General features: G+C 64.1%; 56 protein-coding genes, 2 tRNA genes and 1 pseudogene (2 of these 59 cut by a window edge). 23 read left to right on the top strand and 36 right to left on the bottom strand.

Going from position 1 to position 53,908, the window contains the following annotated elements; genetic code table 11:
* On the bottom strand, positions 1-414 hold the 5' portion of the coding sequence (locus EBQ26_RS03185) for an EamA family transporter (protein ID WP_122237585.1). 483 nt of this gene lie to the left of the window's left edge; 414 of the gene's 897 nt are visible here — the first part of the coding sequence; the start codon lies at positions 412-414; its stop codon lies off the left edge, out of view.
* A 107-nt stretch (positions 415-521) separates the two neighbouring features.
* Here EBQ26_RS03185 and EBQ26_RS03180 point away from each other — a divergent pair, with 107 nt between their 5' ends.
* Entirely contained in the window at positions 522-1,052 is a 531-nt protein-coding gene (locus EBQ26_RS03180; RefSeq protein ID WP_238944106.1) for a MarR family winged helix-turn-helix transcriptional regulator, read from the top strand.
* Positions 1,053-1,096: 44 nt separating this feature from the next.
* Here the strand turns inward: EBQ26_RS03180 and EBQ26_RS03175 are convergent, their stop codons facing one another.
* Positions 1,097-2,140 (bottom strand): aldo/keto reductase, encoded by a 1,044-nt coding sequence (locus EBQ26_RS03175; RefSeq protein WP_122237584.1) that lies wholly within the window; start codon positions 2,138-2,140, stop codon positions 1,097-1,099.
* 19 nt (positions 2,141-2,159) lie between these two features.
* Positions 2,160-3,359: an MFS transporter gene (locus tag EBQ26_RS03170; RefSeq protein WP_122237583.1), complete on the bottom strand. Its 1,200-nt coding sequence runs from the start codon at positions 3,357-3,359 to the stop codon at positions 2,160-2,162.
* A gap of 173 nt (positions 3,360-3,532) precedes the next feature.
* On the opposite strand from EBQ26_RS03170, the gene EBQ26_RS03165 reads away from it, so the two are divergent.
* Positions 3,533-4,441, top strand: coding sequence for a LysR family transcriptional regulator (locus EBQ26_RS03165; protein ID WP_122237582.1), 909 nt, complete (start codon positions 3,533-3,535; stop codon positions 4,439-4,441).
* 49 nt (positions 4,442-4,490) lie between these two features.
* Here EBQ26_RS03165 and EBQ26_RS03160 read toward each other — a convergent pair whose 3' ends face one another.
* From EBQ26_RS03160 to EBQ26_RS03110, 11 genes are all read right to left on the bottom strand, one after another.
* A complete protein-coding gene (locus EBQ26_RS03160) occupies positions 4,491-4,661 on the bottom strand; it encodes a hypothetical protein (protein ID WP_238944105.1) in 171 nt (56 codons plus the stop codon).
* Between the two features lie 97 nt (positions 4,662-4,758).
* Entirely contained in the window at positions 4,759-5,493 is a 735-nt protein-coding gene (locus EBQ26_RS03155) for a DNA alkylation repair protein (protein WP_238944104.1), read from the bottom strand.
* Positions 5,486-6,022 carry a GFA family protein gene (locus EBQ26_RS03150; protein WP_122237581.1) on the bottom strand — a complete coding sequence of 179 codons (537 nt, stop codon included), beginning with the start codon at positions 6,020-6,022 and terminating at the stop codon, positions 5,486-5,488. The genes EBQ26_RS03155 and EBQ26_RS03150 overlap by 8 nt, the downstream gene beginning before the upstream one ends.
* Before the next feature lie 47 nt (positions 6,023-6,069).
* Entirely contained in the window at positions 6,070-6,696 is a 627-nt protein-coding gene (locus tag EBQ26_RS03145; protein ID WP_122237580.1) for a glutathione S-transferase family protein, read from the bottom strand.
* A gap of 137 nt (positions 6,697-6,833) precedes the next feature.
* Positions 6,834-7,304: a GNAT family N-acetyltransferase gene (locus EBQ26_RS03140; RefSeq protein WP_122237579.1), complete on the bottom strand. Its 471-nt coding sequence runs from the start codon at positions 7,302-7,304 to the stop codon at positions 6,834-6,836.
* Positions 7,305-7,486: 182 nt separating this feature from the next.
* Complete coding sequence (locus EBQ26_RS03135; RefSeq protein ID WP_122237578.1) at positions 7,487-8,206, bottom strand: SDR family oxidoreductase; 720 nt, start codon at positions 8,204-8,206, stop codon at positions 7,487-7,489.
* On the bottom strand, positions 8,203-8,535 hold the full coding sequence (locus tag EBQ26_RS03130; protein ID WP_122237577.1) for a DUF2834 domain-containing protein: 333 nt from the start codon (positions 8,533-8,535) through the stop codon (positions 8,203-8,205). Before EBQ26_RS03130 ends, EBQ26_RS03135 begins: the two co-directional genes overlap by 4 nt.
* Before the next feature lie 102 nt (positions 8,536-8,637).
* Positions 8,638-9,075 carry a VOC family protein gene (locus tag EBQ26_RS03125; protein ID WP_122237576.1) on the bottom strand — a complete coding sequence of 146 codons (438 nt, stop codon included), beginning with the start codon at positions 9,073-9,075 and terminating at the stop codon, positions 8,638-8,640.
* 60 nt (positions 9,076-9,135) lie between these two features.
* Positions 9,136-9,801, bottom strand: a complete 666-nt coding sequence (locus tag EBQ26_RS03120; protein WP_122237575.1) for a glutathione S-transferase — start codon at positions 9,799-9,801, stop codon at positions 9,136-9,138.
* 177 nt (positions 9,802-9,978) lie between these two features.
* The gene (locus EBQ26_RS03115; RefSeq protein ID WP_122237574.1) at positions 9,979-10,758 is read right to left on the bottom strand and encodes a helix-turn-helix transcriptional regulator; all 780 of its coding nucleotides are present in this window, start codon (positions 10,756-10,758) and stop codon (positions 9,979-9,981) included.
* Positions 10,759-10,846: 88 nt separating this feature from the next.
* Positions 10,847-11,395 carry a TetR/AcrR family transcriptional regulator gene (locus EBQ26_RS03110; protein ID WP_122237573.1) on the bottom strand — a complete coding sequence of 183 codons (549 nt, stop codon included), beginning with the start codon at positions 11,393-11,395 and terminating at the stop codon, positions 10,847-10,849.
* 97 nt (positions 11,396-11,492) lie between these two features.
* Here EBQ26_RS03110 and EBQ26_RS03105 point away from each other — a divergent pair, with 97 nt between their 5' ends.
* Entirely contained in the window at positions 11,493-11,996 is a 504-nt protein-coding gene (locus EBQ26_RS03105) for an HPP family protein (RefSeq protein WP_122237572.1), read from the top strand.
* A gap of 14 nt (positions 11,997-12,010) precedes the next feature.
* Here the strand turns inward: EBQ26_RS03105 and EBQ26_RS13130 are convergent.
* The 3 genes and pseudogenes from EBQ26_RS13130 to EBQ26_RS03090 form a co-directional block, all read right to left on the bottom strand.
* Positions 12,011-12,205 (bottom strand): annotated as a pseudogene (locus EBQ26_RS13130) (phosphomannomutase/phosphoglucomutase); the annotation flags it as partial.
* 49 nt (positions 12,206-12,254) lie between these two features.
* Complete coding sequence (locus EBQ26_RS03095; RefSeq protein ID WP_147473991.1) at positions 12,255-12,716, bottom strand: hypothetical protein; 462 nt, start codon at positions 12,714-12,716, stop codon at positions 12,255-12,257.
* 35 nt (positions 12,717-12,751) lie between these two features.
* On the bottom strand, positions 12,752-14,221 hold the full coding sequence (locus EBQ26_RS03090) for a phosphomannomutase/phosphoglucomutase (RefSeq protein ID WP_122237570.1): 1,470 nt from the start codon (positions 14,219-14,221) through the stop codon (positions 12,752-12,754).
* Positions 14,222-14,482: 261 nt separating this feature from the next.
* Between EBQ26_RS03090 and EBQ26_RS03085 the strand changes: the two genes are divergently transcribed.
* Both EBQ26_RS03085 and EBQ26_RS03080 read left to right on the top strand, forming a co-directional pair.
* The gene (locus EBQ26_RS03085; RefSeq protein ID WP_122237688.1) at positions 14,483-14,920 is read left to right on the top strand and encodes an RNA-binding S4 domain-containing protein; all 438 of its coding nucleotides are present in this window, start codon (positions 14,483-14,485) and stop codon (positions 14,918-14,920) included.
* 233 nt (positions 14,921-15,153) lie between these two features.
* The gene (locus tag EBQ26_RS03080; RefSeq protein WP_122237569.1) at positions 15,154-16,671 is read left to right on the top strand and encodes a catalase; all 1,518 of its coding nucleotides are present in this window, start codon (positions 15,154-15,156) and stop codon (positions 16,669-16,671) included.
* Between the two features lie 121 nt (positions 16,672-16,792).
* On the opposite strand, the gene EBQ26_RS03075 is transcribed toward EBQ26_RS03080, so the two are convergent.
* Together EBQ26_RS03075 and EBQ26_RS03070 are read right to left on the bottom strand one after the other, a co-directional pair.
* The gene (locus EBQ26_RS03075; RefSeq protein ID WP_122237568.1) at positions 16,793-17,266 is read right to left on the bottom strand and encodes a DUF302 domain-containing protein; all 474 of its coding nucleotides are present in this window, start codon (positions 17,264-17,266) and stop codon (positions 16,793-16,795) included.
* 55 nt (positions 17,267-17,321) lie between these two features.
* A complete protein-coding gene (locus EBQ26_RS03070) occupies positions 17,322-17,510 on the bottom strand; it encodes a YqaE/Pmp3 family membrane protein (RefSeq protein ID WP_122237687.1) in 189 nt (62 codons plus the stop codon).
* A gap of 164 nt (positions 17,511-17,674) precedes the next feature.
* Here EBQ26_RS03070 and purH point away from each other — a divergent pair, with 164 nt between their 5' ends.
* Positions 17,675-19,282 (top strand): bifunctional phosphoribosylaminoimidazolecarboxamide formyltransferase/IMP cyclohydrolase, encoded by a 1,608-nt coding sequence (gene purH / locus EBQ26_RS03065; protein ID WP_122237567.1) that lies wholly within the window; start codon positions 17,675-17,677, stop codon positions 19,280-19,282.
* A gap of 102 nt (positions 19,283-19,384) precedes the next feature.
* Here purH and EBQ26_RS03060 read toward each other — a convergent pair whose 3' ends face one another.
* On the bottom strand, positions 19,385-20,572 hold the full coding sequence (locus tag EBQ26_RS03060; RefSeq protein ID WP_122237566.1) for an aminotransferase-like domain-containing protein: 1,188 nt from the start codon (positions 20,570-20,572) through the stop codon (positions 19,385-19,387).
* Positions 20,573-20,618: 46 nt separating this feature from the next.
* Here EBQ26_RS03060 and EBQ26_RS03055 point away from each other — a divergent pair, with 46 nt between their 5' ends.
* Entirely contained in the window at positions 20,619-22,331 is a 1,713-nt protein-coding gene (locus tag EBQ26_RS03055; RefSeq protein WP_238944103.1) for a bifunctional aminoglycoside phosphotransferase/ATP-binding protein, read from the top strand.
* Positions 22,332-22,437: 106 nt separating this feature from the next.
* Here the strand turns inward: EBQ26_RS03055 and rho are convergent, their stop codons facing one another.
* The 9 genes from rho to rnhA form a co-directional block, all read right to left on the bottom strand.
* Positions 22,438-23,703 carry a transcription termination factor Rho gene (gene rho, locus EBQ26_RS03050; protein WP_122237565.1) on the bottom strand — a complete coding sequence of 422 codons (1,266 nt, stop codon included), beginning with the start codon at positions 23,701-23,703 and terminating at the stop codon, positions 22,438-22,440.
* 293 nt (positions 23,704-23,996) lie between these two features.
* A tRNA-Arg gene (locus EBQ26_RS03045) sits at positions 23,997-24,073 on the bottom strand.
* 61 nt (positions 24,074-24,134) lie between these two features.
* Positions 24,135-24,222: transfer RNA gene (locus tag EBQ26_RS03040), tRNA-Ser, on the bottom strand.
* Between the two features lie 128 nt (positions 24,223-24,350).
* Positions 24,351-24,644: a BTH_I0359 family protein gene (locus EBQ26_RS03035; RefSeq protein ID WP_122237685.1), complete on the bottom strand. Its 294-nt coding sequence runs from the start codon at positions 24,642-24,644 to the stop codon at positions 24,351-24,353.
* A gap of 276 nt (positions 24,645-24,920) precedes the next feature.
* Entirely contained in the window at positions 24,921-25,538 is a 618-nt protein-coding gene (locus EBQ26_RS03030; RefSeq protein ID WP_122237564.1) for a DUF3299 domain-containing protein, read from the bottom strand.
* Positions 25,539-25,744: 206 nt separating this feature from the next.
* Positions 25,745-26,545, bottom strand: a complete 801-nt coding sequence (locus EBQ26_RS03025; RefSeq protein WP_122237684.1) for a 16S rRNA (uracil(1498)-N(3))-methyltransferase — start codon at positions 26,543-26,545, stop codon at positions 25,745-25,747.
* Between the two features lie 8 nt (positions 26,546-26,553).
* Positions 26,554-27,246, bottom strand: a complete 693-nt coding sequence (locus tag EBQ26_RS03020) for a methionine ABC transporter permease (protein ID WP_122237563.1) — start codon at positions 27,244-27,246, stop codon at positions 26,554-26,556.
* Positions 27,236-28,366, bottom strand: a complete 1,131-nt coding sequence (locus tag EBQ26_RS03015) for a methionine ABC transporter ATP-binding protein (protein WP_122237562.1) — start codon at positions 28,364-28,366, stop codon at positions 27,236-27,238. The genes EBQ26_RS03020 and EBQ26_RS03015 overlap by 11 nt, the downstream gene beginning before the upstream one ends.
* Positions 28,367-28,464: 98 nt before the next feature.
* A complete protein-coding gene (rnhA, locus tag EBQ26_RS03010; RefSeq protein WP_122237561.1) occupies positions 28,465-28,923 on the bottom strand; it encodes a ribonuclease HI in 459 nt (152 codons plus the stop codon).
* A gap of 114 nt (positions 28,924-29,037) precedes the next feature.
* Here rnhA and EBQ26_RS03005 point away from each other — a divergent pair, with 114 nt between their 5' ends.
* The 3 genes from EBQ26_RS03005 (at position 29,038) to EBQ26_RS02995 (ending at position 31,929) form a co-directional block, all read left to right on the top strand.
* A complete protein-coding gene (locus EBQ26_RS03005; RefSeq protein WP_238944102.1) occupies positions 29,038-30,360 on the top strand; it encodes a 3-deoxy-D-manno-octulosonic acid transferase in 1,323 nt (440 codons plus the stop codon).
* Between the two features lie 262 nt (positions 30,361-30,622).
* A complete protein-coding gene (gene moaC, locus EBQ26_RS03000; protein ID WP_122237560.1) occupies positions 30,623-31,150 on the top strand; it encodes a cyclic pyranopterin monophosphate synthase MoaC in 528 nt (175 codons plus the stop codon).
* Positions 31,151-31,266: 116 nt separating this feature from the next.
* Positions 31,267-31,929: a DUF6806 family protein gene (locus EBQ26_RS02995; protein ID WP_122237559.1), complete on the top strand. Its 663-nt coding sequence runs from the start codon at positions 31,267-31,269 to the stop codon at positions 31,927-31,929.
* A 154-nt stretch (positions 31,930-32,083) separates the two neighbouring features.
* Here the strand turns inward: EBQ26_RS02995 and murI are convergent, their stop codons facing one another.
* From murI to smpB, 5 genes are all read right to left on the bottom strand, one after another.
* Complete coding sequence (gene murI / locus EBQ26_RS02990) at positions 32,084-32,974, bottom strand: glutamate racemase (protein WP_122237558.1); 891 nt, start codon at positions 32,972-32,974, stop codon at positions 32,084-32,086.
* A 24-nt stretch (positions 32,975-32,998) separates the two neighbouring features.
* Positions 32,999-33,367 carry an iron-sulfur cluster insertion protein ErpA gene (gene erpA / locus EBQ26_RS02985; protein ID WP_122237557.1) on the bottom strand — a complete coding sequence of 123 codons (369 nt, stop codon included), beginning with the start codon at positions 33,365-33,367 and terminating at the stop codon, positions 32,999-33,001.
* Positions 33,368-33,451: 84 nt separating this feature from the next.
* On the bottom strand, positions 33,452-33,988 hold the full coding sequence (locus EBQ26_RS02980) for a bactofilin family protein (RefSeq protein ID WP_122237556.1): 537 nt from the start codon (positions 33,986-33,988) through the stop codon (positions 33,452-33,454).
* 10 nt (positions 33,989-33,998) lie between these two features.
* On the bottom strand, positions 33,999-34,733 hold the full coding sequence (locus EBQ26_RS02975) for a DUF6776 family protein (RefSeq protein WP_147473990.1): 735 nt from the start codon (positions 34,731-34,733) through the stop codon (positions 33,999-34,001).
* A 200-nt stretch (positions 34,734-34,933) separates the two neighbouring features.
* A complete protein-coding gene (gene smpB, locus EBQ26_RS02970) occupies positions 34,934-35,410 on the bottom strand; it encodes an SsrA-binding protein SmpB (RefSeq protein ID WP_122237554.1) in 477 nt (158 codons plus the stop codon).
* Positions 35,411-35,717: 307 nt separating this feature from the next.
* On the opposite strand from smpB, the gene EBQ26_RS02965 reads away from it, so the two are divergent.
* From EBQ26_RS02965 to EBQ26_RS02925, 9 genes are all read left to right on the top strand, one after another.
* Entirely contained in the window at positions 35,718-36,179 is a 462-nt protein-coding gene (locus EBQ26_RS02965; protein ID WP_122237553.1) for a type II toxin-antitoxin system RatA family toxin, read from the top strand.
* A gap of 11 nt (positions 36,180-36,190) precedes the next feature.
* Positions 36,191-36,580, top strand: a complete 390-nt coding sequence (locus EBQ26_RS02960; protein ID WP_122237552.1) for an RnfH family protein — start codon at positions 36,191-36,193, stop codon at positions 36,578-36,580.
* 129 nt (positions 36,581-36,709) lie between these two features.
* Positions 36,710-37,195 (top strand): DUF4149 domain-containing protein, encoded by a 486-nt coding sequence (locus EBQ26_RS02955; RefSeq protein WP_238944101.1) that lies wholly within the window; start codon positions 36,710-36,712, stop codon positions 37,193-37,195.
* Positions 37,196-37,298: 103 nt separating this feature from the next.
* A complete protein-coding gene (phaR, locus tag EBQ26_RS02950) occupies positions 37,299-37,877 on the top strand; it encodes a polyhydroxyalkanoate synthesis repressor PhaR (RefSeq protein ID WP_238944100.1) in 579 nt (192 codons plus the stop codon).
* A 77-nt stretch (positions 37,878-37,954) separates the two neighbouring features.
* A complete protein-coding gene (glmM, locus tag EBQ26_RS02945) occupies positions 37,955-39,298 on the top strand; it encodes a phosphoglucosamine mutase (protein ID WP_122237551.1) in 1,344 nt (447 codons plus the stop codon).
* Between the two features lie 422 nt (positions 39,299-39,720).
* Positions 39,721-40,374, top strand: coding sequence for a TRAP transporter small permease subunit (locus EBQ26_RS02940; RefSeq protein ID WP_122237550.1), 654 nt, complete (start codon positions 39,721-39,723; stop codon positions 40,372-40,374).
* A gap of 20 nt (positions 40,375-40,394) precedes the next feature.
* Positions 40,395-42,299 carry a TRAP transporter large permease gene (locus EBQ26_RS02935; RefSeq protein WP_122237549.1) on the top strand — a complete coding sequence of 635 codons (1,905 nt, stop codon included), beginning with the start codon at positions 40,395-40,397 and terminating at the stop codon, positions 42,297-42,299.
* A gap of 98 nt (positions 42,300-42,397) precedes the next feature.
* A complete protein-coding gene (locus EBQ26_RS02930; protein ID WP_122237548.1) occupies positions 42,398-42,970 on the top strand; it encodes a TRAP transporter small permease in 573 nt (190 codons plus the stop codon).
* 201 nt (positions 42,971-43,171) lie between these two features.
* Positions 43,172-44,476, top strand: coding sequence for a TRAP transporter large permease (locus EBQ26_RS02925; protein ID WP_122237547.1), 1,305 nt, complete (start codon positions 43,172-43,174; stop codon positions 44,474-44,476).
* Between the two features lie 237 nt (positions 44,477-44,713).
* Here EBQ26_RS02925 and EBQ26_RS02920 read toward each other — a convergent pair whose 3' ends face one another.
* Both EBQ26_RS02920 and folE read right to left on the bottom strand, forming a co-directional pair.
* Positions 44,714-46,567: a hypothetical protein gene (locus tag EBQ26_RS02920; RefSeq protein WP_147473989.1), complete on the bottom strand. Its 1,854-nt coding sequence runs from the start codon at positions 46,565-46,567 to the stop codon at positions 44,714-44,716.
* A gap of 407 nt (positions 46,568-46,974) precedes the next feature.
* Positions 46,975-47,697: a GTP cyclohydrolase I gene (folE, locus tag EBQ26_RS02910; protein ID WP_122237545.1), complete on the bottom strand. Its 723-nt coding sequence runs from the start codon at positions 47,695-47,697 to the stop codon at positions 46,975-46,977.
* 231 nt (positions 47,698-47,928) lie between these two features.
* On the opposite strand from folE, the gene EBQ26_RS02905 reads away from it, so the two are divergent.
* The 4 genes from EBQ26_RS02905 to mfd all read left to right on the top strand — a co-directional run.
* Complete coding sequence (locus tag EBQ26_RS02905) at positions 47,929-49,422, top strand: DUF2868 domain-containing protein (RefSeq protein WP_238944099.1); 1,494 nt, start codon at positions 47,929-47,931, stop codon at positions 49,420-49,422.
* 47 nt (positions 49,423-49,469) lie between these two features.
* Entirely contained in the window at positions 49,470-51,125 is a 1,656-nt protein-coding gene (locus tag EBQ26_RS02900; protein ID WP_122237543.1) for a GTPase domain-containing protein, read from the top strand.
* A gap of 66 nt (positions 51,126-51,191) precedes the next feature.
* On the top strand, positions 51,192-51,668 hold the full coding sequence (locus EBQ26_RS02895) for a flavodoxin domain-containing protein (protein WP_122237680.1): 477 nt from the start codon (positions 51,192-51,194) through the stop codon (positions 51,666-51,668).
* A gap of 257 nt (positions 51,669-51,925) precedes the next feature.
* Positions 51,926-53,908, top strand: the 5' portion of a protein-coding gene (mfd, locus tag EBQ26_RS02890) for a transcription-repair coupling factor (RefSeq protein WP_122237542.1). The gene runs 1,530 nt beyond the window's last position; the window shows 1,983 of its 3,513 coding nt (coding positions 1-1,983); it begins with the start codon at positions 51,926-51,928; its stop codon lies beyond the right edge, outside the window.

The raw sequence follows: 53,908 nt of genomic DNA, 5'->3' as shown, positions 1-53,908 counted from the left end.
CACCAGCAGCGCAATACCGGCCACGCCCGCCAGCGCCCAATACCACGCCGCCCTGGGCTGCGGCTGCCGCCCCAACAGCCAGGACAACGCCAGCACCATCAGGATTTGCGTCGAGGTGAGAATGGCCGCCAGCCCGCCCGGCAGGCGATAGGCGGCCACAAACAGCATGGCTTGGAACAGGCCGATATTGAGCACGCCCAACAGCAGCAGCCGCAGCCATTCGCCGCGCTGCGGCCAGCGCCGTGTCCACAACAGCAACAACAGCCCGGCGGGCAGGCAGCGCAGCAAAGCCGCGTAAAAAGGCCGATCCGGCGGCAGAAACTCGGTGGTGACCAAATACGTGCTGCCCCAGATCAGCGGCGCCAGCGCCGTGGTGAACAGCAGCAGGGGATAACGGGCGGGAGGCGGGTTCATGGAGGCTCCTGTCGATTTATCTTCAATTAAAGACAAATCCATTCTGCTCGCCATTTATCTTTAAGTCAAGATAAAATGACGACCTGTTGCCCGCCAAGGAACCGCCCATGAAGACCCACCCCGATCACCAAGCAATGCCCGATGCCGTAGACGCCATCGTCGCCCAATGGCAGCGCGAGCTGCCTGAGCTGCCCACCGCCGACATGGCACTGATCGGCCGCCTCAAGCGCTGCGCCGCGCTGATCCAGCCCCGGCTTGAAGCCGTCTTTGCCGAACATGGCCTCAGCAGCGGCGGCTTCGACGTGCTCGCCACCCTGCGCCGCAGCGGCGCGCCTTATACGCTGAGCCCCACCGCCCTGTTCGCGGCGCTGATGATCACCTCCGGCACCATGACCCAACGCCTCAAACAACTGGAAGCGCAAGGCTGGATCCGCCGCCTGACCAACCCCGACGACGCCCGCAGCCTGCTGGTGCAGCTGACCGACAGCGGCAAAGCGCTGATCGAAGCCGCCCTCCCCCCCCACGTGGACAACGAAGCCCGCCTGCTCGCCGCCCTGCCGCCCGACGCCCGCCAGCAACTCGATGCCGGCCTCGCCGCCCTGCTGCGGGTGTTGGAGAGGCAGATAGCGAATCCTTGAGCATAGGCGCTCACGCAAAGCTGGCGCGGGCCTGGCGCACTGCGCTAAGCGGCTCCAGTCACCGGCGGCGGGTTGAGTTCGGCGAACTGGCCGTTCCAGTAGGGGTAGTAGGGATAGGGCGGCATGCGGAAGCTCGCCGCATCCAGTTGCGCCATGTGCTCGGCGCTGAGCGTCCAGTCGGCGGCGGCGAGGTTTTGCCGCAGCTGTTCTTCGTTGCGTGCGCCGATCAGTACGGTGGCGACGCTGGGGCGTTGCAGCAGCCAGTTGAGGGCGATTTGCGGCACGGGGCGGCCGGTGTCGGCGGCGATGGCGTCCAGCGCATCGGTAACGCGCCACAGGTGTTCGTCCGCAACAGGCGGGGCAAATTGCGCGGTTTGGTGCAGGCGGCTGCCTTCAGGCAGGGGCTGGCCGCGGTGCAGTTTGCCGGTCAGCCGCCCCCAGCCCAGCGGGCTCCACACCACTGCGGCCACGCCTTGGTCGAGCGCCAGCGGCATCAGCTCCCATTCGTAATCGCGGCCAATCAGCGAGTAGTACACCTGATGCGCCACCGGCCGCGCCCAGCCGCGGCGTTCGCTGATGCCAAGCGCTTTCATCAGCTGCCAGCCGGCGTAGTTGGAGGCGCCCACGTAGCGCAGTTTGCCCGCGCGCACCAAGTCGTCCAAGGCGCGCCAGGTTTCTTCCAGCGGGGCGCGGGCGTCAAAAGCGTGCAGTTGCAAGAGGTCGATGTAATCCGTGCCCAGGCGCTGCAAGCTGGCGTCCACCGCGCGCAAGAGGCGATGGCGGGATGCGCCGGCGTCGTTGACGCCTTCGCCCAGGCGCAGCGCGGTTTTGGTGGACAAGATGATTTGGTCGCGTCGCCCGCGCATGGCTTCGCCCAGCACGCGCTCGGATTCGCCGTCGGAATAGACGTCGGCGGTGTCGAAGAAATTGACGCCCGCCTCGATGGCGATATCCAGCAGGCGGCGCGCGTCATGGGCATCGGTATCGCCCCAGGCGGAAAACAGCGGCCCTTTGCCGCCAAAGGTGCCCACGCCGAAGCCGAAGGCGGAAACTTTCAGGCCGGATTGGCCGAGGAAGCGGTATTGCATGGGAATGACTCCTTGGATATCAGTGGAAAAGGTTTTTAGGTCGGCGCAAGCGCTCGCGCCGGATGGCCGCCCAGGCCACAATCGTGGCCAGCAGCGGCATGACAGCAGCGAACAACGGCAGTACGTGCAGGCCCAGCCCCTGGGCGATGACCACGCCGCCCAGCCATGCGCCAATGGCATTGCCCAGGTTGAACGCGCCGATGTTGAGACTGGAGGCCAGGCTTTGCGCCCGGCCTGCGCGTTGCAGCACCCACATTTGCAGCGCGGGCACGGTGGCAAAGGCGGCCGTGCCCAACAGCAGAGAGAACCCTGCCGCCGCCGGGCGGCTGGGTAAGGCGGCGGTCATCAGAGCCAGCACGGCGGCCAGCCCCGGCAGGCTGATCAGCAACGCGCGCGCCACGCCGCGATCGGCCAGCTTGCCGCCCGCCAAGCCGCCGATGACCATGCCCACGCCGAACAGCAGCAGGATGGGCGCGACCGCGCTTTCAGCAAATCCGGCCGCTTCCATCAGAATGGGCTGGATATAGCTGTGCACCACGAACAGGCCGCCAAAGCCCAATACCGTCATGCCCAGCCCCAGCAGCACCGGCAGGCGCAGCGCTTGGCGCACCTCATCGCGCACCCGACCCGGCGGCGCATCGGCCTGCGTGCGCGGCACCAAGACCAGCACCACCAGCGCCGCCAGCGCGCCAATGGCCGTTACCGCCCAAAAGGTCGAGCGCCAACCGTAGTGCAAACCCAGCCAGGCTCCGGCGGGCACGCCCAGCAAGGTGGCCAGCGTCAGCCCGGTAAACATCAGGGCAATCGCCTGCGCCTGTCTGTTCGGCGGCGCCAGCTGCGCCGCCACCACCGACCCCACGCCGAAATAGCTGCCGTGCGCCAGCGCCGTCAACACCCGCGCCGCCAGCAGCCAGCCATAGCTGGGCGCCAGCGCGCAGGCCAGATTGCCCAGGGTAAACACCGCCATCAGCCCCAGCAGCGTGGCCTTGTGCGGCAAGCGCCGCGTGGCCAGCGTGAGCAGCGGCGCGCCGAAAAACACCCCCAACGCATAAGCGGAAATCAACCAACCCGCCTGCGGCAGCGTCACCTGCAACTCGGCGGCCACCTGCACCAAGAGCCCCATGATGACGAACTCGGTCGTGCCGATGCCGAACGCGCCAATGGTCAGCGCATACACCGCCAGCGGCAGGCGTTGGGGGGCAGAAAGCGGCATGGACATCCTTTTCTTATCGTGGAAAAGCGCGCACTATCCGCTTTTTGATTACCCAGATAAACCGGCGTATTCTTGAATCTCTTTCAAAGGAAAATTGAAAAAGGAGCCAAAATGACCACTACGGCCACCGCGAACCACCCGCGCCATCAGGCAAGCGCCGCCCGCCTGCCGCAAACGCCATGAATCGCTTGAGCGACATCGCCCTGTTCCTGCAAGTGCTCGACAGCGGCTCCATCAGCGCCGCCGCGCGGCACATGGACATCTCCCCCGCCGTCGCCAGCCAGCGCCTGCAACGGCTGGAAAGCGAACTGGGCCTGCGCCTTCTGCACCGCACCACGCGCCGCCTGCACCCCACCCCGGAAGGGCTGGCGCTAGCCCAAGAAGGCCGCCCGCTGGTGGCCGAACTCGAAGCCCTCGCCAGCCGCCTGCAACAGCACAGCCAGCGCATCAGCGGCGCCCTGCGCCTCACCGCCCCGCCTTCTTTCGGCAGCCACTACCTCAACCCGCTCTTGCCTGGCTTTCTCGCCGCCCACCCGCAATTGCACATCTGCCTGCATCTGGATGACCGCCCCATCGACCTGGCGGGCGACGGCTTTGACCTGGCCATCCGCATCGGCGCGCTGAGCGACTCCAGCCTGATCGCCCGACGCCTGGCCGACAACCACCGCGCGCTCGTCGCCGCCCCCGGCTACCTGAAAACCCGCGGCGCGCCGCAGCGCATTGCCGACCTGGCCGAACACGACTGCCTGCTGCACCACAGCCACCCCCGCCCGCACTACTACTGGCGCCTCATCAACCCCGAAGGCGAAGAAGAAAGCGTGCGCGTGCACGGCCGCCTGGCCAGCAACTACGGCGACGCCCTGCGCCAGGCCGCCATCGCCGGGCTGGGCATCGCCATCCACTCCCTCTGGCACATACACCAAGACCTGCGCGCCGGGCGGCTGGAGCGCGTGCTGCCCGACTGCCGCCTGCCCGACAGCGGCATCTACGCCGTGATGCCCACCCGCAGCCACACCCCGCCGCGCGTGCGCGCCTTTGTCGATTACCTGGCCGAAGCGCTGGCCGGGCTTGATTGGCATCCCCCCTGAGCGGCAACGCTCATGCAGAAAGAATGAGCGCGGATTCGGCGTGCCCCTGCTAAACCCCTGCAGCCACCGGCGGCGGGTTGAGTTCGGCGAACTGGCCGTTCCAATAGGGGTAGTAGGGATAGGACGGCATGCGGAAGCTGGCGGCGTCCAGTTGCGCCATGTGTTCGGCGCTGAGCGTCCAGTCGGCGACGGTGCAGACGGCGCTTTGTACTGCGCACACCGAGGCGTTCTCGCACGGGGGCCGGAAAGTGCATAACACGCTCTAAAAAACCCTTGCGCCCCACCGACCAGGCTGCCTGAAAAGCTTTCAGGCAGCATCACAGATACTTTTCCGCTTCGCGGATACTCAAAGCCGCCATGTGGCTTCGGTGGCGGGTGATGAATGCACGCACCCATGCGGGGTTGGTTTTGCTGTAGTCACGCAATGCCCAACCGATGGCTTTGTTGATGAAAAATTCTTTTTGCGCCAGGTTGTTGCGGATAATTTGCTCCAGGAGCGCGGCATCGGTTTTTTCTTTGCGCAAAAGCTGGTGATCGATGGCGACGCGCCGCAGCCAGATATTATCGCTGCGGCTCCAGTCCAGCAGCACGGCGTTCACTTCCGAGTAATTCAAGGCAATGCCGCCGACAATGCGGTCGAGCACGTCGGACGTGTCCCACCACGATTTTTCAGTAATCAGTTTTTCAAGGCGGGGGATGTCTTGCGGCGTGAGCTGTTTTTGCATGGCTTTCAAATAGTTCAGTGCGCAATATTGCAGCTCGCGGTACGGGCTTTCCCAGCATTGGGCGACGAATCGCCAATCAATATCCTGTTTTGCCGCCTGCTTGAAAAACGGCTTGCAAATCTGGGCGATGTGGGGCTTGGCAATGCCCAGATAATCAAAGCGGTTTTTCATATACGCCTTCATCGGCACGGCGCGCTCGGGGTCAGCGGCGCTGTGCAAAGCGGCCAGTAATGCTTCGCTGTCGATCATGGTCTTATGCTCAGGCTTGGGGTGGGCGGTTTTGCCCGGCGTATTGATGTTTTCGATGGCGATTTTGTCGTCAGACATGCAGCTTCTCCTTGATGGCAATGGGCGGATTTTTGAAGCCCATGCCTATCCACGCGCCCAACAGCTTGGCGTAAAACCCCAGCGATTGCTTGGGCAGATTGGGCAAATCGTCAGGTAGGTTTGAGGCGTCGGCCAGATCGCTCGTCATGGTGCGCATTTGCGGCTTGGGGCGGGAAGCCGCCGGCCACAGATGCAGGTAAATATCCAGCCAGTGCGCACCCTTGAGCTCCATGAACATGGGCGTGTTGCAGCAGGTGGCGACCACGCGCCGGGTGCCCGCGTCGTCCGTCAGGCGAAATTCGGCCAGACGCTCAAAGCCCTCCACAAAGCGCACGCGGTCTTTGCGATACAGGGCGGTTGCCGTCGCGCCCAGGGGCGTGAGCAAGTTGTGCGCCTGCGGAAGCGTCGCCAAACGCCCGGCGGCGGCGCGACAGCTGTTGCACAGGCATTCGGTCACCATAAACGGCGCACCGATCACTTCCATTTGCGCCTTGCCGCAGCGGCAGGCCAGTGGAATGGATGGGGTCATGAATGTTTCTCCTTACGTGGTTATGTATTTTTGGACAACATGAGGGATCAAGCCGTCTTGCCGAAGTGCGCCAGCTGGTCTTGGTGCGCTTTGACGAAGGCGGGGCGGGCGGTGGCGCGAGCCACGTAATCGCGGCAGGCGGGGGCGTCGGTCAGCGCGCCGAAGTGCGCCGCCAGACGCAGCACATCGCTCATGGCGATATCCGCTACGCTGAAATCTCCCGCCAGCCATTCGCGGTTTTGCAACACGGTTTCCATGCGGCTCAGACAATGGTTCAGGGTGGCTTGCACGTCGCCGCGCCAAATGGGTTCGTCGGGGGATTGCTGTAGCCGGTAGCGGAACAGGCGGTAGGCGGAAAGCTCCACGGTGTTGAGTGCGGCAAACAGCCAACTGACGGCTTGTGCGCGGGCTTGCGCATCGGCGGGCAAGAGTTTTGGGCTTTTTTCGCCCACATGCAGCAGGATGGCGCCGCTTTCAAACAAGGCGATCTCGCCGTCACGAAAGAAAGGCGCTTGTCCGAAAGGTTGATGGTCGAAGTGGGTGCGGTGCTGTATGGAAGTGCTTTCCACGCGGTAGGGCAGACCCGCTTCTTCCAGCGCCCAGCGCACGCGGATGTCGCGCACAAAGCCGATGGCGAAGTCGGGTGCGGTGTCAAAGGTGGTGAGGATCATCATGGGGTGTCTCCAAAGTGAATGTGTCTGTCGTACAAGAGCGGCCATCCTGCCGCAAATCGCCGTGCGGCATTTGTCACGGATTGCGCGCAGGAACAGAAAGCAGGTTTTGTCCGGCCATATTCCGGGGGCTTCATCAATCAAAGTCCGCGAATCATGATGCAGTCTTGTTCATTTTCGCGGGCAATTTCAAAACCCAATTTTTCATACATGCGCAGCGCAGGATTGGCCTTTTGAATCGAAAGCGAAACTTGCCTGTATCCCCGCTCTTTCAAAGCCAAAAGAATTTGTTGCATAAGCGCCGTGCCAACACCCAAATTTCTGTATTCCTTGAAAAGCGAAATGGAAAGGGATGGCGTTTCATCATCAACATGGCCAAAATCATGGATGATACGCGTCCATACCGCCCCTGCCACCCTGCCCTCGACTTCCGCCACATAACAGACATCATCTTTTCTGCCAAAATCGGCAACATATTTTTGCAAATCAGGGTGGTTCACAATATCTTTGGGCGGCGCTTGCGCCCCTTCAGGAATGAAAATCGCCTCATACAGAAATTCATTCAACAGATTGATTTCGCAAGGCCTTAATTCTCTTATTTCATAAATCATGCCAGCCCCCCGCTTGCGTCATTTTTAATGAAACAAATTCATTTTGAAACAGGCACGCGGTGGATTTGGCGTCTTCAAATCAGCGCGAGGCTGCCTGAAGTGGTTTCAGGCAGCCCCAGCAACGTCTGCCGCAATACCGCATAAGGCCGATGATGCCGTCCTTTGCCAATCGCCAAGCCGCGCTACAAGCCCTTGCGCATGATGCGCTGCGCCAGTGCGGGCGAGAGGCGCTGGATCAGCGCCAGCAGGCGAGTTTTGCCGCCCAGCACCTCATGGCGGTCGGCCGCGAAAGCGCGCCAGAACTCGGCGGCCAATGCATCGGGGCTGATCTTGCCCTTGCCGCGGCCTTGGGTCATGGCGGTATCCACCAAGGGCGGCAACAGCTCGAACACTTGCACCGGCGTGCCTTCCAGCTGCCAGCGCAGGGTTTGCGAAAAACTGTGCAGCGCGGCCTTGCTGGCGCAATAGATGCTGGCCGCCTCCTTGGGCACCAGCGCCAGACCCGAGGAGACATTGACAATGGCCGCCTGCGGCTGGCGCAGCAGCGCGGGCAGAAACGCATGGGTCAGCAGCACTGGCGCGGCCAGATTGGTTTCCAGCTCGTGGCGGATGTCGGACTGGTCTTGCTCAAGCAGGGGTCGGTTGATCTGGATGCCGGCGTTGTTGACCAGGATGGAAATATCGCCATGCGCCTGCAACAGCCGGGCGCGGTCGGCAGGCTGGGTGATGTCGGCCACTGCCGTTTGCGCGCCGGGCAAGGCGCGCGCCGCCTCGGCCAGGGCATCGGCGCGGCGGCCTGCCAGCACTACCGAGTTGCCCGCAGCGTGGAAACGCTTGGCCAACGCCAGCCCGATGCCGCTGGCGCCGCCGGTAATCAGCACTTTGTGGCCGGATGTGTTCATGGGTTTGCTCCCTGCGATGAAGCGTGGTCAAGACGCCGCTGGCGCAGCCACAGAAACAGCGGCAGCGCCAGTGACACGCCAACCGCCAGCCCAAGCAAAGCCAGCGGCCCATGTCGCAGGCCGATGCGGCGACTTTCTACCAGCACGAAGGCGATCAGCGCCAAGGCCGATACCACGACATCGGCCCAGACAAAGGCCGACAGCCGGTCGGCCTGAATTTGCTGCCACATCAGCGACAGGTGCAGGCCATGCTCGGCCAGCCACGGGATGAACTGCGCCAGTGGCAGAGCGGTGCCGATCAGGCACAGGGCGAGGTAAAGCCGTTGCATGCGGAGTTCTCCTGCAAGTTGCCATATCCGTCATGGTTAAAGCAGCCGGAAATGGCGCACCAGACGGTCAGCGATCAATCAACGGCTGCCGCCCTGCCGCATTCAGTAGCTTTGCAGTTCGGCATTCACCTGCCACGGGGTGCCGAAGCGGTCGGTGACGATGCCAAAGCCCTTGGCCCAGAAGGTTTCGGCAAACGGCATTTGCACCTGCCCGCCTTCCGAAAGCGCCCGGAAAATGCGCTCGCCCTCGGCCAGGGTATCGACGTTAATCGCCACCTGAAAGCCTTGCATGGGCTGGAAGCCGCCTTCGCTGCAAAAGGCCGGCAGGCTGTCGCTGGCGTTGAGCAGGCGTTCGCCGTTATGCATCAGCTGGCTGTGCGCGACTTTGGTTTTATCGGCTTCGGACAGCGGCGGCATGTCGGGATCGGACGGAATTTGTGCATAAGTCATGATTTCCAGCTTGGCGCCCAAGAGTTCGGCGTAAAACGCCATTGCCTCGGCGCAATTGCCGTTGAAATAAAGATAGGGGCTGAGTTTCATGGGGCTTCTCCTTCAGTGAGGTGAATGGGTGCGCCTGTGGCGCAGATGAAAATGGATGCGTTAGAGCAATTCCAGTTTGCCGAGGCGCTCGCTTGCGCGCTGCCAGGCCGGGTCGGCCTCGATGCGGCGCACGTAGGCGGCGATATGGGGCAAATCCAGCGCGGTGCGCGACACCGCAGCCTGTAGTGGAAAGCTCATCATCACATCGGCGGCGCTGATTTCTTCGCCCAGCAGCCAGACGCGGCCTGCCAGTTTGCTTTCAACAAATTCCAGATGCCGCTTGAGTTGCGGGTTCAAAAACGCGGCGCGCACGCCGCCGGTAATCTTGCGGGCAATGGGTTTGACGAAAAACGGCATTTTGCGCGTTTCGATTTTGCGAAAGACCAGCGACATGACCAATAACGGCATCAGCGAGCCTTCGGCGTAATGCAGCCAGAACAGGTAGTCGGGATAAACCGGGCTATCGACCGGCGGTTTCAACGCGGTTTCCTCTCCATACCGGGTCATCAGGTATTCGATAATCGCGCCGCTTTCGGCCAGTACCAGGCCGTTGTCGTCTATCAGCGGCGATTTGCCCAGCGGGTGGATGCGGCGCAGGCTGTCGGGCGCCAGCGCGGTTTCGGCATCGCGCGCCATGACTTCCGCGCGATATTCCAGGCCGAGCAATTCCAGCAACCAGGCAATGCGGTAGGCGCGGGATTGCTTGAGTGCGTAAAGAGTGATCATGGCAAACGCTCCTTATGGGTTTTTCAATGCCGTTTTCGGGCAGTCTGCGCGGCGATGCGTTGATCTCTGCCACAGACCTGCTTCACAAACCGATGAAGGGCACACCCTACAGGGCAAAGTCGCTCAACGGGGATGGTCAGGCTCGCCATCCTGCCGCAAAGCGCGGTGCAGTATTTGTCACGGATTGCGCTGGCGCAGGTAGTCAAACAGCAGTTTGGGCATATTGACGGTGATCGGCGGGTCGCTCGGACGCAGCGGGCGGAAGGCCAAATCAAGCGTTTGCGGCGCGGGCAGCGGGAAGGTAATCGGCTCGGGATGCAGGGCGCGCAGGCAGTGGTCAAGGCGGAAGAAATCCAGCGGGTTCAGGCTGGGGCGCATTTCGCAGCCGAGCAAGTGGTAGCGGCCGTCGGGAATATGGTCGATGACAAAGCAGCGGGTATGGAACAGCGCCCGCCCCAGTACCGGCACGCCGCGCGGAATCGGCTCGGGAAATAGCCCGACAAACACCAGCGATGCCAGCCCTTCGCCCTGTATTTCCACGCTGAGCGCATGCGTTTGCGGATGGGCGGCGGGGTCGAAGCCATGGTAGGGCAGTACCCGGGCGCGGCCATCATGCAGCGCTTGCCGCAAGGTGGCGCTGAAGGTGGCGGCCTGTGCGCGGTAGTCGCGCGGGCTTTGCCCGGTATGGGCGCGGAAGCGATGCGCATAGGTGGCGGCGCTGGCATGGCCGGCCTCCAGTTGCGAGGCAATCACTGGCTGGCCTTGTACCAGCGGGGCAATGCCCTGCTCGATTTTCAGCGCGGCGATGTAATCGCGCAGGCTCAACCCGGTTTCGGCGCGAAACCAGCGGCTCAGGGCAAAGCGATTGACCCCGAAATGCGCGGCAATTTGCGCCGGGCTGGGGTCTTGGTGCAGCTGGGCACGGATATGGGCGGTGATGGCATCCACGTCGATCATGGCGGGATTGAAACAAAAGCTGGTGTTATCCGCTCAGCACCCGGGTGACACTGGCCAAGTGACGGCCGATTCTTCGTCCGGGCTGCACTCAAGAGCCTTGCATCTGGCGGATAGATCGCAGCATGTCCGGGATGCGCGCCTTGAACGAAAACTGCCCCGCCTGCGCCGCCACGATCATGCCCTCGCCGTACAAAAACAGCAGGTCGGCAACCACCTCGGCGCTCTCAAAGCCGCCTTCTTGCAGGCGCGAAAGCAGAAGCTGGCGAACCTGCGTCTTGTGCCGGGCGGCATGCTGGTGGGGGGCGGACTGGGCATCGGCGTATTCGGCGCTGGCATTGATGAACATGCAGCCGCAAAAGCCTTCTGATTGCGTCCATGCCGCGATGAAGTCCAGATAGGCGCGGTCGGCCTCGCGGGCCGGCCTTTTTTGCAGCGCGGCCTGCATGCGCGCCATGAATTGCTCGTGCCGATAGACCAGCACGGCATCAATCAAACCATCTTTACTGCCGAAGTGCGCGTAGAGCGTGCGCTTGGTGGTGCCGGCCTGCTGCGCCAGCAGCTCCACGCCGCAGGCGTGAAAGCCTTGCCGGTAAAACAGGTCGTGGGCCGCGATGAGGATGTGTTGCCGAGTGTCCATAGATGCGCCTTGCAGAAGTACACCGATCGGTTTACTATCGGTCGCCTGTATACCGATCAGTTTATTCGTGCCAGATCGGGCTGTTCAAGGAGATTGCATGCGAGACAAGATTTTCACCGCCACCGAGCCCTGCCCGCCGCGCCTGCCGTGGCGGATGATTGCCATTGCCTGGGGCGGCGCGGCACTGGCCACAGCGGCCTTCGCCGGGCTGGCCAGCGGCAGCCAGTTGGCTCTGATCCTGGGCTCTTTCGGCGCCAGTTGCCTGCTGGTGTTCGCCTATCCGCAAAGCCCGTTCGCACAGCCGCGCAATGTGATCGGCGGGCACTTCATTGCCTCACTGACCGGGCTGGTCTTTCTGGCCTGGCTCGGCCCGCACTGGTGGTCGATGGCGCTGGCGGTGGGCAGCGCGGTGGCCTTGATGCTGATATTTCGCATGCCGCACCCGCCCGCTGGCTCCAACCCGCTGATCGTGATGCTGGGCGGCGCGGGCTGGTCCTTCCTGCTCACGCCCACCTTGCTCGGCTCGTTGATCATCGTGCTGGTGGCTCTGCTCTACAACAACCTGAGCCAGCCCAGGCGTTATCCCACCTACTGGTGGTAAAGCCGGCGACAGCTTCAGTGCGCCGCCCCGCCCAGCGGCGCATCGGGCATGTGGCCTTCAAAGCGCAGCGCCAGCACGGGCGTGGTGTTGCTGGCGCGGATCAAGCCGAAGCCGTCGGGCCAGTCCACGCGCAGGCCGTCGATGGCGTTGACCTGCGCGGGGGCGCTGAGGGCATTGCCCATCAGCGCTTGCAGCTCGGCGGCCAGGCGCTGGCTGCATTGGACTGGCGCGCTGGGCTTTTGCGGGCCTATGTGTGGCTTATGAATTCCGGCGAGAGCGCCACCATTGCCGCAGCTTGCGCAAGCCATACAGCAGCAGTTGTGCGGGCGGGCGTTGCAAGGCCACTGACCAACCCAAGACATATACCAGCGCAGGCAGTATGAGCATGAGCCAGCCCACCGGCATGGCGCTAACAGCGCCGCCCCGCGCCATCCAGGCCACCAGCGCGCCCACTGCCAGCGCAAAGGCCGCGCACACGTGCAGCAACAGCCCGCCCGCGTCTTCTGGCGATGCGCCAGCTCGGCGCGCCCGGCGCGAAGCCAGCAGCGCGCCCAGCGCCTCATACGAGCAAAGCAGCAGCAAGGGCAAGGCCACGAAGATCAGCCCCAGCCACAGCCCGCCCACCAGCCAGCTGTAGCCGCTGGGCACATACAGCAAGGCCACCCACAGGCCCGCGATCAGGGCGATGACCAGCGCCAGTCGGTGCAAGGACTTTTTCAAGGCTGAGGGCTGCCCTGGGGTTGCTGCCGCACCGTTCAATGCGCCGCCGCGCCCACTTGCGCATCGGGCTTGACGCGGCGCAGCAGGGCCAGCATGTCGCGCTCGATGCGCGCCAGCGCCTCGGGCGTGTGGCCTTCAAAGCGCAGCACCAGCACGGGCGTGGTGTTGCTGGCGCGGATCAGGCCGAAGCCGTCGGGCCAGTCCACGCGCAGGCCGTCGATGGTGTTGACCTGCGCGGGGGCGCTAAAGGCATCGGCTGCCAGGGCTTGCAGCTCGGCGGCCAGGCGGTGCGGCTCGCCTTCGGCGCAGGGCACGTTCAGCTCGGGCGTGCTGTGGCTGCTGGGCAAGGCGTTCAGCACGGCGCTGGGGTCGGGATAGCGGCTGAGGATTTCCAGCAGGCGGGCTGCGGCGTAGGTGCCGTCGTCAAAGCCGTACCAGCGCTCCTTGAAGAAGATGTGGCCGCTCATCTCGCCGCCCAGCGGGGCATCGACTTCCTTCATCTTGGCCTTGACGAGCGAGTGGCCCGTCTTGTGCATCAGCGGCACGCCGCCTGCGGCCTCAATGGCCGGGGCCAGGCGCTGGCTGCATTTGACGTCGAACACGATATGTGCGCCGGGCACGCGGGTGAGCACGTCCTGCGCGAACAGCATCACTTGCCGGTCGGGGAAGATGGTTTGCCCGTCCTTGGTGACGATACCCAGGCGATCGCCATCGCCATCAAAGGCCAGGCCCAGCTCGGCGTCGGTGTCTTGCAGGGTGCGGATCACGTCGCGCAGGTTCTCGGGCTTGGATGGGTCTGGGTGGTGGTTGGGAAAGCGCCCGTCCACTTCGGTGAACAGCTCGATCACCTCGCAGCCCAGGGCGCGCAGGATGCCGGGGGCCGAGGCGCCGGCCACGCCGTTGCCGCAGTCCACCACCACTTTCATGGGGCGCGTCATGGCCTGCTTGATCTCGCACAGGCCCGCGCTGGCGCTTTGGCCGCTGGTTTGCACGGGGCGCGCCAGGCGCACATCGCCCACGATGCGCTCGCGGTAGGCGGGCAACACGTCCGCCTGGCGCACGCGGCCGCCCTCTTTCAATTGCCAGCTTTCTTCTTCGATGATGCGGCGCAGCGCCTGGATCTCATCGCCGTAAATGGCGCGGCCGGCCAGCACCATCTTGAAGCCGTTGTCGTCACGCGGGTTGTGGCTGCCCGTGACCTGGATGCCGCTTTGGCACAGGGTGCTGGCGGCGAAGTACAGCATGGGCGTGGTGCACTGGCCGATGTCGATGACCTCGATGCCCACCGCCACCAGCCCGCGCATCAATGCAGCGGCCAGCGCCGGGCCGGAGAGCCGCCCGTCGCGCCCCACGGCCACGGTGCGCTGGCCCTCGGCCAGGGCGCGCGTGCCAAAGGCGCGGCCCAGCGCCTCGGCCAGGGCTTCGTTGATGGTCACGGGCGTGGTGCCACGGATGTCGTAGGCTTTGAAAATGGATGCGGCAAGGGGCGTGGCGAGAAAAGGCATGGGAAGAAGCAAGGGGCTGAAGCCGCCTGGACAATGCGGCCCGAAAAGGGAGGCAAAAAGGGGCAAAAAACAAGCCCGAAAAAGGGCAAAAAACAAGCGCGGCATTGTAGAGGGCCTATGGCAGCCCCATTTGCGCCGCGTTGCCTCGCCTGAGTAGCTCCCACATCGCTTGTACGTTCTTTTATGGCCAAACAAAAAACCGCTCAAACCTCCAAACTCGCGCAGCGCCAAGCGCCCGCCCAAACCACGCCCGCAGAAGGCATGCGGCTGGACAAATGGCTGTGGTGCGCCCGCTTTCACAAAACCCGCGCGCTGGCGGCCGAAGAAATTGCCAAGGGCCGTGTGGTGGTCAACGGCATCGTCGCCAAAGCGTCGCGGGAGCTGCGCGTGGGCGATACGCTCATCCTCGGGCACGGCGTGCACCAGCGAACGGTGCAGGTGCGCGGCCTGAGCGCCATGCGCGGCCCGGCTGCGGTGGCGCAAACGCTGTATGAGGAAACGCCCGAAAGCCTGGCCGCGCGCGAGCAACGCGCGCAGCTGCTGCGCCTGGCCCCGGAGCCTGCCGACATGCTGCGCCACGGCCGCCCCACCAAGAAAGACCGCCGCGAGCTGGAGCAACTGCGCCAGCAGTGGGACACCGCGCCACGCGCGCCACTGGATGCGCGCTGGTCGGCCCGCATGGTGCGGGAGGGGAAATAAGCGCTCACCAAATTTCAATCAAAAGTAAATTCAATTTAACTATAAACAAGCCTAAAACACGTTAAAAATTTTCTTTTTGATTGGTAAAAATAAGATCTTCGACGCCACTATACAGCCAGACTATCATCGAATTACAAAAAAACAATCACAAAACAAAAATAAATAGCCATAATTTATCGCTCATCACATCACGCAGGCACGCCCTGCCCAACCACCCCGGAAAGGACTCCACGATGTCAACTCCCAACAAATGCCCCATCACCCATCTCACCATGAACAACGGCGCGCCGGTGCCCAACAACCAGGACAGCCTCACCGCTGGCGCGCGCGGCCCGCTGCTGGCGCAGGATTTGTGGTTGAACGAAAAGCTCGCCAACTTCGTGCGTGAAGTCATCCCCGAGCGCCGCATGCACGCCAAAGGCAGCGGGGCGTTTGGCACCTTCACCGTCACCAACGACATCACCAAATACACCCGCGCCAAAATCTTCAGCGAAGTGGGCAAGAAGACGGAAATGTTCGCTCGCTTCACCACCGTCGCTGGCGAGCGGGGCGCCGCCGACGCCGAGCGCGATATTCGCGGCTTTGCGCTGAAGTTCTACACCGAAGAAGGCAACTGGGACATGGTGGGCAACAACACCCCCGTGTTCTTCATGCGCGACCCGCGCAAGTTCCCCGACTTGAACAAGGCCGTCAAGCGCGACCCGCGTACCAACCTGCGCAGCGCCACCTACAACTGGGATTTCTGGACCCTGCTGCCCGAAGCCTTCCACCAGGTCACCGTCGTGATGAGCGACCGTGGCATTCCCGCCAGCTACCGCCACATGCACGGCTTTGGCAGCCACACCTACAGCTTCTGGAACGAGGCGGGCGAGCGCTTCTGGGTGAAATTCCACTTCCGCACCCAGCAGGGCATCAAGAACCTCACCAACGAGGAAGCGGCCAAACTCATTGGTGAAGACCGTGAAAGCCACCAGCGGGATCTGTACGAAGCCATTGAACGCGGCGATTTCCCGAAATGGAAGATGTACGTTCAGGTCATGCCCGAAGCCGAAGCGGAAAAAGTGCCTTACCACCCGTTCGACCTGACCAAGGTCTGGCCGAAAAAGGACTACCCGCTGATCGAAGTGGGCGAGTTCGAGCTGAACAAAAACCCGGAAAACTTCTTCGCCGACGTCGAGCAATCGGCCTTTGCCCCCAGCAACCTGGTACCCGGCATTGGCGTCTCGCCCGACCGCATGCTGCAAGCGCGCCTGTTCAACTACGCCGATGCACAGCGCTACCGCCTGGGCGTGAACCACCACCAAATCCCGGTGAACAAGCCGCGCTGCCCGGTGATGAGCAACGCCCGCGATGGCGAAGGCCGCGCCGATGGCAACTACGGCAGCGCCCTGCACTATGAACCCAACAGCTTCGGCCAATGGCAAGAGCAGCCCCAGTATGCCGAGCCGCCCCTGCGCATCTCCGGCGACGCCGCGCATTGGAGTTTCCGCGAGGACGACAGCGACTACTTCAGCCAACCGCGCGCCCTGTTCCAATTGATGAGTCCCGCGCAACAGCAAGTGCTGTTCACCAACACCGCTGCCGCAATGGGCGATGCGCCTGATTTCATCAAGTACCGCCACATCCGCAACTGCAACGCCTGCCATCCCGCCTACGGTGAAGGCGTGGCCAAGGCGCTGGGCCTGACGGTGGCCGATGCGCTGGCCGCCCGCGACAGCGATCCGGCCAAGGGCAATCCCGGCTTGCTGTAATGCTGTGACAAGCCAAGAAAAAAAGGGCCATTCGGCCCTTTTTTCATTTCAATCAAAAGAAAAACAATTTATTTCATAACATGCCTAAAAGGCATTGTTTTTTATCCTTTGATTTGCAAAATCACTGCACCGCAGCAGGCACCAGCTTCTCCAGGCCCGCCAGCGGCGCCGTCACGCTCTCGGGCAGATGGTGGCGCTTGGCCATGTAAGCGGCGGTGTTCATGGAAACGAACACATTGCCTTTGCCATCTTCCCAAACCAGCACTTTCGAGGGCAGATCGATCGCCAAGGTTGGCGTTTGCACCATCATCGGCGTGCCCAGCTTGGGGTTGCCAAACACGATCACGCTGGCTGCGGGCATGTCCAATTGCTGCTCTTGCGCAGCCTTTTGGTGGTCAATCACCGTGAAAATAGTCAAGCCCTTGGCCTTCAGCGCATCTTCCACGCGCTTGAGCGATTCGGGTGCGGAGTAGGCGCTTTTGACCGTCAGCAAGCCATCCACCTGCGCAGGCTGCGCATCCACAGCCCAAGCGGGGCTTGCGGCCGCCATCGACAAACAGAGGGCCAAAGAGGTAAAGCCGAGATGTTTCAACATGGTTATATTCCTTTCCTACACGAACATATCAACAGTGGGTGGGGCATGCACGAGGTCAATGCCCCAGGCTGCGGCGGATTTTTTCATCCGTTTTGTACTGACTCAACGCGTACACCGCCCACAGCGCGGCGGGCAGCCAGCCGATCAGGGTGATTTGCAACACCAGGCACACAATCCCCGCCAGCGGGCGGCCGATGGTGAAAAACACCAGAAACGGCAAAAAGATGGCAAGCAGCAAACGCATGGTGTGAAACCCTTTCCCGAAAAAAAAGCGAAAAACGGCCCCCATTTGGGGGCCATTTGCTGCCATGCAAGAGGCTGACGGGGCTGCGCGCCTACTCGCAACACACTTGCACAGCTTCTTACAATAGCCGGTTTTTTCGTTTCGTTACCCCTTTCGCAGCCCCCATGTCCCTCTCTGCCCTGATTTCCGTTTCCGACAAGACCGGCATTGTTGAATTTGCCCAATCCCTGCACGCGCTGGGCGTGCGCCTGCTCTCCACCGGCGGCACAGCCCAACTGCTGGCCCAGGCGGGCTTGCCCGTCACCGAGGTGGCTGAAGTCACCGGCTTTCCGGAAATGCTCGACGGGCGCGTCAAAACCCTGCACCCGCGCATCCACGGCGGCCTGCTGGCGCGGCGCGATCTGCCCGCGCACATGGCGGCGCTGAAAGAGCATGGCATCGACACCATCGATCTGCTGGTGGTCAACCTCTACCCGTTTGAAGCCACCGTCGCCAAGCCCGGCTGCACGCTGGAAGACGCAATCGAAAACATCGACATCGGCGGCCCCGCCATGGTGCGCAGCGCCGCCAAGAACTGGCAGGATGTGGCCGTGCTGACCGATGCCAGCCAATACGCCCCCGTGCTGGCCGAGCTGCAAGCGGCCGGGCAGCTCTCGCGCCAGACGCGCTTTGGCCTCTCGGTAGCCGCCTTCAACCGCATTGCGCAGTACGACGCGGCCATCAGCGACTGGCTCTCGTCCATTGACTTTTCCGCCTCCAGCGCCGGGCAAAGCCCCACTCGCTCGCCCTTCCCCGCGCAAAGCAATGGCAGCTTCGTCAAGCTGCAAGACCTGCGCTATGGCGAAAACCCCCACCAGCAAGCCGCGTTCTACCGCGATCTGCACCCGGCGCCTGGCTCGCTGGTCACGGCCGAGCAATTGCAAGGCAAGGAGCTGTCCTACAACAACATCGCCGATGGCGACGCGGCCTGGGAATGCGTCAAGCAATGGGACGTGCCCGCCTGCGTCATCGTCAAGCACGCCAACCCCTGCGGCGTGGCCGTGGGCGCCAACGCGCTGGAGGCCTACAGCAAGGCCTTCAAAACCGATCCGACCAGCGCCTTCGGCGGCATCATCGCCTTCAACACCCCGGTGGATGCGGCGGCGGCCGAGGCTGTCTCCAAACAATTCGTCGAAGTGCTGATGGCGCCCGACTTCACGCCCGAAGCCTTGGCGCTGCTGCAAGCCAAGCAAAACGTGCGCGTGCTGCGCATCCCCCTGGCCGATGTACAGCGCCAAGGCGCCACGCCCTGGGCGCGCGGCCAGAATGCGCTGGATTTCAAGCGCGTTGGCTCTGGCCTGCTGATCCAGACCGCCGACAACCATGAGCTGACCCTGGCCGACCTCAAGGTGGTCACGCAAAAGCAGCCCACCGCGGAGCAATTGCAGGATTTGCTGTTCGCCTGGAAAGTCGCCCAATTCGTGAAAAGCAATGCCATCGTGTTCTGCAAGGATGGCATGACGATGGGCGTGGGCGCAGGCCAGATGAGCCGGCTCGACTCCGCCCGCATCGCCAGCATCAAGGCCCAGCACGCGGGCCTGTCGCTGAACGGCACGGCAGTGGCCAGCGATGCCTTCTTCCCCTTCCGCGATGGGCTGGATGTGGTGATCGACCACGGCGCAACTTGCGTGATCCAGCCCGGCGGCTCCATGCGCGATCAGGAAGTGATCGACGCGGCCAACGAGCGCGGGGTGGCGATGGTCTTTACCGGCGTGCGCCATTTCCGCCACTGATCGCGATCGCCTGCCTGCCAATAAGCCGCAGCCACGCAAGCAGCGCCCCGACGGCCACGCCGTCCGCACGGGGCCGCTGCGCTCAAAGGGCAGCGTCAGGCATCACACCAGCGCCCGCGCCAGGCGCTGCACGCCTTCGATGATTTTCTCGTCCGCCGCCGTGGCATAACTCATGCGGAAAGTCGCCCCATCCGGCTCGCTGGCGTAAAACGGCGCGCCAGGCACCACGGCCACGCCTTGCTCAATGCCACGGCGCACAAAAGGCGCGGCATCGCCATCGCCGCGCCGTCCTGTCAGGCGCGCCCAGATGAACATGCCGCCCTGCGGCGGGGTGTAGGCAATGGCATCGCCCATTTCTTGCTCCAGGCACTGCATCATCAACCGTGCACGGTGGGCGTAAGCCGCTTGCACCTGCGCCAGCGCGGCAGGCAGGCGGCCGCTGGCCAGATAGGCGCTGGCGGTGACCTGCGCCAGCATGCTGCTATTGGCATCGCTGAACTGCTTGCACATCACCGCTTGCTGCAACAGCGCGGCGGGCGCCACCATCCAGCCCAGGCGCAGGCCGGGCGAGAGCGTTTTGGAGAAACTGCCGCAATAGGCCAGCCAATCGCGGCTGCCCGGCACTTGGGCGCTGAGCGCCAACAAACTGGGCGGCGGCGGGGCATCGAAATACAGCTCGCCATAGGGGTTGTCCTCCACCACCAGCACCTGGTATTGCGCCGCCAGCTCCAGAATGCGGCGGCGGCGCTCCAATGAAAGCTGCGCGCCACTGGGGTTGCCAAAGGTGGGGATGAGGTAAATCAGCCGCGGGCGATGCGCGCGAATGCGCTGCTCCAGCGCATCGACTTGCACCCCTTCGTGGTCGATGGGCACCGCCACCACCTGCGCGCCGTAAAGGCGAAAACACTGGATGGTGGCCAGGAATGTCGGCCCCTCCACCAGCACCGTATCGCCCGGCGAAAGCATGGTTTTGCCCAGCAAATCCAGCGCCTGCTGGCTGCCCGTGGTCACCAGCACATCCGCTGCCTGCACGCTGGCGCCCTGGGCCGCAAGGCTGGCGGCAATTTGCTCGCGCAGCGGCTCGTAACCTTCCGTGGGGCCGTATTGCAAAGCGATGGCGGGATGCTCGGCCAGCGCCGTTTGCGCCGCTTCGGCCAACCCTTGCACATCGAACAGCGCCGCATCGGGAAAGCCCCCCGCAAAGCTGATGATGCCGGGGCGGCCCAGCAGTTTGAAGATCTCGCGGATGGCGGAGGTTTCGACGTTTTGAAGACGGGGGGCGAATTGCATGATGCGTAGCGGCAAGGAGGAAAAACGCCGCATCATAATTGGCCGCATGCCCGATTCCAGCCCCCGTGAAACCCCCAAGCCCCCCATGCAGCGCACTGCGCCCGCCGATCAGGATATCGAAGCCCTGCTGCAAGAGCTGCGCCAGCAAGGCCTGGCCGATGTGGCCCTGGTGCAAACGCATATCTCCTGGCTGCTGATGGGCGGCCAGCGGGTGTGGAAGATCAAAAAGCCCGTGCACCTGCCCTTTCTCGATTTCCGCACGCTGGCCCAGCGCCAGCATTGCTGCGAGGAGGAGCTGCGCCTGAACCGCCGCTTTGCGCCCGAGCTGTATCTGGGCTTGCACCCTCTCTGGCGCGATGCAGCGGGCCGCCTGAGCTGGCATGCCCCCGACACGCCAACCACCCACGCCAACCGCATCCCCAGCGAATGGGCGGTGGAAATGCAGCGCTTTCCCGCCGACGCTTTGCTGAGCGCGCGCCTGACGGCTGCCCAGGCCAAGCAGGCGCGCACCCACCATGCCCCCGTGGCGAACGCGGCCATCGGCCCGGCTGCGGATCCCGTCAGCGCTCCCGGCCTGCACGCCCTCGGCCAGCGCCTGGCCCAGTTCCACGCCCAAGCCAGCGCGGCCAACCCCGATCCGCGCTATGGCAGCCCGGAGCTGATCCGCACCGAAGTCGATCAAGTCCTGCGCACCCTGCGCCAAGGCGCACTGGCGGCGCATGTGCCCGCCTGGCAGGCTTGGGTGGAGGCGCAAAGCCAGCGCCTGTGGCCGCTATGGCAGGCGCGCCAGCGCCTCGTGCGCGAAGGGCATGGCGATTTGCACCTGGGCAATCTGGTCGTGCTGGGCGATGCCATCGCGCCCTTTGACGGCATCGAATTCCAGCCCGCCATGCGCTGGCTCGATCCCGTCAACGATATCGCCTTTCTCAGCATGGATTTGCACGCCCACGGCCGCAGCGATCTGGCCGCGCACCTGATGGACGGCTGGCTGCAAACCAGCGGCGATTACGCAGGCTTGGGCACCTGGCGTTTTTACGAGGTGTATCGCGCGCTGGTGCGGGCGATGGTGGCGCAGCTCACCCCCGGCCAGGCCGCGCAAGGCCAGCGCTATGTGGACTTGCTCGACCGCTGGACAGCAGGCACAGCCGCCCAAGCTGCCCCGGCAGCGCCCGCCAACGCGCCGCACCGCCCGCCCCTGCTCATCACCTGCGGCCTGTCCGGCTCGGGCAAATCCACCGTCGCCGCAGCCGTGATAGCCCGCCTGGGCGCCGTGCGCCTGCGCTCGGATGTGGAGCGCAAACGCCTGTTTGGCCTCGCAGCGCTGGAGGACTCCGCCCAGCGCGGCCTCAATATCTACACGCCCGAGGCCACCGCCCGCACCTTCGCCCGCCTGGGCGAACTGGCCGCAGGCGCGCTGGAAGCGGGCTGGCCAGTCGTCATCGACGCCGCTTTTTTGCGCCGCGAGCAACGCGACGCCATGCACGCACTGGCCCGCCAGCGGGGCCTGCCCTTTGCCATCCTGCACTGCCAGGCCCCCGAAGCGGTTTTGCGCCAGCGCCTCGCCCTGCGCCAGAACCAGGGCCAGGACCCGTCCGAAGCCACTGCCGATGTGCTGGCACGGCAGCAGCAGTGGCTGGAACCGCTGGACGAGGGCGAACAAGCCGTAGCCTGCCACATTGATACCCGCCAGCGCGACTGGCTGACGGCCTGCTTGGACGATTTAGCGAAATTTCAAATCAAAGGAAAAAACGATAGTTAGAAATATTGCCGAAACAAGGCAATATTTTTTCCATTGATTTGAAATAAAAAGCGCCCCGAAAGGGCGCTTGGCATTGGGTGTAGTGGGTGGCGGCGAGCGCAAGGCCTCAACCGCCTCGGCGCATCATGTCGAAAAACTCGTGATTGTTCTTGGTGACCTTCATGTTCTTGAGCATCAGCTCCATGGATTCGATCTCGTCCATGTTGAACAGGAACTGGCGCAGGATGCGCGTTTTCTGCAGCACCTCGGGCGCCAGCAGCAGCTCCTCGCGGCGCGTGCCGCTTTTGGAGAGTTCGATAGCCGGGAACACGCGCTTTTCGTACAGGCGGCGGCTGAGGTGGATTTCGCTGTTGCCCGTGCCCTTGAATTCCTCAAAGATCACCTCGTCCATGCGGCTGCCCGTGTCCACCAGCGCGGTGGCGATGATGGTCAGGCTGCCGCCCTCCTCCACATTGCGCGCGGCGCCAAAAAAGCGCTTGGGCCGGTGCAAGGCATTGGCGTCCACCCCGCCCGAAAGAATCTTGCCGCTGGTGGGCACGACGTTGTTGTAAGCGCGCGCCAGGCGGGTGATGGAGTCCAGCAGGATCACCACGTCCTTTTTCAGCTCCACCAGGCGCTTGGCGCGCTCGATCACCATCTCGGCCACGTGCACGTGGCGCGCGGCCGGCTCGTCAAAGGTCGAGGCGATGATCTCGCCCTTGACGGTGCGCTGCATCTCGGTCACTTCCTCAGGGCGCTCATCGACCAGCAGCACCATCAGGTGCACGTCCGGGTTGTTGGCTGTGATGGCGTGGGCGATGTGCTGCATCATCATGGTCTTGCCGCTCTTGGGCGGTGCCACGATCAGCGCGCGCTGGCCACGGCCCAGCGGGGCGATGATGTCGATAATGCGGCCGGTGATGTTCTCCTCAGCCTTGATGTCGCGCTCGAGCTTCATCTGCTGTTTGGGGAACAGCGGCGTGAGGTTCTCGAACATCACCTTGTGCTTGTTCTGCTCGGGCGGGCCGCCATTGATTTTGTCGAGCTTGGTCAGCGCGAAATAGCGCTCGCCATCCTTGGGGATGCGCACCTCGCCCTCGATCATGTCGCCCGTGTGCAGGTTGAAGCGCCGCACCTGGCTGGGCGAGATGTAAATATCGTCCGTGCTGGCGGTGAAGCTGGTGTCGGGGCTGCGCAAAAAGCCGAAGCCATCGGGCAGGATTTCCAGCACGCCGTCGGCGAAAACCTGCTCGCCATTTTCCTTGGCGCGTTTTTTGATGATGGCAAACATCAGCTCCTGCTTGCGCATACGGCCGGTGTTTTCGATACCCAGGGCTTCGGCCTGCTTCAATACTTCGGACACGTGCAGTGCCTTGAGCTCATTCAAGTGCATGGAATCGAGTCTCCAGAAATGGAGAAAAGAAAGAAGATGGGAGTTGGGGAGGCGCCTGTCAGAGCCTGTTCAAAGGCCCAAGGCGATAAAGAAGGATGCAGCGATGGCCTTGTGGGCCTCCATACGGCACAGCAGCGTTGGCAAGGCTGCGGGCCTCAAAACTGCGGATGAGTTGCAAAAAAGCCTGTTCAAAGCCTCTGAGAACCTCGCGCCAGGAGCTTATGAAAGCCCCCGCCACCCCCTGCCGCCAAGCGAGGGCGAAAAGCGGGCGATTATGACAGCAAATCATGGCCTGGCCTGCCAGGAGGGACTCGAACCCCCGACCTGCTGCTTAGAAGGCAGCTGCTCTATCCAGTTGAGCTACTGGCAGTGATGAGGTGGGTCAAGAAAGTGCAGCCCGCTTCGGGGAGAGCGGGCTGCGTTTTGATTCTTGGCGGAAGAGGTGGGATTCGAACCCACGGATGGTCGCCCATCGCCGGTTTTCAAGACCGGTGCATTCAACCGCTCTGCCACTCTTCCAATTGCTGGCGCATCCGTCGTGCAGCCGGCCAGCAAGGGCGCGATTCTACGGGCAAAACGGGGGGCGCTCGGGCGATCCGGCGCGCGCGCAGCGCCGCCGGGGTGCATGCAAGTGGCTGTGCAAGGCGTCAGTGCACATGCACGGGGTGGTGTGCAAGGCCGGTGTAGCTGTCCAGCGTTTCTTCCACTTCCTCTTGCGTGGGGGTGTTGCGCTGCCATTCGCGGATTTGGGCGTGGAAAATCTCCGCCCAGCGGCCGTCCAGGTAGACCTCGCGGCCTGAGCGTTTATCCACAATCTCAAACCCGTGGCGCACCAGCCCCGCGAGCGGATGGCGCGGTTGCTCGCCCTCCAGGTGGGCCGAGGCGACGTCCTGCTGCATATGGACGACCGAAAATGCGTCGGATTCATACAAAGTGTTCATGGACTCCTCCAGCGTGATGGATTGGGACATGAGTGAGGTCAACGCGTCGGCTTTCAAGTAGGGACAAACAGGGTTCGAGGCAGTATGCACGAAAAAAACGTCGCCCCGGCCCGCTTGCAGGCACTCTCACAACACCCCCACGCTGGCGGGCGCAAAAACCATGCAAAAAGGCCGGGCACACGCCTGACGCCCGGCCTTTTTTACCAATCAATAAGAAACAAAACAACCTTTTTATGGCTTGTTACACATCAAGTCATTTTTACATTGATGTGTATTTCATTCTTTGTACGGCTCCAGTCTGGCGTTGCGCAGGCTGTAGCCGCTCACGCCCATTTCGGAGTTTTGCCGGGCCACTTGCAGCTCGCCCGTGGCCCAGACGGCATCGAGCGAGGCAAAGCCTTTCACGGGTTTTTCCAGCTTGATGTGGATGATTTGGTTGGCTGGCGGCGGCGGGGTGTGGATGCAAGCGCCGAAGTTGGGCACCAGCAGCAGCTCGCGCAGGCCGTCCTTGCCGTCCTCCAGCGCCACCACATAGCCGGGCAGGCGCACCAGCTTGCCTTGGTAGTCGTTCACGGTGGGGGCGCTGTCCCAGACTTTGCGCATGCGGTCGTAGAGCTTTTGCGCGCGCGGGTCGCTGTCGTCCCATTCCTCGGCGCCATCGGCAAACAAGTCGGCGAATTCGGCGCTGGGGTCCCAATTGGCGGGCACCAGGGAATCCCAGCTCACCGCCAAGGGCTTGCCGCTGGCGGCTTTGCCCTGGCTGGCCTTGGCCGCTGGCGGTGCGGCGTTTTCCTTGCCCGCCGCAACAGCAGCAGGCAGGCCCAGGCAGCCCGCCACGACTAGGCAGAGCAAGCGGGCGGAAACAAGGCGGGAGAGCGGCGATGGGCGTTTCATGGTCGGGATGGATTCGTCAAAAGAAAAAGGGCTGGTTGGGCGCGGGGTGCAGTCTGGCGCAAGCGCGCCATTGTGCCGCCAGATAGGGCCTCGGATGGAACCTCGGATCGGGCGTCGGATAGGCCGTCAGAGCGATAGCCGGATTTTTGCCGCTGGCTTTGCGGCTGGTGTTGCCGCTTTCGGGCAAGGGCGATTTGCCCCGCGCCTCACGGCGCTGTCCCCAGCAGCCCCAGCGCAACCGCCACGGCCAGCGGCGCGGTTTCGGCGCGCAGCACGCGCGGGCCCAGGTGCAAGGGGGCCCATCCCGCCGCCAGGGCTTGTTGTTCCTCAGCCTGGCTCAGGCCGCCTTCGGGGCCGGAGAGCACGGTGAGGGCATTCACACCGCCCTGCTCCAGCTCGGCCAGCCAGCGTGCATCCAGGCGGGCGCTGCCCGCGTGCAGGCTCAACACACAGCGCCGCTGCGCCCCACCGGCGGCCTGCGCCTGTTCTTTCTCTTGTGCCTGTACCTGTGCCTGCACATAGGCCGCCAGCGTGCTCACGGGTTGGATCAGCGGCACGCGGTTGCGCCCGCATTGCTCGCAGGCGGCGATGGCGATGGCCTGCCAGTGGGCGCGTTTTTTCTCGGCGCGCTCGCCTTGCAGGCGCAGCACGCTGCGCTCGGTCATCAAGGGGGTGATGCTGGCTGCACCCAGCTCGGTAGCCTTTTCCACCAGCCAATCCATGCGCTCGTTGCTGGGCATGCCCAGGGCCAGGTGCAAGGCGATGCGGTTTTCGCGCGCGTGCACTTCGCAGGCGTCGATGCGCACTTGCACGCTGTGGCGGCCCATCTCGGTGATGGTGGCGGCGTATTCGTGCCCGCTTTCGGCATCGTCGCCGGGGAACAGGGTGATGGCCTGGCCGGGCTGCATGCGCAGCACCTGCACATGGCGCACGGCCTGCTCGGGCAAGGCCAGATGGGCGCCGATGGCCAGCGGGCCAGGGTGGTGGATGCGGGGCGCTGATGGCATGACGCGCCTCAACGCTCGCGCAGCCAGCGCACGTAGCGGTCGCCCGCAAACTGCACGGCGGTGACCAGCAGCAGCAAGGCAACGATGACGACGACCATCACCTGCGAATCAAAGCGCTGGTAGCCATAGCGAATGGCCAAATCGCCCAGCCCCCCCGCGCCCACCGCACCGGCCATGGCCGAGGAGCTGATGAGCGCTACCAAGGTGATGGTGAAGCCGCCGATGATGCCGGGCATGGCTTCGGGCAGATAGACGTGGCGCACGATGTCCCACTTGCGGCAGCCCATGGCCTGGGCCGCTTCGATCAGGCCGGGATCGACTTCGCGCAGGCTGACCTCGGCAATGCGGGCGAAAAACGGCGTGGCGCTGATGGCCAGCGGCACGATGGCCGCCCACACGCCGATGGTGGTGCCCACGACCCAGCGCGTGAACGGGATGAGCGCCACCAGCAGCACGATGAAAGGCACGGCGCGAAAGCCGTTGACGACGTAGCCCACCGCGCGGTTGATGCCCGGCGAAGCCAGAAAGCCCCCCGGCGCGGTGACGATCAAGAGCAGCGCCAGCGGCACGCCCGCCAAAAAAGCGATGGCGCCGGAGACGCCCACCATCAGCAACGTCTCCAGCAGCGATTGCCAGTAAGTGGTCAGCGGGATCGACAGCCAGGCGGGCTGCCAGCTTTGCAACAGGGATTCAAACGACATAACCCAACACCTCCATGCGATGGGCCAGCGGCAGGGCCTGCCCTGCCAGCGCGGCTTCGGGCGCGCCAGCCATCTCTTGCGCCTGCACTGCCTGCATGGCCTGCGGGGGCAGCGGCGCGGCCCCATCCATACTGACGATCAAATGCCCGTGCGCATGGCCTTGGATGCGATCGACGCCGCCATGCAGCAAGCGCAGCCCCGGCAGGGCCTGGGCCAGGCGGGTGAAATCCGGCTCCAGCCCGTGGGCGCCGGTGTAGCTCAATTGCACGATGCGCTGGTGCGGCTGCGCGGGCGGCTCGGGCAGCAGGCGTTCGCGCAAATCGTCGGGCAAGCCATGCTCCAGCGGCGCCAGCAGCGCGCGGGTGGCCGCGTGGCGCGGTGCGCCAAACACCTGCCAAACCTCGCCGTGCTCGGCAATGCGGCCTTTTTCCAGCACCAGCACGCGATCGGCAATCTCGCGGATCACGCTCATCTCGTGCGTGATGAGGATGACGGTAATGCCCAGGCGGCGGTTGATGTCGCGCAGCAAATGCAAGATCGCAGCCGTGGTCTCCGGATCCAGCGCCGAAGTCGCCTCGTCGCACAGCAAAATCGGCGGGTTGTGCACCAGTGCGCGCGCAATGCCCACGCGCTGCTTTTGCCCGCCCGAGAGGCGCTTGGGGTACACATCGCGCTTGTCGGCCAAGCCCACCAGCTCCAGCAGCTCGCGCACCCGCGCTTCGGTCTGCGCGGCGGGCACGCCCGCCACTTGCAGCGGCAAGGCCACGTTCTCCCACACCGTCTTGGCCGCCAGCAGGTTGAAGTGCTGAAAAATCATGCCGATGCGCCTGCGCTGGCGCACCAGTGCCTCCTCGCTCAGGCTACCTATGTCCACCCCTTCCACCAGCACCTGCCCTTCAGTGGGGCGCTCCAGCCGGTTGATGGTGCGCAGCAAGCTGGATTTACCCGCCCCGCTGCGGCCAATGATGCCGAAGATGCAGCCGCGAGGAATCGCCAAATCGATGTCGGCCAGCGCATGCACCGGGCCGGATGCGGCCTGATACGTTTTGCCCACGCCCTTGAAAACCACAGCGTCGCCCGGCTGGGCCGCTGCGGCTGTGTGTGTTGTCAGGCTCGTCACCCCTGCTTCTCCCCATGCTTGATGCGTTCGCGCTGCGGCATGCGCCCGGCTCCTGGTCTGTTGGCTGCTGTTGATTGGCTGGCGGCCCTGCGGGGCGCTCAGCGCCCCTGCAACTCCTGCACGCCCCGGTTGGCCAGCGCGTCGGCGCGCTCGTTGCCGGGGTGGCCCGCATGGCCTTTCACCCAATGCCAGGCGATGCGGTGGCCGCGGCTGTGCACTTGCTCGTCCAGCGCGCGCCACAACTCCACGTTTTTCACCGGCTGGCCGCTGGCGGTTTTCCAGTTCTTGGCCTTCCAGCCGTGAATCCACTCCGTAATGCCTTTGCGCACATATTCACTGTCCAGGTAAAGCGTGACGCGGCAAGGGCGCTTGAGCAGCGCCAGCGCCTCGATGACGGCGCGCAGCTCCATGCGGTTGTTGGTGGTGCCCGGCTCGCCACCCCAGATTTCCTTGCTGGCGCCGCCCGACTGGAGCAAAGCGCCCCAGCCTCCCGCACCGGGATTGCCTTTGCAGGCGCCGTCGGTGTAGATGGTGACTTCGGGAAGGGCTTGCGACATGTGCTGTGCGGGCGCGGCAGCGCGAAAAAACCCGCGATTATGCCGCCTTCATTCCCAAGCAAGCCGTGGGAATCGGGCATTCTTACGGCTTCGCGCCTCCCCCCACGCACCGCCATGCCCTACAACACCCTGCTCACCCTCGCCCAACCCCTGCTGCGCCGCAAACTGGCGCGCCGCGCGCAGGCCGAGCCGCTGTATGGCCATCTGGTGCCAGAGCGCTTCGGGCATTACGGCTTCCCCCCCATCCCTCCCACCGCCCGCGATGCCCGCCCACTGTGGATTCATGCCGTCTCTCTGGGCGAAACGCGTACCGCAGGCCTGCTCATCGAAGCCCTGCGCGCGCGCATCCCCGATCTGCCGCTGTTGCTCACCCACGGCACCGCCACCGGCCGCGCCGAGGGCCAACGCCTTTTGCGCGCGGGCGATCTGCAATGCTGGTACCCGTGGGATACACGCGCGGCCGTGGGGCGCTTTCTGGCCCACTTCCAGCCCCGGCTGGGCCTGCTGATGGAAACCGAGGTCTGGCCCAACATGGTCGAGCAATGCCGCCGCCAGAGCCTGCCGCTGTGGCTGGTCAATGCGCGGCTCAATGCCCGCTCCCACGCCCGCATCCTGCGGGCGCGCTGGCTCATGGGGCCGGCCTACCGCCACCTGGCCGCCGTGCTCGCCCAAACCGAGGCCGACGCCCAGCGCCTGCGCGACATCGGCGCGCCCGTCACCGCCATCACTGGCAACATCAAATTCGACGCCCGCCCCGACGCCGCCCAACGCCAGCTCGGCCACGCCTGGCGCGAGCGCCACATGCAAGCCGGTGGCCAGCCCATCGCCATCCTCGCCAGCAGCCGCGAGGGCGAAGAAGCCGCCTGGCTCGCCGCCCTGCCCCCGGCGCTCTTGCAACAAGTGCAATGGCTGATCGTGCCGCGCCACCCCCAGCGCTTCGACGCCGTCGAACACCTGCTGCAACAGCACGGCCTGCGCGTGGCGCGCCGCAGCGCCTGGGGCGAGCAAGGCCCCGTTGAAAGCCCCGTTGCAGGCCCAGGCAAAAACCCCATTGCCCAACCCACCATCTGGCTGGGCGACAGCATGGGCGAAATGGCCCTGTACTACAGCCTCGCCCACGCCGCCTTGCTGGGCGGCTCCTTCGCGCCGCTGGGCGGGCAAAACCTCATCGAAGCCTGCGCCTGCGCCTGCCCCGTCGTCATGGGGCCGCACACCTTCAACTTTGCCCAGGCCGCCGACGACGCCCTGGCCCACCAGGCGGCCCTGCGCGCGGGCGACATCGCCCAGGCCATCACCCAAGCCGCCGCACTGCTGCACCACCGCAGCCAACTGCACGCCATGCAAAATCACGCCCTCGCCTTCGCCCAAAGCCACCGCGGTGCGCTCGACCGCCTGGCCGACGCCGTCGCCACCGCCTGGCAGGCGCAAGGCAGGTGAACAAGGCCACGCTTTGAGCGCAATCCACGTATTTACCATTCAAAAGAAATTCAATGCATTACTAATCAAGCCATAAAAAGTATATTTATTTGCCAATTGATTTAAAAATATATTCGAAAAACCAGCGCACAATCCCCGCCTCATGTCCAAAGCCCTCCTGCACCTCTGGAACCCCAAACTTTCCAATCAAGAAAATTCACGCCAATAAAAACATGCCAAAACAGGCATATTTCTTTTCCTATTGATCGATAAAAAATCACTCATGACCTCTCCAGCCGCGACCGAACAGGCCCGACTCACCCATTTCGACGCCCAGGGCCAAGCCTGGATGGTGGACGTAGCCCACAAAGCGCCCACCCATCGCAAAGCCGTGGCCTGCGGGCGCATCCGCCTCTCGCCCGCCACGTTTGCCGCCCTGCAAGCCCCCGAAACCAGCCCCAAAGGCGATGTGCTGGGCGTGGCGCGCATCGCCGCCATTCAGGGGGCCAAGCAAACATCGGCGCTGATCCCGCTATGCCACCCCCTGCCGCTGACGCATTTGAGCGTCGAGTTCACGCTCGATGCGCAAACGCCCAGCGTGGCCATCCAGGTCACGGCCGAAACCCAGGGCAAGACGGGCGTGGAGATGGAAGCCCTCACCGGCGCCAGCATCGGCCTGCTGACGGTGTACGACATGCTCAAGGCCATCGACAAAGGCATGGTGATTGAATCGGTCTATCTGCTGCGCAAGGAGGGCGGCAAAAGCGGCCCCTGGGCCAGAGCCGAGAGCACTACCGAGGGCGGCGGCTGATGGCGGCGGCTGATGGGGCCGTCGCCCCCGCTCCCCCCTATGGCATGGGGTTATAGTGTCGGCCCTTTGTGCGCGGGTGCGGCCCGCGCGCTTTTGACGGTAGAAGTAAGCCAGCCATGACAAACGATAACGACACCCCTTTTGAAATTCACGTCCACGGGCAGGTTTTCGTGCGCCGCGATGTGAGTTTCAGCGCCATTGAGGAGGCGCTCAAGCCCATGTGGCAGTACGCGGGCGCACGTTCTCTGGCCGCTGCCGCCGTGGGGTATTACGAAGAAGAGCCTGGCATTGAATTCATTGCGCGCGAGCATGTGCTGCAAATGTGCTGGACGGTGCGCGGCGGAGAGGATTTCCGCCAGGTGATCGACGAAGTCTGCATGAACCTCAACGATCTGGCCGACCGCGGCTGCGTCATTGAAGTAACGTTCTACGACCGCGCCTGGGACGATATGGACGAGGACGAAGAAGACGAAGCCAACGCCCGCGGCGAGCAGGCGCGCGATGATTTCTTTCTGCTGTTCGTCGGCCCCACGCCATCGGCCATCATGCAGGTGCAACGCGACTTGCTGGTGCAGGACGTGGTCAGCCTGATGGAGCGGCACTTCGAGGCCGCCGAACTCACCGGCGTGGTCAACGAAATCGACCGGCTTTTCACAGGCCGCTTTGATGCGCTGGTCAGCTCGCTGGAGTTGGGCCGCCCGCCCCGTGGCGAATCGGGCGGCTCGGGCGGGAGCAGCGGCCACGGCGGCGGCCGACGCCCGCCCCGGCATCTGCACTGAGCGCCTTGAGCGCATCAAACGCGCATCGAGCAAACACATGGAACACGCTGCTTTGAGAGCAGCGTTTCTTATTGGATCGAAGTCTTGTGCCGGGGCGCAGCACAGCACAGCGCGCCTTCCTCGCCCCTTTTGCAGCTCTTGCCGCTGCAAACCGCTACGCAGCCTGCCCCTTGGCTTGAGCGCCCTCCCCTATTCGCCCCACGTGGGTCAAGTGGGCCAGGTGGCGCTTGGCTTGCGCTTGCAGGGCGTGCACATCGCCCGAACCCAATAACTGCAAGCCCGGGCGCGCAGGCTGCGGCGGCCAGCCTTTGGGCTGTGGGGCGAGCAAACCCACCGCATCCAGACGCATGCGCGTTTGCCGGGCCACTGCCGGGGCCGAGTCGATGAAGGCCAGCCCAGTGGGCGCGTGGCGGCGCAGCGCCTCCAACGCCAGCGGGTAGTGGGTGCAGCCCAGCACCAGCGTATCCACGCCAGGCGCGGTTTGGCAGGCCTGGGCGGTGTAACGGGCGCAAAGGGTATCGACCAAGGCAACGTCGCCGCTTTCGATCGCGCCTGCCAGCCCTGAGCAGGGCACAGCCACGATGCGCGCATGCGGATAGGCCTGCGCCATGCGCGCCGCCAGTGCCTGGTATTTGGCGCTGCTCAGCGTGCGATCGGTTGCCAGCACGGCCACCTGGGCGCTGGCGCTGCGCTCCAGCGCGGGCTTGAGGGCAGGCTCCACGCCGATGATGGGCAAATCCGGGTGGCGCTGGCGCAGCCAATGGATGGCGACCGTCGTGGCCGTGTTGCAAGCCACCACCAGCGCCTTGATGCCCTGCTGCCGGATCAGCGCTTCGGTGATATGCAAACAGCGCTGGGCAATGAAGGCATCGGGGCGTTCGCCATAAGGGGCGTGACCGGCATCGGAGAAGTACACAAACGCCTCGCCCGGCAGCGCTTGCTGCAAGGCATGCAGGATGCTCAGGCCGCCAATGCCGCTGTCGAACACGCCAATGGGGCGTGTGCTGGCCTGCAAGGCAACGGGCTGCGCCACTGTTGTGCTCATGCGCCTCTCATTGCGCTGGAAAGCTCACACCGAGAAGCTGGAGCCGCAGCCGCAGGTGGATTCGGCGTTGGGGTTTTTGATGACGAACTGCGCGCCTTGCAGATCTTCTTTGTAGTCGATCTCGGCGCCGAACAAGTATTGGTAGCTCATGGGGTCGATCAGCAGCGAGACGCCATTTTTGGTCATGGTCGTGTCGTCTTCGTTGGCGATCTCGTCGAAGGTAAAGCCGTACTGGAAGCCCGAGCAGCCACCGCCTTGCACGAACACGCGCAGCTTCAAATCGGGGTTGCCCTCCTCCGCAATCAAATCGGCCACCTTGGCGGCGGCGGCATCGGTGAAGTTGATGGGCATGTCGGGCGTGGCTTGGACTTCGGTTGTCGCTTCGGTTGTCATCGGGTGGTTCTCCTGCTGAGGCCTGGCTGGCTGGCCAGGCGGGTGTGAGAGGCGCTCATGGTAGAGCAGTGGCGCCAGAGCGCCCTAGCCTGCTTTGCCAGAGCCTTTGCTTTGTTCGTCGAGCAGCGCGTCCAGCGATTGCAGCGGGTTGTCCGGCTTGCCTTCGCGGTTTGACGCGGCGTTTGCGGCGGTGGTTGCGCCAGCCGCTCCTGCGCCTTTGGGCGCTTCGGCTTCCGTGGTGGGCAAAAGCGGCAGCATGCGCCCCGAAATCAGGGCGCCTTGGTGCATTTCAAGCTGGCGATAACTCACATCGCCGCTCACGCGCGCTTTGGGTTGCAGCTCCAGCACGCGATCGGCATGCACCGGGCCTTCCACCATGCCGTTGATGATGACGGTATCGGCGCGGATGCCGCCCAGTACCCGGCCTTGCTCGGAAACAAACACCAGCGTGCCCCGGCTTTTTTTCTTGCCTGGCTGGGCAGCGGCATCGGGCGCGCCCTGGATCAGGCCCTCCACCGTGCCGTCGATGCCCAGCCCGTCGGTGAACGAGAGATCGCCGCGCACGTGGCAGCCGTGGGCGACCAAGCTGCGGATGGGGGGTTGTTTGTTTTTGGAAAACATGGCTGTCCTCTCACTCTTTGTCCTGCGCCAACGCCAGCGCATGCCGCGCGCGCTCTTGCTTGCCTTCCCACACCAGGGCGGTGACGCGGATGGCCTTCAAGCCTTTGGGGATTTTCAGCCGCCCCTCCAGCCGCAGGTAGCGGCCCAGCTCCAGGCTTTGGCGGCGCTTGGGCGCTGGCGCGCTCCAGGGTTTGCCGTCGAGCAGGCCGGTAATGCGCCACTCCAGCTCGCCTTTGAAAACGCCCGCATCGCGCTTGGGCCGCATCAGCAGCATTTGCCAGGCCAGGTGCTCGTCGTCGGCGCGCGCCAGCGTCATGTTGCGGATGGCAATGCCGCCATCGCCTGGCGCAGGCAGCAGGTTTTCGTAAAAGCCCAGCTCGTCTTTGAGGCGACCGTTTTCGCCTTGCAGCGCCCGCACCTGGGCGGCCAGGCTGTCGATGGTGCTTTGCTGTATCAGTTGGTCGGGCGTTGGCCCAGGCTCGGGCTTGGGCGCTGGCGGCGGCGGTGCGTTACTGGCCAGCGCTTGCTGGGTTTGGGCTTCTTGCACTTGCCAGCGCAATTGCTCCAGCTCTTGCTGCATGTGCGTGCGCTGCTGCCAGAGCTGCTGCGTCCACAGCCCCGCCGCCACAAGGCAGGCCAGCGCAGCGGCCCACAGCAGCCAGCGCAGCGGCCCGGGCACCACGCGCCGCCGCATGGCAAGGCGGCCAGTCAAAACAGGGGGACGGAGGCGCAGGCGGCGACGCATGATGGGGGCAAGGGCAGACTTGGAGAACAGCAAGCGGGACGCATTATCGAACAGCCCATGATGCTTCTGCACCGATCAGGGCCAGAAGGGCGATAGCGCGCGTTTTTGCAAACTTCAATTCAAGGGATATTCTTCTTCAATACAGATATGCCGAAAAAGGCAATAAAAATTTCTTTTGATTTGTAATTCAGACAGCCACATCAACGATGGCGCGACTTCATCGCCCGCTCGACCTCGCGCTTGCCCTCACGCTCCTTGATGGTGGCGCGCTTGTCGTACTCGGCCTTGCCCTTGGCCAGGGCGATTTCGCATTTGGCGCGGCCATTTTTCCAATACAGGTACAGCGGCACCAGCGTGTAGCCTTTTTGCTCCACCTTGCCGATCAGGCGTTTGATTTCGCTTTTGTGCAGCAGCAGTTTTTTCGTGCGGTCAGGCTCGGGGCGCACGTGGGTGGAGGCGGTCTTGAGCGGGTTGATTTGCCCGCCGATCAGGAAGATCTCCCCATCGCGGATCACCACATACGCATCCGTCAACTGCGCCTTGCCGCTGCGCAGGGCCTTGACCTCCCAGCCGTGCAGCACCATGCCTGCCTCGTGGCGCTCTTCAATGAAGTAGTTGAAGAACGCCCGTTTGTTTTCGGCAATACGGCTGGAGGGGGTTTTGTCTTTGCTGGCCATACGTCGGTCAGAGGAAACGGAAATAACAGAAAACAGAACGGCCCGCCGCAGCAGCAGCGTGCGCGCAAAGGCGCCAACACAAGAGCGCCAACGCCCGCGCCAGGCTGGCCCGGGGCTGCGGCGATAGAATCGCCAGCCTTTTGCAACCACTGTCAGCAACCACTGTCAGCAACCACAGCCAACGCAGGCGGCAAAACCGGCCATTGTATGTGCAGCCCCTTGTGCAGACTGCGCAGGCCCGTGCGCCGCAGTGGCGCTGGCGCTGCGTGCCAGGCCCCAACCCGCGCGCCCGGCGTGATCTTTGCCCATGAAACAAGTCCATAAATCCGCCCTGGTCTGGTTCAGCCCAGCACAGATGTTTGCCTTGGTCACGGATGTGGCGCGCTACCCCGAGTTTCTGCCCTGGTGCGACCACGCGCGCGTGCTGGAGCAAGACGCGACGGGCATGACCGCAGAGGTAGGCATTGCCTTTTCGCGCGTGCGCCAATCGTTTGTCACACGCAATGAGCATATCGGGCAGGAGAAAGTGCTCATGCGCCTGGTGCGCGGGCCGTTCTCCGTCTTGCAAGGCGAATGGACGTTCCAGGGCATCGGCAACGCCCAGACGCCGGCGCAAGCCCAGGCGTGCAAAGTCGGGCTGACGCTGAGTTACGACTTCAGCTCCACCGCCCTGCGCCTGCTGGTAGGCCCCGTCTTCGACAAAATCGCCAACACCATGGTGCAAGCCTTTGTGCAACGCGCCGAAAGCCTCTACCCGGCCCAACGCTAAAGAAGCCGCCCATGCCGCCGCCCAACGCCGCCAGCATCCAGATCGATGTCGTGCTGTGCCTGGGGCCTCGCCAAACCCTGCAATGGCGCATGGCCCTGGCCGAAGGCAGCACTCTCGCGCAAGCCCAAGCCGCCGCCACGGCGCATGGCGCACAGCTCCTGGCGCAAGCCCGCCCCGCAGCCGACGCCAGCACGCCCGTCCTGCCGCACTGGCGGGCCTGGGGCGTTTGGGGCCGCGCCGTTGCGGCGGACTATGTGCTGCAAGAGGGCGATCGCCTGGAGGCCTATCGCCCTCTCACCGTCGATCCCAAAACCGCCCGCCGTGAGCGCTTTGCGCGCCAGGGCGCACGTGGCGCAGGCCTGTTTGCCAAGCGCCGCGCAGGCGCCAAGCCGGGCTATTGAGCACGTTTGCACCCCTGCCCTGCTCATGGCCATCCCCTTGCTCAGCCCACCCAACCCGCCTGCGTACGGCCAAATTGCGTGAATCGGCTTGCTCTCCCCTTTTTTTCTCCATTTGTGAAAGGAACTCCCATGCCCAAACCCCTGGCCTGCATCGTGCGCCGCCTGCCCTTTTTTGCCGCTGCCTTGTGGTGGGGCGGGCTGTCCGTCATGGGCTTTCTGGCCGTGCCGCTGGTGTTTGCCTATGCGCCCAGCGTCGCCGTGGCGGGGCCTATTACGGCCAAGATGTTTTCCGCCATCACCTGGGTCGCCGTGGCCTGCGGGCTGCTGCTGGTGCTGTGCCTCAAACCCAGCCTGGAAGCTGCGCGCACCGTGCAAGCGGGGGCCGAGCCAGCCCCCGCCTCGCCCGCCCTGGCGTTGACCGGCTGGGCGCTGGCCGGGGTCATCCTGGCGCTGCTGATCGAGTTTGCCGTAGCGCCACGCATCGTCGCGCGGGTGGATTTGCACATCTGGCACAACCTGGGCACCGCGCTGTATGTGCTGCAATGGCTGTGCGCAGGGGTGGTGCTGTTCAAACTCAGCGGCCGCGCCACCGCGCCTTGCCGCCCCCAAGCCTGACTGGCCCCAATCAGCCCTGGCCTTGACCTCGGCCCTGGCCCGCTGCCATGCTTGAAAGCGGGCCGATACAATGGCGCGCTTTGCATTCATGACCAAGCCTTGCATGGCAACTTCCACCCCCTCCAGCGGCGCAGCAGGCGCTACAGGCGCAACAGGGCGCATCATCAAGAAATACCCCAACCGCCGCCTCTACGACATGGCCAACTCGGCCTACATCACCCTGGCCGATGTGAAACAACTGGTGATGCAGCGCGAGCCCGTCACCGTCGTTGACGCCAAAACGGGCGAAAACCTCACGCGCAGCATCTTGCTGCAAATCATTCTGGAAGAAGAAGTCGGCGGCACGCCCTTGTTCAGCGAATCGGTGCTGGCCAATCTGATCCGCTTTTATGGCCACACCATGCAAGGCTTCATGGGCGCGTACATGGAGAAAAACATCTCCGCCATGGCCGAAATGCAGGCGCAAATGCAATCGCAGTGGGCCGAGCAGGCGCGCCACATCTCGCCCGATTTCTGGGCGCAGTTCCAGCCCATGACAGCCAATGTGATGGAGAGCTACACCGAGCAATCGCGCCAGAACCTGCTCAAAGTGCAAGAACAAATGCAGCAGCAAGTGCGCCAGCAAACCGAGCAGTTCTGGCAGCTTTTTGGCCTCAGCAAAGCCCATAACGAGTCTGAATAACAGCTCCAAGCCAGTGCCCCCGGCACAACTTTCCGCACCGACCTCCCCAAAAATCCAGAACAAAGAAAGCAGGCGTCATGAGCAGACAGTACTTCGGCACCGACGGCATTCGCGGCACAGTGGGCCAGGCGCCCATCACGCCCGATTTCATCCTCCAGCTCGGCCACACCGTGGGGCGCGTGCTCAAGGCGGCCAACCCCGCTGCCACCGTGCTCATCGGCAAGGACACGCGCATCTCCGGCTACATGCTGGAAAGCGCGCTGGAATCGGGCCTGAACTCCGCCGGGGTCGATGTCGTGCTGCTCGGGCCCATCCCCACGCCAGCCGTGGCCTATCTCACCCGCGCCGTGCGAGCCGATCTGGGCATCGTCATCAGCGCCAGCCACAACCCGTTTGAAGACAACGGCATCAAATTCTTCAGCGCCCAAGGCGCCAAGCTGCCCGACGAATGGGAGCAAGCCGTCGAGCAGGGCCTGACCCAGCCGCCCACCTGGGCCGCCTCCGCCGCGCTGGGCAAATCGCGCCGCATGGACGACGCCTGCGGCCGCTACATCGAGTTCTGCAAAAGCACCTTCCCCACCCACCTTAGCCTGCGCGGGCTCAAACTCGTGGTCGATGCCGCCCATGGCGCCGCCTACCAATGCGCGCCCAAAGTCTTTCACGAGCTGGGCGCCGAAGTCATCGCCATCGGCGTCGAGCCTGACGGCTTCAACATCAACCGCGGCGTGGGCGCTACCGCCCCCCAGGCGCTGGTGGCGCAAGTCCAGGCCCACCGCGCCGATTACGGCATTGCGCTTGATGGCGACGCCGACCGGCTGCAAATGGTCGATGCCAGCGGCCGCCTGTTCGATGGCGATGAGCTGCTTTACCTGATGGCCTTGCAGCGGCTGGAGCAAGGCGCCAAGCCCGCAGGCGTGGTCGGCACCCTCATGACCAACCTCGGCGTGGAGCAAGCCCTGGCCGCGCTGGGCATCCGCATGCTGCGCGCCAAGGTGGGCGACCGCTACGTGCGCGAAGCGCTGGAGCAGCAAGGCTGGCAACTTGGCGGCGAAAGCTCAGGGCATTTGCTGGTGCTGGACAAGCACACCACGGGCGACGGCATCGTCAGCGCCTTGCAAGTGCTCCAGCGCGTCATCACCACCGGCCAAAGCATGGCGCAAGCGCTGCAAGCCGTGCAGCTCTACCCGCAAACGCTCATCAACGTGCGCCTGAGCGATCGCGAGAGCTGGAAAACCCACCCCGGTTTTCAACGCACGCTGGCCCAGGCCGAAGCCGCCCTGCAAGGCCAGGGCCGCCTGCTGGTGCGCCCCAGCGGCACCGAGCCAGTGCTGCGCCTGATGGTGGAAGCCCAGCAGGCCGAGCTGGCCCGCCACTGGGCGCAAGCGCTAGCCGATGCCCTGGCTGCGCCCGCAGCCGCTTGAAAATTCGCGGGCGGACTTACGCGGCACCCCCCACAGCCCGCGCCAATCGCACTTGGGTCGCTGCACATCTGCAAATATTACAAATCAAAAGAAAATAAATTGCCTTGTTTAGGCATATAAACCGATAAATTGAATTTCTTTTGATTAAAAATACCAGCAACCCCGCCCGCACGGTAACGCCGCGCCCAAAGGCCCTACGGGTTTTCACTCAGAGCGCGCCCGCAAGCGTTGTTGCACCTCATTACGTTCGTACAATGCCGCCCCGTTCGGCCGCGCCTGCTTGCAGCGCATGGCACGGACATGGGTTCAACCTCACCGCCACAGCCCCAGGACTCGACCTACCCGGTCTGCTGCGCTTTGGGGCGCCTTGCGGCGCTGGCTTGCAAACAGCAAGCTGACGCCACTCTTGCACCCTCTGCATCATGAAACTTTTGCTCGCTCTCTCGCGCGGCATCGACAGGCTCAATGCCTTCATCGGCCGCTATGCGATCTGGCTGATTTTTGCCGCCACGTTCATCAGCGCCGTCAACGCGCTGGTGCGCAAGATTTTTGGCACCAGCTCCAACGCCTTTCTGGAAATCCAGTGGTATTTGTTTGCCTGGTCGTTTCTGATCGCGGCGGGCTACACGCTGCTGCACCGCGAGCATGTGCGCATTGACGTGCTCAACAGCCGCCTGCCCAAAAAGGTGCAAGTGTGGATCGATATCGTGGGCTTTGCGCTGTTTCTCACGCCGCTGTGCCTGACCATCCTCTATCTGACCTGGCCGGTGGTGGTGCAGATGTACCAATCGGGCGAGACCTCGGGCAACTCCGGCGGGCTGATCCGCTGGCCGGTGTGGCTGGCCATCCCCGTGGGCGTGGCGCTGCTGATGCTGCAAGGCTGGTCGGAGCTGATCAAGCGCATCGCCTTCCTTACCGGCCACGGGCCTGACCCGATGGGCAAGCTTGGCGACGCCGATGAGGCCCTGGCCCAGGCATTGCGCGAAGAGGCCGCCGCGCGCGAGGCCCAGCAAACCACCGGCGCACCAACATCCACGCCCGCATCGGCCAGCGCCCCCGGCGCGGCGCAGGCATAACGGCAAGGGAGAGCACCATCATGGAATTCATTGCCGCCAATTACGCGCCCATCATGTTTGCGGGCCTGGTCGTCTTTTTGCTGCTGGGCTTTCCGGTGGCCTTCAGCCTGGGCGCTTGCGGGCTGGCCTTCGGGCTGATCGGGATTGAGCTGGGCGTTTTCCCCTCCTCCGTGCTGGCCTGGCTGCCCCAGCGCCTGATTGGCATTTTGGCCAACGATACGCTGCTGGCCGTGCCCTTCTTCACCCTCATGGGTTTGGTGATGGAGCGCAGCGGCATGGCCGAGGATTTGATCGAGACGATCGGCCAAGTCTTTGGCTCGCTGCGCGGCGGGCTGGCGCTGGCCGTGGTGGTGGTGGGCGCGCTGCTGGCCGCAACCACGGGTGTGGTGGCCGCATCGGTCATCTCCATGGGGCTGATCTCGCTGCCCATCATGCTGCGCTACGGCTACGACCGGCGCCTGGCCAGCGGGGTGATTGCCGCCTCCGGCTCGCTGGCGCAAATCATCCCGCCCTCGCTGGTGCTCATCCTCATGGCCGACCAGCTCGGGCGCAGCGTGGGCGATATGTACAAAGGCGCCATGCTGCCCGCCATGATGCTGGTGGGCCTGTACCTGGGCTGGGTGCTGCTGCTGGCCATCTTCAGCCCCAAGCGCGCCCCCGCCTTGCCGGCCGAGGCGCGCATTTACCGCGAAGCCAACGGCAGCGGCGGCTACACCTCGCTGATGGTGCTGCTAACCCTCTCGGCCATCGTCTCGGTCTATCTGGCCTCGCAAATGGCGCACATCCACACCTGGCTGGAGGGGCGCGAAGTCACCCACGTGGCAATGGATGAAAAAGTCGTCACCGCGCTGTGCGGCGGCACCTTCGTGGCCTTCGTCATCGCCAGCATCAACCGCCTGCTGGGCCTGGGCCTGCTCTCGCGCCTGGCCGAGCGCGTGACCTTCGTGCTCATCCCGCCGCTGCTGCTGATCTTCCTGGTGCTGGGCACCATCTTCCTGGGCATTGCCACCCCCACCGAAGGCGGCGCGATGGGGGCCATGGCCGCCATCCTCATGGGCGTGACGCGCCGACGCCTGAGCATGGCGCTGTTCAAGCAGGCGCTGGCCGCCTCCACCCGCCTGACCAGCTTCGTGATGTTCATCCTCATCGGCGCCACCACCTTCGGGCTGGTATTCCAGGCCGCCGATGGCCCCATCTGGGTCGAGCACCTGCTCTCGGGCCTGCCCGGCGGGCCAGTGGGCTTTTTGATCGTGGTGAACGTGATGGTGTTCTTCCTGGCGTTCTTCCTGGATTACTTCGAGCTGTCCTTCATCGTCGTGCCGCTGCTGGCCCCCGTGGCCGAATCCATGGGCATCGACCTGATCTGGTTTGGCGTGCTGCTGGCGATGAACATGCAAACCTCCTTCCTGCACCCGCCCTTTGGCTTTGCGCTGTTCTTCCTGCGCTCGGTCGCGCCCGAGAAAGCCTACATAGACCGCGTCACCGGCCAGCACATCGCCCCCGTCACCACCATGCAGATTTACTGGGGCGCCGTGCCCTTTCTGGTCATCCAACTGTGCATGGTCGGCCTGCTCATCGCCTTCCCCAGCCTGGTCACCGGCAACCTGGACGCCAAGGTCGAAGTCGACATGGATGCCGTCGGCGCTCAAATGCTCGACAGCCTTGATGCCCAGGGCGGCTACGGCGCCGACAACCCCTTTGGCGACTCCGCCTATGGGGGCGATACGGGCAGTGGTACAAGCAGTGATGCAGGCGGCGCAGGCTATGGCAGCGACAGCGGCTACGGCAGCGACAACCCCTTCGGCCAGCCCGAACCCTCCCAAGCCCCCGTCCAGCCGCAAGCCGCCGCCGAGCCAGGCGGCTACGGCTCGGACGACCCGCTGCAAGCCCTGCAAGAAGCCGCCAGCCAGCCCAGCGGGCAGTAATACACCTAAATTACAAATCAAAAGGATAAAGAATCAGCCTATTCAGGCATGATAGGTAACAAACCATTTTTCTTTTGATCAAACAAAGGAGATCGCCCGTGCCCCCCGAGCCGCCAGCCCCACAACGCACGCCCAACGCTTGCGACGCCCCCGCGCCCGAGCAAGACTGGCAGGCCCTGCTGGAGCCCGAGCAAGACCCACCCACCACCATCCCCCTGGGCCTTGAGGACTGGCTGGGCATCGTGCTGCTGTTCGTGCTCAGCCTCATCACCCTGGGCAACGTGCTGGCGCGCTACCTCAGCAACATCTCCTTTGCCTGGACGGAGGAAATCTCCATCTTCCTGATGATGGTGCTCACCCTCGTGGGCGCCAGCTCCGCCGCCGCGCGCAGCCGCCACATCCAGATCGACTACCTCGCCGCCCGCGTGGGGCCGCGCGCGCGGCGCTGGCTGACCATCTTCGCCGCCCTCGCCAGCCTTGCCATGTTCGCCGCCATGGCCTGGCTGGGCGGCCAGCTCGCCTGGGACGAATACCGCTTCGAGGAAACCTCCCCCGGCCTGGGCCTGCCCAAGTGGATTTACACCATCTGGCTGCCCGTGCTCTCCATCGCCATCGCCCTGCGCACCCTGGGCGTCGCCTGGCGCGCCTGGCGCAAGCGCGAGCAGGGCTGAGCCGTCATGGCAGCCACGCCTTCACACCCTCCCCCGCGTGCCGCTGGGAACGGGGCTTCGGGCGCGAAGGCTGGAAGATTTATCAATCAAAGTAAAAACAAAACAATAACCAATATGCCAAAACAAGCCGATTTTATTTCCCATTGATATATAAAAATTTCATGAAGCGCCCCGCCCCACCCTCTGCCACCGCCTCCCGCCATGACTGAAATCGCCCTGCTGATGTTCGCCGTCTTCACCGTGCTGATGGTGCTGGGCGTGCCCGTGGGCGTGGCGCTGGGCTTTAGCGGCGCGTCGGCCATCGTGCTGGCCAATCTGGATGCGCCCTACTTCGGCCTCATGGCCATCCCGCAAAACTTTTACGCAGGCATCGCCAAATACCCGCTGCTGGCCATCCCCATGTTCGTGCTGGTCGGCTCCATCTTCGACCGCTCCGGCGTCGCCGGGCGGCTGGTCAACCTTGCCATCGCCATCTTCGGGCGCGGCCCCGGCGTGCTGCCTGCGGTGGCCATCGTCGTGGCCATGTTTCTGGGCGGCATCTCCGGCTCCGGCCCCGCTTGCGCAGCAGCCGTGGGCGGCGTGATGATCAGCGCCATGCGCCGCGCGGGCTACCCCGGCCCCTTCAGCGCCACCGTCATCGGCGCAGCCGCCTCGACCGACATCCTCATCCCCCCTTCGGTGGCCTTCATCATCTACAGCGTGCTGGTGCCCGGCGCGTCCGTACCCGCGCTGTTTGCCGCCGGCGTCGTGCCCGGCGTGCTGGTCGGCCTGGCCCTGATCGTGCCCGCCTTCTGGCTCGCCCGCCGCCACGGCATGGGCGCAGGCGAAGCCGCCCTGCCCCGCCCGCCCTTCTGGCGCAGCCTGCGCCAAGCCTCCTGGGGCATTGCCGCGCCCATCCTCATCCTGGGCGGCATGCGCATGGGCTGGTTCACCCCGACCGAGGCCGCCGTCGTCGCCGTCTATTACGGCCTGTTCGTCGGCATGGTCGTCTACCGCACCATCGGCTGGCGCGATCTGATCGTCATCTTCCGCGAGGCCGCCGAACTCTCAGCCATCATCTTGCTGGTGGTGGCGCTGGCCAGCATCTTTGCCTACGCCCTCTCCACCCTCAGCATCATCGACCCGCTGGCGCGCGCCATCGCCGCAGGCGGCCTGCACGAGTACCTGGTACTGGCGCTCATCGTCGCGCTGTTGGTGGTGTTTGGCATGTTTCTCGACGGCATCTCCATCTTCCTCATCTTCGTACCGCTGCTGGCGCCCATCGCCCAAGTCTTCGGTTGGGACATGGTGTGGTTCGGCGTGCTGCTCACGCTCAACGTGGCGCTGGGCCAATTCACCCCGCCGCTGGCGGTGAACCTGATGGTCTCCTGCCGCATGGCCGGCGTGGCCATGCAAAGCACCGTGCCCTGGGTCGTGTGGTTTTTGCTGGCCCTGCTGGCCGTCATGGCCCTGGTCATCGCCCAGCCAGGGCTGGCCTTGTGGCTGCCGCGTTATTTGGGGTATTGAGTCTGCTCCCGCCCGCCTCGGCCAATACAGCCGCACTCACCGAGACGCCCATGAAGCAATTGGACTGAGCCAGCCGCAACCGCAGCCGCAAGCACAGCGCCCCGGAAAGCCTGCCGATTGCCGCCCGCGCGGCAAAACGGCGTCGCCACGAAAAACAGGGCCATTGGCCCTGTTCCATTCCGCCCTGGGGCGAAGCGCTGGCGCTATTCGCGCCGATGTCGCTGGCGCGCCCCAGCTTCACTCCAGTACAGCAGGCATGCGTGGCGACCACTGGGTCATGATGTCGTTCATGCCCTGCTTGTTGAAATACGTGTAGGGATCGAGCACGCCCGAGGCCGCAGGCAGATACGTTCCGCGCACCACATCGCCACCGTATTCGAACAGCGCCAGATTCTCACCTTCATCCAGCTCCTTCTCCATCGCTTCCCTGGCTGCCTGATCGGGGGCGCTAAAGCGGATATGGGCCGGGGCCTTGGCCGTGGCAGCATGCAGTTGATAGCCCAAAGCGTGAGTGACCTTTTCACCATTTTCCTGGGTAATGGTCAAGCTGGCCTGGTTACCGTCCCCCAGCCGCAGCACCGCCATCTTGCTCAAGTTTCTAAACCAGGCTCGGCTGGCGATGGCTTCCTGCAAGCTGCTAGGCGTGCTTGAACAATTTCTGCTAACTGTTTCGCAGTTATACAAGGGATATTGATCATGACGATTGGTAAATGGCCAATGAGATTGGCTAATTCTGAAAGAGGGTTCAGGCCGCTCAACTACCCAGCGTCGTGCTTGTGCACCATCAGTGAAGAGCTTGCCCTGAACAGCCTCAGGCAGAGGAATACCATCGCCTTTGCCAACCCAATCGCTCAAAGCATCGCCCGCAATATCCCTGATTTGCATCGAGTAATACAGCGTGCCCGTGTCGCCATGCACCAGCACTGTCTTCGCCCCCGAACTACCTACCGGTCCTTGCGTCACGTTCAGCTTCCCAGAGCTTTGCACCCATTTTTGAAGCTTGGGATTGAAAACCAAACGCCCAGATACATCCTTTCTCCATTTGCTACCACTAATGGTGTATCGGGCGGGTTCTACCCCGCCACTCGTAACAGCTTGTATTGAATACGAAGAAAGCTCCAAAGGGTTTCGCTCTACCCAATAGCTATACGAATAATTCGGCTGACTCTCCCACACCTTCAGCGGATCGGGCGCATATTTGAACCCTTCTTCGGGCTGAATCTGCACGGGCGGCGTCGGCTGGTGGCCCCTTCTGTACAGCGGGTCGTTCTCATCGGCAATGGGGTCGCTCAAAAAGTCCATGACCTGCTGCTGCGTCACCATATGGCGGTGGTTGATTTTCTTCAGCCAGGCGCGTGCGGCGCGCACATCGGCATCGCCCGCGTAGGTGGCCTGCAATTCCCGCCCATCGAGTTCGGGATCCATGCCGCGCACAAACATATTGGCCGCCGAGAGCTTGCTGCTCACCGAAAGCGCGTTTTCGTTCTGCGCCCCTTCCAGAATGCGCAAGGCGATGCTGCCTGCCGAGTATTCGCCCGCGTGGAATTTGTCGATGTAGAACTGCTTGCCTGCGGCATCGGCGGCGGTGTCAAACAGCGCCTCATAAACCTTGTCGATCACGCTACCAATGGTCTGGCTGTTGATCGAGCCGTACAGCGCCCGCGATTCGGCCGGGGAGGAAAAATTGGCAATGGCCTGCTCCAGATTGCCCGCCGCAATCTCCTTGGACCAATACAGCATGCCGCCAATATCGCCGGGGCGCTGGTAAAAGGCCAAGTAGAGCTTTTGCGTGTAATCCAGCGCTGGCCCCAGGCTTTGCTGCACCATCAGGCTTTTACTCACGCCACCGGTGCGCAGCGGTGCACGCGGGGTGCTGGTGGATACCAGCTCACCGGCCAGGGCACTGCCCACGCCCAGGCTCGCGCCCAGCAACAAGGCCATGCCATTGCGCCGCAAATGGCGCGCGCTGTGCCTGGAGCGCAGACGGCGGGAAGGGAAGTTCAAAGGCATAAAGTTCTCCTCGCGTAGGAAGGGTTGGGGGAAATCGAGCGTAACTTGGTAATCAGAAACAAAAAACCCGGCAACGCGCAAGGCGTGGCCGGGTAACAAGAAAAACAAAAGCAGACGAAAATTTTTCGCCTGAAGGGGGAACTTTTACGAAACGCGCATCAAATGCTGCGTGCTGCGTGCTGCGTGCTGCGTGCTGCGTGCTGCGTGCTGCGTGCTGCGTGCTGCGTGCTGCGTGCTGCGTGCTGCGTGCTGCGTGCTGCGTGCTGCGTGCTGCGTGCTGCGTGCTGCGTGCGAAGTCTATATTCACAAGTGTCATGGAGCGCAGATTTTACGCAGCCCCTGGGGCGAATCGATGGTCAAAGCCTCCATACCAGCTCAGGAAAACCCTAGCCCATCTTTCCATTGGCATTTTTTGACATTTCAGCGCCGCCAATCCAACGCAGCGGGGGACATTTCAGCGCCGCCTCTCGTCGGAATTGCGCTGAAGATCACTTGGGAATCAACGACAAAAACTCCCGCCGCAAATTGGCGTCAGTAAGAAACACCCCGCGCATGACGGAGTTGATCATCTTGCTGTCCATCTCTTTCACGCCGCGCCAGGACATGCAGAAATGGCTGGCTTGCATGACGATGGCCAGCCCGTCGGGCTTGGTGCGCTCCATGATGAGATCGGCCAGTTGCACCACGGCTTCTTCCTGGATTTGCGGGCGGCCCATCACCCAGTCCACCAGCCGGGCGTATTTGGACAGGCCGATGACGTTGGTGTTCTGGTTGGGCAGCACACCGATCCAGACTTTGCCGATCACGGGGCAGAGGTGGTGGCTGCATGCGCTGCGCACGGTCAGCGGGCCGACGATCATCAGCTCGTTGAGGCGTTCGACGTTGGGGAACTCGGTGATGTCCGGCGCGTTGACGTAGCGCCCGCGAAAGACCTCCGTCAAATACATCTTGGCCACGCGGCGCGCCGTGTTGCGGGTGTTGTGGTCGCCTGCGGTGTCGATCACCATGCTGTCGAGCACGGCCTGCATCTTGCCCTCCACCTCGTCCAGCAAGGCTTCCAGCTCGCCCGGGTTCAGGCAATCGGCGATGTTGTCGTTGGCGTTGTAGCGGCGCCCCTGCGCTTGCAGGCGCTCACGAATCTTGACGGAAACAGGCACCCCTTCGTCGTCCGTGGCGGGCGGCTGTGCAGGGCTGGAAGGTGCTTTGCGCATAGGATTTTCGTTGACCAAAGACCGTTTATCATAAGCTCATAAGCCACGCTCGGTGCATGGCAGCGGTGCCTTATTCCGTTTCAAAAATGGAATTCCTGGATGGCCCATTCGAGGGCCGCTTGCACTCGCCCAGGGCGTTTTCCCAGTTGGCTGCCTCCACCGCGCCACTTGCCCCAAAATCAGCCCAGCCCCTTGCACGGCGCGCGGCTGCCTCGCCCCTATTCCAGCCCCATGAATGAACAGCAGTACCGCGATGTATTGTTGGCCAAGGCCATCGAAACCCAGCCCCCGCCCCCTGGGCACCCCCCCCTGCTCTTGGACAAGGATGTGCGCCAGGCCACTGAGCGCACGCTGCGCGAGCTGCGCCTGGGCAAGGGCGGTGCGCGCCAGTTGGAGCGTTTGGCGGTGCACCGCGCCGATTTGCTGCTGCGACTGGCCTCCCACGCCCAACCGGCCATTGGCCCGCTGCGCCGCCCGCGCCGCGCTGCCTCGCTGCTGTGGTGGCTGCCGCTTTTGGCGCTGCTGCTGGGCTTTGCCACGGAGAAGATTGCCGAGCCGCACCGCCTCAACCTCATGGCCTGGCCGCTGCTGGCCATCATCTTCTGGAACCTGGCGATGTACGTGGTGATGGCCGTTTTGTGGCTGCGGCGCCTGCTGCGCCCCAGGCGCCCTGGCGAGGTCGATGAATTGGGGCTGGAAGCCCTGCGCCCCGTCACAAACTGGTGGACGCGCAGCGCGCTGGGCCTGAAAGACAAAGACGGCTACCTGCGCACCATCTACCAGCGCTTCATGGCCGATTGGATGCCCTACAGCCACGCCCGCCACGCCCGCGTGCTGCGCAGCCTCACCCACTTGTGCGCCGCCGCCCTGGCCATCGGCGTAGGGGCGGCGCTGTGGTTCACGGGCATGTTTGCCGAATACCGCGTTGGCTGGGAAAGCACCTGGCTGACGCCGCAACACATGCACACCCTGGCCCATTGGCTGAGCTGGCCCGCCCAAACCCTGTTGGGCATGCCCGCCTGGAGCCTGGAGCAAATCGAGCAACTGCAAAGCTGGCCCGCCGGTCAGCAGCAAAACGGTCGGCAATGGATAATTGCCTACAGCACCTTGCTGGCGCTGACGGTGGTGCTGCCGCGCGTGCTGCTGGCGGTGTGGAACTGGGTTGCGGCGCTGGGCCTGTCCAAAACGCTGCACCTGCCGCTCGATGAGCCGTACTTCCAGAAAATCGCGCGCGATTTCTCCAGCGACGCCACCACCGTGGCCGTCCACCCCTTCAGCATGGTGATGAACAACCAGCGCCAGCAGCAAGTGGTGCAATTCGTGCAGCAACACTTTGGCGCCGCCGCCCATGTGCACTTTGCCCCCACGCTGGAATATGGCGAGGGCGAGGGCCGCTTCGCCCACACGCTGGAGAGCGCCCAGCCGCATTTGCAAGCGCTACTGTTCAACATGGCCGCCACGCCCGAGGAAGAAACCCACGGCGCAGCGTTGGCACAGTTCGAGGCCCACGTGCCCGGGGCGCGCGGCGTCTGGCTGTATGGCCATGAATTCGCCCAGCGTCTGGGCGATACGGAAGCAGCCCGCCACCGCATTGCCGAGCGCAGCCACCTCTGGCAAGTCTTTGTCGAAAGCCACGGCATGCAAGCGCAATTCATCGGTTTGCCCGCTCACGCTGCCCAGGCCGCCGCACCCAGCGCGCAGACGCCCGCCGTTCCTGGCGCCTGACGCTCCCAAAACATCCCCAGCCCCCACGCCATTGGCTCCCCCACCAGATGTCCCAGCAGGAACTGACCGCCATCCCCCAAGGCACGCTTGTGCAATGGTGTTTGATCTCGCACACCAACATCGGCAAAACCACCCTCACGCGCACCCTGTTGGGGCAGGACGTGGGCGACATCCGCGACGCCCCCCACGTCACCGACACCGCCGACGCCCACACCCTGGTGCGCACGCCCGAAGGCGATGAGCTGCGGCTGTGGGATACCCCCGGCTTTGGCGACTCCGTGCGGCTCTACCAGCGCCTGCAACAGCAAAGCAACCCCATGGGCTGGCTGCTGAGCAACATCTGGGATCGCTGGCGCGACAAACCCTTCTGGATGAGCCAGCGCGCCATGCGCGCCGCGCGCGACAGCGCCGATGTGGTGCTCTACCTCGTCAACGCCGCCGAAAACCCCGCCGATGCGGGCTACCTCGACGCCGAAATGCACCTGCTGCGCTGGCTGGGGCGGCCCGTGGTCGTGCTGCTCAACCAGACCGGCGCGCCGCAAACCGTCCGCCAGCAAGATGAAGACGTGCGCACCTGGACGCGCGCGCTGGCGCAATACAAACCCATGGTCTGCGACGTGCTCGCGCTCGACGCCTTCACCCGCAGCTGGATGCACGAGCAGCGCCTGTTCCACGCCGTGCAGCCACTCGTCCCCCCCGGCAAACAAGCCGCCTACCAGCGCATCGTCGCCACCTGGGAAAGCGCCAACCGCCAGCGCTTTGACGCCAGCATGGCCGCCATCGCCACGCTGCTGACCCAGGCCGCGCGCTGGAAGGAACCCGTGGCCGCCGCCACGCGCAGCCCCCTGCCCTCGTGGGACACGCTGAAAAACCTCCTCCCCCTGGGCGCAAGCGGCACGGTCAACGCCGCCCCGCCCGATGCCGAGCAGCAAGCCATGCAAAAACTGCTGCGCCACCTGCAAAAAGAAGACCTGCGCAGCACCGAAACCCTGCTGGAGCTGCACCGCCTCGACGGCCGTGCCGCCGCCGAAATCCACGCCCAACTGCGCGAATACTTCACCATCCACCAGCCGCTGGACATGCGCCAAATGGGCCTGCTGGGCGCGCTCGCCAGTGGCGCCGCAGGCGGGCTGGGCGCCGATCTGGCCACCGGCGGCCTGAGCATGGGCGCGGGCGCTTTGCTGGGCGCGCTGGCGGGCGCCTTCACCTTTGCCGGCGCGGCCCTGGGCCTCAACCGCATCCGCGAGCAAACCGAGCACCAAGTCCAGCTCTCTGACGACTTTCTCGACTCCCTGCTGCACGCGGGCATGCTCAAATACCTCGCCATCGCCCACTTTGGCCGCGGCCGGGGCCATTACAGCGAAGCCGAATCCAGCCTGCCTGCCCCCGCGCACTGGCACGAAGCCCTGCAACAACACACCGCGCCGCAGAAAACGCGCCTGCACAGCCTCTGGCAACGCCTGCGCGCCGCGCCGGAGAATGACGAATCGGCCAGCCAGCCCATTCATGAAGAACTGCGCGCGCTGGTGGGCAACATCGTTCTGGCCGCCATGCAGCAGCTCTACCCCAAACCCAAGCGCCAGGCCCGCCCACACCCCACGGCGGCGCACAACCCGCCCAGCGGCCCCAGCGCCGACCATGACAGCTCCAGGCCTGAAACCAGCGCAAGCACAGGCACCAACACCAGCACCAGCGCAAGCTGATTTCGACCGCGCCTGCTCAGAGTGCCAACGCAACGCCCCTGCCCCATCACCACCCCGACACCCGCCATGCATCTGACCTTCATCGTCGGCACCGTCAGTGACACCGCCTTGTACGTCGCCCAAACCGTGCAACAAGTGCTCAAGCCACAGCTCACCGGCTCCACGCTCATCCTCGCCCAGGCCGACACCACCGGCGAAGCGCTGGAAGCCGCCGCCGCCCAAGGCCCCGTGCTCATTTGCACCTCCACCCACGGCAGCGGCGACCTGCCCGAAAACCTCCAGCCCCTTTACGCCGATCTGGACGCCCGCCCGCGCTACCTCGGCGCCCTGCGCTACGGCGTCATCGCCCTGGGCGACAGCTTTTACGACGACACCTTCGCCGCAGGCGGACGCCTGTTCGACGCCCGCCTGCAAGACCTGGGCGCGCAGCGCATTGGCGAGATCTTCACCATCGACGCCAGCGAAGTGACCGACCCCGAAACCGCCGCCGCCCTCTGGGCGCAAGAATGGCTGCCCAGCGCCGCCGCGTCGTTTTCAGCTTGATCGCTTTCCGTTTCCCCCTCTCCCGCTTGCGGGAGAGGGTTGGGGTGAGGGTGGCATTGCGCCAGCAACGCGCGGGTGCTGCCACTTGCAGACCCTGCGCCCCCCACCCCGACCCTGCCCCGCGTGCCGCAGGGGAGGGAGTCCCATGCGCAAAGACCAACTATTTATACTAATCAAAGAAAAATCAAAACAATACCCAGTATGCCGAAATAAGGCATTTTTATTTCTCTTGAAATAGAAATCAACAAGCCTCCGCCATGCAACTGCCCAAGCTCACCCCCGGCCAGCGCTACACCTTGCCCATGCCCGTTGGCTCTGCCGACGCCCTGTTGCTGACGCAACTGGCCGTGCGGGAGAAAGCCGCCGGTCGCCGCCTGGCCGTCGTCACCGCCGATGCGCGCGATGCCTTGCGCCTGCTGCGCGAAATGGCGTTTTTCGATCCCGCGCTGCGCCTGTGCCTGTTCCCCGACTGGGAGACGCTGCCCTACGACAACTTCTCCCCCCACCAAGACCTCATCAGCGAGCGCCTGGCCACGCTATGGAGCATCGTCCAGGGCCAGGCCGATGTGCTGCTCATCCCCGCCACCACCGCGCTGTACCGCCTGGCCCCGCCCGCCTTTCTGGCCGCCTACACCTTCCAGTTCCAGACTGGCCAGCAACTGGATGAAGCCCAGCTCAAGGCCCAGCTCACCATGGCGGGCTACCAGCACGTAGGCCAAGTCGTCGGCCCGGGCGAATACGCCGTGCGCGGCAGCCTGATCGATTTATTCCCCAACGGCGCGGCCCACCCCTACCGCATCGATTTGTTCGACGACGAGATCGACTCCATCCGCACCTTCGACCCCGACACCCAGCGCAGCCAGGCGCTGGTGCAGGAAATCCGCCTGCTGCCCGGGCGCGAATTCCCCATGGATGAAGACGCGCGCACACGCTTTCGCACCCGCTGGCGCGAGCTGATGGAGGGCGACCCGACCAAAAGCCGCATCTACAAGGACATGGGCAACGGCGTTGCCACCGCAGGCATCGAGTACTACCTGCCGCTGTTCTTTGAAGAAACCGCCACCGTCTTCGACTACCTGGGCCAGGCCGCCACGCTGGCCCTGCACGGCCCGCTGGATGTGGCGCTGGAGCGCTTCGCGCAGGACACGCAAGAGCGCTGGCGCATCGCCCGGCACGACCAGGAGCGCCCCGCCCTGCCGCCCGAGGCGCTGTTTCTCAGCGCCGAGCAGTTTTTCCGCCTCTGCAAGCCGCTGGCGCAACTGTCGCTGCGCCCGCCCGCCAGCGATGCCCAGGCCGATAGCGACGCCGCCCACCGCGCCGACTTCACCGCCCTGCCCGACATCGCCGCCGTGCGCGGCGCGCCAGACCCGCTCTCGCGCCTGCAAGCGCACCTGCGCAGCAGCGCCCAGCGCGTGCTGGTGCTGGCCGAAAGCGCCGGACGGCGCGAGAGCCTGGCGGATTTTTTCCGCGCCAGCGGCCTGAGCACGCCCGGCTTTGACAGCCTGGCCGAATTCATCGCCAGCGACGAAAAAATCGGCATCGCCACCAGCGTCCTGCAACGCGGCTTCGGCTGGAGCGAGGCGGGCATCGATTTCGTCACCGAAACGGAGCTGTTCAACGCCGCGCCCTCCACGCGCCGCCGCCGCCGCTACGAGCAGGCCAGCAGCGTCGAAGGCATGGTCAAAGACCTGGCCGAGCTGAAAATCGGCGATCCCGTCGTGCACGCCCAGCACGGCATCGGCCGCTACCGCGGCCTGCTGCACATGGACATGGGCCAGAAAAACCCCGACGGCAGCGCCGCCTTGCAAGAATTCCTGCATCTGGAATACGCGGGCGAAGCCGTGCTCTACGTGCCCGTGAGCCAATTGCAGCAAATCAGCCGCTACAGCGGCGTGGCCGCCGACGAAGCGCCGCTGCACCGCCTGGGATCGGGCCAGTGGGAAAAAGCCAAACGCAAGGCCGCCGAGCAAGTGCGCGACGTGGCCGCCGAGCTGCTCAACATCTACGCCCGCCGCGCTGCGCGCCAAGGCCATGCCTTCCGCCTTGATGCCAGCGAGTACGAAACCTTCGCCAACGATTTCGGCTTCGAGGAAACGCCCGACCAAAGCGCCGCCATCCAGGCCGTCATTGCCGACATGCTCAGCCCCCAGCCCATGGATCGCCTCGTCTGCGGCGATGTGGGCTTTGGCAAGACCGAAGTCGCCCTGCGCGCCGCCTTCGTGGCCGTGCTCGGCGGCAAG

This window comes from Allofranklinella schreckenbergeri, assembly GCF_003703475.1.
GTDB classification, from domain to species: domain Bacteria; phylum Pseudomonadota; class Gammaproteobacteria; order Burkholderiales; family Burkholderiaceae_C; genus Lampropedia; species Lampropedia schreckenbergeri.
This window is presented reverse-complemented; position numbering and strand designations above follow the sequence as displayed.

Excerpts from the sequence above, each read along its gene's own strand:
- EBQ26_RS03180 (WP_238944106.1), top strand. The coding sequence starts at position 522 with ATGAAGACCCACCCCGATCACCAAGCAATGCCCGATGCCGTAGACGCC.
- EBQ26_RS03175 (WP_122237584.1), bottom strand. The coding sequence starts at position 2,140 with ATGCAATACCGCTTCCTCGGCCAATCCGGCCTGAAAGTTTCCGCCTTC.
- EBQ26_RS03170 (WP_122237583.1), bottom strand. The coding sequence starts at position 3,359 with ATGTCCATGCCGCTTTCTGCCCCCCAACGCCTGCCGCTGGCGGTGTAT.
- EBQ26_RS03165 (WP_122237582.1), top strand. The coding sequence starts at position 3,533 with ATGAATCGCTTGAGCGACATCGCCCTGTTCCTGCAAGTGCTCGACAGC.
- EBQ26_RS03155 (WP_238944104.1), bottom strand. The coding sequence starts at position 5,493 with ATGTCTGACGACAAAATCGCCATCGAAAACATCAATACGCCGGGCAAA.
- EBQ26_RS03150 (WP_122237581.1), bottom strand. The coding sequence starts at position 6,022 with ATGACCCCATCCATTCCACTGGCCTGCCGCTGCGGCAAGGCGCAAATG.
- EBQ26_RS03145 (WP_122237580.1), bottom strand. The coding sequence starts at position 6,696 with ATGATGATCCTCACCACCTTTGACACCGCACCCGACTTCGCCATCGGC.
- EBQ26_RS03140 (WP_122237579.1), bottom strand. The coding sequence starts at position 7,304 with ATGATTTATGAAATAAGAGAATTAAGGCCTTGCGAAATCAATCTGTTG.
- EBQ26_RS03135 (WP_122237578.1), bottom strand. The coding sequence starts at position 8,206 with ATGAACACATCCGGCCACAAAGTGCTGATTACCGGCGGCGCCAGCGGC.
- EBQ26_RS03130 (WP_122237577.1), bottom strand. The coding sequence starts at position 8,535 with ATGCAACGGCTTTACCTCGCCCTGTGCCTGATCGGCACCGCTCTGCCA.
- EBQ26_RS03125 (WP_122237576.1), bottom strand. The coding sequence starts at position 9,075 with ATGAAACTCAGCCCCTATCTTTATTTCAACGGCAATTGCGCCGAGGCA.
- EBQ26_RS03120 (WP_122237575.1), bottom strand. The coding sequence starts at position 9,801 with ATGATCACTCTTTACGCACTCAAGCAATCCCGCGCCTACCGCATTGCC.
- EBQ26_RS03115 (WP_122237574.1), bottom strand. The coding sequence starts at position 10,758 with ATGATCGACGTGGATGCCATCACCGCCCATATCCGTGCCCAGCTGCAC.
- EBQ26_RS03110 (WP_122237573.1), bottom strand. The coding sequence starts at position 11,395 with ATGGACACTCGGCAACACATCCTCATCGCGGCCCACGACCTGTTTTAC.
- EBQ26_RS03105 (WP_122237572.1), top strand. The coding sequence starts at position 11,493 with ATGCGAGACAAGATTTTCACCGCCACCGAGCCCTGCCCGCCGCGCCTG.
- EBQ26_RS03090 (WP_122237570.1), bottom strand. The coding sequence starts at position 14,221 with ATGCCTTTTCTCGCCACGCCCCTTGCCGCATCCATTTTCAAAGCCTAC.
- EBQ26_RS03085 (WP_122237688.1), top strand. The coding sequence starts at position 14,483 with ATGCGGCTGGACAAATGGCTGTGGTGCGCCCGCTTTCACAAAACCCGC.
- EBQ26_RS03080 (WP_122237569.1), top strand. The coding sequence starts at position 15,154 with ATGTCAACTCCCAACAAATGCCCCATCACCCATCTCACCATGAACAAC.
- EBQ26_RS03075 (WP_122237568.1), bottom strand. The coding sequence starts at position 17,266 with ATGTTGAAACATCTCGGCTTTACCTCTTTGGCCCTCTGTTTGTCGATG.
- EBQ26_RS03070 (WP_122237687.1), bottom strand. The coding sequence starts at position 17,510 with ATGCGTTTGCTGCTTGCCATCTTTTTGCCGTTTCTGGTGTTTTTCACC.
- purH (WP_122237567.1), top strand. The coding sequence starts at position 17,675 with ATGTCCCTCTCTGCCCTGATTTCCGTTTCCGACAAGACCGGCATTGTT.
- EBQ26_RS03060 (WP_122237566.1), bottom strand. The coding sequence starts at position 20,572 with ATGCAATTCGCCCCCCGTCTTCAAAACGTCGAAACCTCCGCCATCCGC.
- EBQ26_RS03055 (WP_238944103.1), top strand. The coding sequence starts at position 20,619 with ATGCCCGATTCCAGCCCCCGTGAAACCCCCAAGCCCCCCATGCAGCGC.
- rho (WP_122237565.1), bottom strand. The coding sequence starts at position 23,703 with ATGCACTTGAATGAGCTCAAGGCACTGCACGTGTCCGAAGTATTGAAG.
- EBQ26_RS03035 (WP_122237685.1), bottom strand. The coding sequence starts at position 24,644 with ATGAACACTTTGTATGAATCCGACGCATTTTCGGTCGTCCATATGCAG.
- EBQ26_RS03030 (WP_122237564.1), bottom strand. The coding sequence starts at position 25,538 with ATGAAACGCCCATCGCCGCTCTCCCGCCTTGTTTCCGCCCGCTTGCTC.
- EBQ26_RS03025 (WP_122237684.1), bottom strand. The coding sequence starts at position 26,545 with ATGCCATCAGCGCCCCGCATCCACCACCCTGGCCCGCTGGCCATCGGC.
- EBQ26_RS03020 (WP_122237563.1), bottom strand. The coding sequence starts at position 27,246 with ATGTCGTTTGAATCCCTGTTGCAAAGCTGGCAGCCCGCCTGGCTGTCG.
- rnhA (WP_122237561.1), bottom strand. The coding sequence starts at position 28,923 with ATGTCGCAAGCCCTTCCCGAAGTCACCATCTACACCGACGGCGCCTGC.
- EBQ26_RS03005 (WP_238944102.1), top strand. The coding sequence starts at position 29,038 with ATGCCCTACAACACCCTGCTCACCCTCGCCCAACCCCTGCTGCGCCGC.
- moaC (WP_122237560.1), top strand. The coding sequence starts at position 30,623 with ATGACCTCTCCAGCCGCGACCGAACAGGCCCGACTCACCCATTTCGAC.
- EBQ26_RS02995 (WP_122237559.1), top strand. The coding sequence starts at position 31,267 with ATGACAAACGATAACGACACCCCTTTTGAAATTCACGTCCACGGGCAG.
- murI (WP_122237558.1), bottom strand. The coding sequence starts at position 32,974 with ATGAGCACAACAGTGGCGCAGCCCGTTGCCTTGCAGGCCAGCACACGC.
- erpA (WP_122237557.1), bottom strand. The coding sequence starts at position 33,367 with ATGACAACCGAAGCGACAACCGAAGTCCAAGCCACGCCCGACATGCCC.
- EBQ26_RS02980 (WP_122237556.1), bottom strand. The coding sequence starts at position 33,988 with ATGTTTTCCAAAAACAAACAACCCCCCATCCGCAGCTTGGTCGCCCAC.
- EBQ26_RS02975 (WP_147473990.1), bottom strand. The coding sequence starts at position 34,733 with ATGCGTCGCCGCCTGCGCCTCCGTCCCCCTGTTTTGACTGGCCGCCTT.
- smpB (WP_122237554.1), bottom strand. The coding sequence starts at position 35,410 with ATGGCCAGCAAAGACAAAACCCCCTCCAGCCGTATTGCCGAAAACAAA.
- EBQ26_RS02965 (WP_122237553.1), top strand. The coding sequence starts at position 35,718 with ATGAAACAAGTCCATAAATCCGCCCTGGTCTGGTTCAGCCCAGCACAG.
- EBQ26_RS02960 (WP_122237552.1), top strand. The coding sequence starts at position 36,191 with ATGCCGCCGCCCAACGCCGCCAGCATCCAGATCGATGTCGTGCTGTGC.
- EBQ26_RS02955 (WP_238944101.1), top strand. The coding sequence starts at position 36,710 with ATGCCCAAACCCCTGGCCTGCATCGTGCGCCGCCTGCCCTTTTTTGCC.
- phaR (WP_238944100.1), top strand. The coding sequence starts at position 37,299 with ATGGCAACTTCCACCCCCTCCAGCGGCGCAGCAGGCGCTACAGGCGCA.
- glmM (WP_122237551.1), top strand. The coding sequence starts at position 37,955 with ATGAGCAGACAGTACTTCGGCACCGACGGCATTCGCGGCACAGTGGGC.
- EBQ26_RS02940 (WP_122237550.1), top strand. The coding sequence starts at position 39,721 with ATGAAACTTTTGCTCGCTCTCTCGCGCGGCATCGACAGGCTCAATGCC.
- EBQ26_RS02935 (WP_122237549.1), top strand. The coding sequence starts at position 40,395 with ATGGAATTCATTGCCGCCAATTACGCGCCCATCATGTTTGCGGGCCTG.
- EBQ26_RS02925 (WP_122237547.1), top strand. The coding sequence starts at position 43,172 with ATGACTGAAATCGCCCTGCTGATGTTCGCCGTCTTCACCGTGCTGATG.
- folE (WP_122237545.1), bottom strand. The coding sequence starts at position 47,697 with ATGCGCAAAGCACCTTCCAGCCCTGCACAGCCGCCCGCCACGGACGAC.
- EBQ26_RS02905 (WP_238944099.1), top strand. The coding sequence starts at position 47,929 with ATGAATGAACAGCAGTACCGCGATGTATTGTTGGCCAAGGCCATCGAA.
- EBQ26_RS02900 (WP_122237543.1), top strand. The coding sequence starts at position 49,470 with ATGTCCCAGCAGGAACTGACCGCCATCCCCCAAGGCACGCTTGTGCAA.
- EBQ26_RS02895 (WP_122237680.1), top strand. The coding sequence starts at position 51,192 with ATGCATCTGACCTTCATCGTCGGCACCGTCAGTGACACCGCCTTGTAC.